This window comes from Flavobacterium flavigenum, from assembly GCF_027111255.2.
Lineage (GTDB): Bacteria > Bacteroidota > Bacteroidia > Flavobacteriales > Flavobacteriaceae > Flavobacterium > Flavobacterium flavigenum.
The window spans coordinates 1,441,788-1,499,458 of sequence record NZ_CP114285.2; the positions used below are offsets into that span (position 1 = coordinate 1,441,788).

Consider the following 57,671-nt stretch of genomic DNA (forward strand, 5'->3'; position numbering starts at 1 on the left):
TTTCAATTTGTCATTGGCTTGTTTTTTTTCTGTAAGGTCATGTGTCACTTTTGAAAAACCTATAACCTCCTTTTTTTTATTATGTACAGCCGTGATGACAACACTTGCCCAAAATAGTGTCCCATTTTTTCTAACACGCCATCCCTCATGGATTGCTTTGCCTTTCTCGCGGGCTATTTGAAGCACTTTGTGGGGAAGGTTATTTTTTCGGTCTTCTTCTGTGTAAAAAACAGAAAAAGATTGTCCTATAATTTCTTCACTTTTATATCCTTTAATCTTTTCGGCACCGATGTTCCAATTCTCCACAATCCCTTCATGATTCAAATACAAAATAGCATAGTCCTGAACTTCTTCTACCATCAAATGATAACGCTGCTCACTTTTTCTAAGTGATTCATTCATCAGGTTTAATTCTCTTGTGCGTGCATTAACCTGCTCTTCCAGTTCATGAGCAAAAGCTTTATCGGCGTGAATATCTGTAAATGCCCCAACCCATTTAATGATTTCATTGTTTTCATTTCGAATAGGCTCGCCAATTGCTGCATGCCATCTGTAAGTTCCGGTTTTGCTTTTTATCCTTACATCAGCTCTGTACCTTTCTCCCGTTGTTAAGCAATGGTGCCATATTTTAGTATTTTCATCCAAATCTTCCGGATGTATCATCTTTTCCCAACTGTCATCTTTTCCCGGATGAATCCCTGTATATTCAAACCATTTTCCTGAGGTAAATAATGCATTCCCTTTTTCATCGGTTTCCCAGATTAGCTGTGGAAGACTCTCTGTTAAGGAGCGGAATCTTTTTTCGCTTTCTTCTATTGCCTCCTGATGTTTATTCTCGGCTGTAGTGTCCCTGACTGTTCCAATCAGCTTTTCGGGATTACCATTTTCATCATAAAATACTTTTCCCTTTCCTTCCATCCAGTGAATGGATTTATCTTTCCAGATCAAACGGGCTTCATAATTGAGATTTCCTGAAATGAGTGCTTCTTTAAAGGCTATATTTCTAAGGTGCATATCATCCGGATGAAGATGTTCTAACAGCTGTTGGTGTGTTAGATTAACATTTTCTTTATATCCGCCAATAATTTCGAGATATCTTTCAGAATAAAGTAGCTCTTTAGTTTTTATATTCAGTTCCCAGGTACCGAGTTCGCTGGCTTCAACTATAATATTCAATCTCTCTTCATTCTGTTCTATTTTTTTACGCGCCAGTACTTTTTCGCTTACTTCAGTAACAGTTACAATAATACCTGAAATAGTACCATCTTCTTCTTTTAATGGATAATAAAGAAAGTCGAAATAAGAAATCTCGAGTTTCCCAAAACGGTTTAAGGGAACCGGTACTTCGTTTCCATGATATGGAATTCCCGTTTTTAAAACATTTTCCAGCAATGAACTCACTGTTGTTTCCACTTCGGGCAAAGATTCAAATAAAGGTTTGCCTACAAAAGTATCCTCTTTCTTATCTACTAATTTTAGATAGGCCTCATTGGCCATTTCTACTACATATTGATGTCCTCTCAGAATCGTAATTCCAACCGGAGCCTGCTTAACTGTATTTCTAAAACGTTTATCTGCCTCTTCTATTTTTTTCTTGGCAAGATTCAAATCAGTCAAATCGACACCTGTATTCATCACCCCATATATCTTTCCATTTGTATCATACAATGGGGTAAAGCTGTAATTAAAGTAAAAAGTTTCTAATTTACCTTCTATTGTGAGATCTAACCTGGTATTTTTACTGTGAAAAGATTCCCCCGTTTCAAAAACAGTATTTAGCTGTTCAAAAACATGTTGATTTTCAAGTTCTGGCAGAATTTCTTTATATAATTTTCCTATTACATCATTTCCTTTTCCCCAAATATCCATAATAGACTGATTGGCGAGTTCGATGCGCATCTCTTTTCCAACATAAACACCAATGGGAAACGGTGCATTTTCTACTAATTGCCTTATTTTTTGCTCACTTTCCTCTACTTTAGAACGAGCTAAAACCTGTGGCGTAACTTCAATTGCAATTGCTACAACTCCTGAAATTGTGCCATTTGGTTCCGTAAGCGCTTCATATACGAAATTAACGTACCTGCTTTCTGTATTATCATTTCGTATTAACTGTACAAGCTGTTCATTCGCAACAAAATTTTTGCCTGTACTAAAAACATCGTCTAAAATGTCTTCTACTGCTTTTGATTGTGGCAAAACTTTAAAAATAGGCTGGTTTATTACTTTTTCAGCTTCGATACCCATTAACTGAATCATTTGTGTATTTGCAATTTCCACAATATGATCTTTGCCCCTAAATACACACATAGGCACAGGCGCCTGCATGATATTATTTATAAACCTTTCATTACTTTCCTTTAATGCTTCAGCTGCTTTTTTCTTTTCTGTAGTTTCGATTACGGTTACCAAAACACCACCTACTTCTCCATTTTCTTTTTTTATAGGACTGTAAGAAAAATCGAAATAACAATCTTCATCGAAACCATGTCTGTTCAACACCACCTTAAAATCAGGAAAACTAACCGCATTTCCGTTCATTACATCATGAAACATTGCTCCTATCGTCTCCCAGATTTCTGAGAATGTTTTTTTTGAGCTTATTCCCAAAGCATCGGGATGTTTAGACGATCCCAAAATAGGACGAAAAGCATCATTGTATAACTGCGTGTAATCATTGCCCCATGCTATATACATTCCAAAAGGATTATTGAGCACTATTGATACTGCTGTACGAAGACTTTGCGGCCATGTATCAGGATTTCCTATGGATGTTTTACTCCAGTCTTTGGAGCGAATCAATTCTCCCATTTCTCCTCCATCAGCCAAAAAATAATATTCCTGATCAGTAAAGCCCATAGAAAAAACGATTAGTATTGAAGAATAAATTGCGCTCTTGCTGGCTGTTTAAAGCTGCTTTCGGATGCTTTTGTGAGTGCACCTGAAATTACTTTTTTTAATTTTGAAAAATCACCGGGTTTACGAATATAATGAGTCGCGCCCATGTCATAGAGCAAATCGACGATTTTACTATCAAGAGACGTTGAAAAAATAATGACAGGAAGGTTTTTAAACTCCTCAATGTTCTTAATTTCTGCCAGACATTCATGTCCGTTTTTGCGTGGCATATTTAAATCCAGAAAAAGTATATCTGGTAAATTAGCTGCATTTCCCAAATGATACATAAGTTCTACTCCATCATGAACTGTTTCAAGTGTTGTAGAAAGCGGAAGCTCATCAAGTGCTTCCTTAAAAAAAATACAATCATCATCATCATCGTCAGCTAATAGAAGATTGTAAATCTGTTTGTTCATTTTTATGGAGGATAAATTAATTATTTTGATATCCATTTCTTTTCAGACCTCTATGTGTGTTTTTTAATAAATCCGAATTAAAACTTTTCATAACAGCTAAGATAAAACTAATTTTAATATCTGTAATCAATACTATAGTTATAAATTAAATCCATTTGGATAAAACACGAAAGAACTTCTTGTATTTTATCTTAAAAGTAATATTCTAAGAAGTATATTATATTTTCCAAATTTATCGTTTTTAATAAATGCTAACTACCGGTCGGAAAGTTACTTTTGTTAATCAATTAAAATGTATTAAAATTTCATCAATAAACAGTTTTACTTACAGGGATATCAGGCTTTCATGGCTGACATAAAACTATTCAACTGCGAACAAAGGTTGAAAGTTATTGTTACATCGCTGGATAACGAGGATATAGCAGGAATGAACAAAATATAGATTTTGTAAAGCATATCGCAGAAAAAGCAGGTTGGGAATTTAATATAATTGTGTCTGCAAAAATAGAATTATTACCAAGCAGGAGAAACAAAAAAGGCTATCCAAAAATTACTTTTGGACAGCCTAATTCACTTTATAATCTCAATTGAATCAAATATTACACAGTGGCAAACATCTGGATTATCTCATTCAGTTCTTGATTCATTACCAATTTTTACTCCAGGGTCCAAAGTTTTTATACGCTGGTCCTGTTAATTTTTGTCTTTCTGAATTGCCTATTTTAACTTCAGCCAGATTTTCTTTTGGAGTTTCTCTCACTGGTTGCTCGTTTTTATATGCAGGTCCCTGAAGTGATGTTTTATTATTTTCAGCATATATTTTAGTTGCCACTGTTTCGTGCTCCCAAACTTTATAATTTTTAAATGCCGGACCTTTTAAATCACTTTGTTTTACATTCGGTTTCTCCTGTGCAAATGCACCAAAAGAAATAAATAAAACCCCTAATATTAATGCTATATTTTTCATAACTATTACCGTTTATTGTTTTTTATAAATTTACAATTGGTAACAGTCTTTTAGGATTATGGGAATCTACCCAATTTGCATCCGTATTTATACGGATAAAAAACTTCTAACTTTATTATATTAAATTCATTTTTGCTGCTTTTTTAATAAGTTCGGCAGTATTTTTTACTTCTAGCTTTTTTAAAATATTAGCACGATGGGTTTCTATGGTCCGTGAGCTTACAAATAGCTGAGCCGCAATTTCTTTAGTAGTCAGTCCCTTCGAAATTAACCCTAAAACTTCGGTTTCTTTATTAGACAAAATATCCTCACTGATGCTTTGTGTTGACATAAAGTTGATCATTTTTTCAGAGATTTCAGCACTAAAATATTTTTTTCCAAGACTAACGCTTCTTATTGCCAGAATTAATTCAGATTCATCTGTATTTTTTAACAGGTAGCCGTAAGCCCCCATTTTAGCACATTTTGCGATATAATTTCCATCATTGTGCATCGAAATCACAATAGGTTTTATGTCAGAAGCAGTGTTATTTAGTTCTTTTAAAACCTGAAAACCATCCATATTGGGCATAGTGATGTCCAACAATACAATATCAGCTTCAAAGTTAGTATGGATAAGCTCCATAAACTGAATACCATCACCAACGCTTTGAACAATTTTTATATCATCATGCTTTCTGAGGAGCTCAGCAAGTCCGTTACGGAAAAGTTCATGATCGTCAGCTATTATTAATTTGATTTCTTTCATAATTCTATAGGTAACTCGATTTCAAAGGTTGTGTTTCCGGGAACTGCATTGATTACAATTGTACCATTGCAAATTTCTACACGTTCTTTAATGTTAATAATTCCTAAGCCTAATTTAACGGTATTGAGGTCAAAACCGATTCCATCATCAAAATAAAAAAGAGAAATAAACTCATCAAACTCTGAAAGTGTGATCCGGATATTTTTTGCACCAGCATGTTTTAAAGTGTTGTTAATCAGTTCCTGTGCTATTCTAAACAGATTAATTGCCTGATGATTGGTAATATTAGAATTGTCCTGTTGGGTTAAATCCTCATATTCAATAGTCACATTTGTCGATTTTTTGAGGCTTTCGATAAAATTAGTTAAGGTCACTCCAACCCCAAAATCATCTATTGAAGCAGGCATCAGGGCATTCGACATCAGCCTGATTTCAGAAATAGTTTCATCCACAATTTTTTTCATTTCTGCTTTTTTCAGTTCATTTTTGACCCTGTTTTCAATGTAGTATTTTAAAGACGTTAGATAAGGCCCTACACCATCGTGGAGCTCACGCGAAAGCCTGCGCCTTTCATCTTCCAGACCGTTTACCAACATGCGTGTGGATTGTATTCTGGTGTTTTCATCATTATTTCTGAACTCTATCAGCTTATCCCGCATCGCCAAAAGACTTTTTCCTAACATATCATTCGGACTTTTAGGCTTAAAATCGGTATGGAGATTCATTTTTCCAATATCATCAGAGAATTTTACGGCACCCTGCAAAGAGGCTTTCAAATTGGCCAGCGCATCAAACATTTCCTTTATTTCCTTCGAATTTTTTATGAATTCATTGGTCTGGTTATAATCTCCTTCTGCCATAATCCGGAGACTTTTTTGCATGTTCTTAATGGGGTTCGTAATAAATCTTGTCAGAAAAAGAGAAAGCATAACACCCAGTAAAAAAATACCGAGAGTGAGTCCTACAAGTCTTTGCCTTAATTCTTTTAACGGAAGTGTCACCTCATCAACATCGATTTCAGACAGAATTACCATTTTTAAATTCTGAACTACTATTGGACTGTACACACTATAGACATCAATCCCTCTGTAATCCTCAAAAACACCTCTGCCATTTATCCCTTTAAAAGCATTGATTACACCTTTTGTTTTAACCAATATGGTGTAAGGGGTTTTATTGGGATAAAAACGGGATTGAGACCGCATTCTAAAATCACTGCCCACCAGATAGGATTCACCACTATCCCCCATTCCGGTACGTTCAAGGAGTATTTGTTTGATTTTATTGTAGTCTAAAACTTTAATACTTATGCCTTTTTTAGAGTTTGAGACAAAGCCTATGGTTGTCTTTTTAGCAATATGATAGGTTGTAAAATCGTAAATTCCGTTACTCTTTTTAATGCTTTCCGGAAGTTTTAAAACAGTAGTGTCAATTTTCTGTCCATACAATTCAGAAGATTCAAATCGCTCCCATTCTGATTTTAGTAAATGTTCGATCTGGTTTTGCTTGAGTGTTTTGATAGAATTTAACTGCAGCAAAATACGATCGTTCAAAACATTTGAAAACTGCTGGTACGAAGAAAAAGACAATAAAGCAATTACCAGCGCAATTAAACTATTAATTATGATCAGTATTAATGTTTTGATGTTCATTAAAATCTACTTTTAAAGATATAACCAGATTAGTATTTGTAAATATACTTCGTTTAGTGCTTTAAAAGAAACTTTGAAGCAATAGTTCTGCTAACCTCTATGTGATTCTTTAGATTTAATTAAATGTGTTATCGGCTTAACAAGGTATCGGCCTTAAAAATCAGGAAACTTTTTAGACTTTTACAATTGTAATGTCATTTTAAAAATTATGCAAAGTCTTTTTCAGACTTTGCGAAGCGTGGGGTCTTTTTTGTTTTTCTGCTTTATCCAATGCTTAACTTAGGGCTCTTTCAGACCGTTTACTTTCGGTAATATCATCCGTTGTGACGACTAATATTTCATGCTGCTTTACAGCAGTAAAACAAAACCAATACTTTATATCCCCTATTTCATATGAAGTTTCAAATTTGGCTGTGATTCCGGTTTCTGCTGCCTCAATAAATTTAGTAAGCATACCAGTCTCTTTTACCATAGGAAAAACATTGCTGCATGACTTTCCTTTATAGTCTGTATCCCCTACCCAATTAAGGATATAATTATTGAGTAGCAGAATTGAAAAGTCTTCAATCTTACCTGTGCTGTCATAAAGAGACTCTAATACTGCTATACCGTTTGATACGGAGTTAAAAACGGCCTGAAAAAGATCTTAGTTTTCTGTTAATTTCATGGATGCATTTATGACTGACTACAATTGTTCATTTTTATTACTTTTTGTGTTATCAGTCATAACGATTTAATATGAAAGAAAAAATGCGTCTTCATAGCTAAAATATAAAAAAAAGCACAAATATACAATGCCAGTAAACAAGATAAATGCGAACATTTATATAGCGTTACGTATAATTAATCTTTACATTTGATACTCAAATTAATAAAAAGGACTGAAAAGACGAAACCGTATGCCTTAATTAACATCGCCAGCAAAGGCATTGGAAAATCGATCAGCACAATCGAAAAACTATCCATCGCCATTACATTTTCCAACACCGAAAGATATAGAGAATATACTATTTTACATTCAGCGTGATCCCAATATAAACACTGCGATTTATGCCCTAAACTACCATGAAAATGGAAAAATAAACAATAGCAATACTATAAAAGCGTATTGAATTCGATATACTGAGAAAGGAGAAAAAAGATTTTAATTATATCCAAAGCAAATTGTATACGGAATAGAAAGTAAAACGGTAAATAGTGAAGAGTTTGAAATCCAATTTGTATCGTACAAAAAGTTGCCTTTAACCCTGAAAAAGCTAGATTCAGATCAAAAATATCATGTTTTTGTAAATATAAACCAGAAAAAAATACAGGTAGAAAAAATATTTGTAAGCATTGAAGGAGGTTCTTTTTGGGTACCCAATGTAAAGTATGCCGAAGTTACCGGAATTGATACTTCTTCAAATAAAAATATTACGGAAAGAATAGTATTAAATTAAAATTCCAAGATCAAAATTCAACAAAGCTAAAATAAATTCAACAAAACTGCCAGCCCTAAAAGCGTTTCAGGATTATCAATTCCTTTTTCATCTTCAAGCATAACATTAACTTTATTACGAATAGCTGTAAGAGCCACAAACGTTCGGTTATAAACTCCTTTTTCATCCAAATCCAATTTTTTGGATGTTTCCTTAATAGAATATTGTTTCCGCCATCTGTATTCAAATACCTGTCGGGTTAGTTCAGGCAAATCAAGTAACACCTCGTCTATAAGAGCATATATTTCCTGCTCCTGTATATCCTCTAAAATATGAGTATAGGACAACGTATTTTCAAGAGCATTCAACTGTTCTTCTCCTACAACTGTTTTCTCCTTTTGTTTCTTGTTAGCTCTTAGGTAATCTAATATCCTAAAAGTATAAAAATGAAGTATGAAATTTTTAGCAGATCCCTCACTATTAGTTTTGATCTTTTGAGGGTTGAGCCATAAAGTCGACCAGAAATCCTGAGCAATATCGCTAGCAATGTCTGCATTGCCAATCCGGTTAAGAGCCCATTTATATAATAATGACGAATACCTTTTGTAAAACTCGTTAAAAGATTTTTCATCCTTTTCTGCAATCAATTCCAAGAGGTGTCTATCTGATCGTTTCATAATCTGGTATAAAATCACTGTAAAGGTAACAACATTATAAGCTCAAATGTAAGAATCAAAATCAACCAAACACATTCTTTATCTGACAAAAAAAAGTTCTTAACCTTTTCTTTTTATACAGAATACTTTAAAAATGAGGGATTACAAAAATAACAAATACTTACATCAAGCCTTTGCCTTTGCGCTATTAACACATGCTTAACGCATTCGTAACTAATTAGTAATAAATTTCCAAAAGAAAAAGATCCTTCCCTATACGATTATCTTATATAAGCAAATCAGCATTGCTTTAAAACAATTTTAAATATGGATAAAAGTAATAGGAAGTTCTTCAATAACAAACAGGATACAATAAACTGGCTGGTCCAACTATTCGAACGCTATGCTAATGGTCAGGCAACTGAAAAAGAAAAAGAAATAATAGAAAATTGGAATGCAGATTCAGGAGAAACGGCTTATAATGCTACGGAAACAGAAGTAAAAGAAGGCTGTAACACTGTTTGGCAAAGATTGACTGCCGAATTTGGTTTTGAACAGGAAACGACAAAACCAATTGTAAAACAAAAAGTAATTCGTTTAAATCTGTTTATCAAATATGCTGTAGCGGCAGCGGTAATTGTGTTTGCAGGTATCGGAACTTACTTTTATACTTCTAAAGAAACTATTCAGAACAAAGATTTACAACAATATGCCGACAACAAAACCTATTTTGAATCCAAAACAGGAGAGCATATAGAAGTAACATTACCTGATAGTTCTGTAATACACCTGAATAGCAATACTAAGGTAGCCATAATAAAAAAAGAATTTAATACCGAAAATCGCGAATTCTGGCTTGAAGAAGGTGAAGCTTTTTTTGAAATTACCAAAAACCCCGAAAAACCCTTTATCATTCATAGTAGTGGTTTACAAACTACCGTATTAGGAACCTCTTTCAACATCAAAGCCTATAAAGAATTAGATGAAACGTCGGTATCGGTGCGAGATGGAAAAGTACAAGTGAAGCATCAGGGTAATTTGTTAGGCGTATTCACTAAAAACAAACAAATAACAGTTAACAAGGCAACGGGAAGCACTGTAAAAAGTGAAGCCAACTGGGAAGATGCCGCATCCTGGATGGAAAACCGATTAGTCATGAATGGAGCCAATGCTAAAGAGCTTAAACTACGTTTGAAGCAACATTTTAATGTAACCGTTGAAATTAAAAACAATAAACTCGACGGAAAATTACTCAGTTCATCTTTCCGTACCGATGTCAGTCTGAAAGAAGTTCTGGATGGTATTAGTTTACTGTATAACATTAAGTATGACCTCAGTCAATCTGGGAAAGTGATTCTCTATTAAAATTCGACAAACATAAAACATAAAATTAGCAACAATCAACAAGCACACAATGTACAAACGTTTCTTTATAGCAATTATATTATTACAAATTTTTACAATTAGCAATTTACAGGCACAAACTTTAAACAAAGAATTTTCTGCTGAAACATTAGACAAGCGACTTACAAAAATGGCACAAGAAAGCAAAATCAATATCTTATTTGATTTGAATTTGGTAAAAGGAATAAATGTCCCAGCCTACAAAGCCAAAAATCAAACATGGGAACAAATTTTACAGTCCTCTTTATCCTCAACAAACTTCACATTTAAAAGAAGTGGTAGTTCCTATATTATTGTGAAAAAGGCAGTTCCTGTAAAAAAGCAGCAGCCGGGAAGCATTAAAGGAACTGTTACAGACAGTCAAGGCGTACCGCTTCCCGGCGCAACCCTACAAATAACAGGAACAACAAACCTAACAACTATATCTGGTAATGATGGTACTTATTCATTTTCATTGCAATCCGGTAAATATATTCTGGAGGCAAGGTATATTTCGTTTCAAACACAACGAATTACCGACCTGGTCGTAACCGAAAATAACACAACCTCTTTAAACATTGCTTTAAAAGACAACGCTGACCAATCTTTAAGTGAAGTAGTAGTAACCAGTACTTACAAAAAGACAGCTGCCTCTACAGATGGATTATTTAGACAACAACAAAAAGCGGCTCAAATGAGCGATGGTATTTCTGCTGAGCAAATAGCCAAAACTCCTGATAGCGATATAGCAGCTTCACTAAAACGTATTACCGGAGTAACAACAATAGCTGACAAATTTGTGGTAGTGCGCTCCTTGGGGGAGAGATGGAATACTGCCGTGATGGATGGAATAGTATTGCCGAGTACGGATTACAACAACCAATTCTCTTTCGATATAATTCCAACTGCAATGGTAGAAAGTATTGTGGTAAGCAAAACAGCTACACCTGATATGAATGCCAGTTTTGCTGGTGGTTATATAGAAATAAAAACAAAAGATATTCCGAATAAAGATTTTTTCTCTTTCAGTTGGGGATCTTCCTACAATACCCTATCTGCCTTTAAGCCATTCCTTTCCCGACAAAACGGAAAATACGATTATTTTGGATATGATGATGGCACAAGGAATTTTCCAAAAGGGCTTGAAAGATCAGATTTTAATGATGAGAATTTCTTTGAGCAATCCAAACGGTTTACCAACGATAATTTTACCACATACAAAACTAAAGCTGACCCTGGCTCAAGTTTTCAACTGGCATTTGGTAAAAAATTCGAATTAAAAAATGATAACAAATGGGGTTTTGCCGGAGCAATAAGTTCTAAATACGAACAAACCATCTTAGATATAGACCATACTGCGCGTTCGAACTGGATGTATAATGCGTTTAGAGTCGATGATACTGCTCCAACAGATTTTTTTGATTACAAAAACAAGGGAGTAAGTTATACAACTAGTTCAACAGTAGCAGGAATGCTGAATTTTGGGCTACAGTTGGGAAGAAACAGGTTTTCTTTCCGTAATTCCTATACCCATACAGCAGATATTAGCCTTACACAGATAACGGGTTGGAATGAACAAGGAGATACCGCTTCAGATGATTCATACAATTATTTTTATACTGGAGTATTGCCGGAAGGGAAGGGTGTCGAATCGATTGCTTTACCCAGAACAGTTCAATACAATTACCCTGTGTATCAGCAATTGTTACAGAATAAACTGGAAGGAAATCACAAACTGGGAAATACGATAGATTTGAACTGGTTTGGTGCACGCACGGCAGTTGAATATGATTTAAAAGACTTTACAACCAATTTAAAGTATTACGGATTCTCAGGAAATGAAATGTATTCTTATTACCTTATCTATAATTCGAGTCCGGGGATTATCAGACAAAATATCGACAACGATTCAGAGGATTATAATTTTGGGGCAAATATTGCCTTGCAACTCAATAAAGAGTATTTTAAAAATACCATTAAGGCAGGATATTTTGGTGCGTTGAGAGAGAATACGAACCAGCAGAGTTCTGCAAGCCTGAAAGTAGATGAAAATCGTCCTAATCTTCCTGCTAACGAAAGAACTACTTTAATCCTTAGTTCGTTAACCGAGCTATTAGATGGCACCCATTATGAGCCAGGACAAGTAGGATGGGCTGTACCGCGTTATTATGGTGGAAAATACCACGGCAAAGTTAGCCAGCACGCTCCTTTCCTGATGTTTGATCAGCGTATAAACACCCAATGGAGGCTTGTATGGGGGGCAAGGGCAGAATACTATAAATACGAACTGCTGCAAACACAACGGGAGAATATAGTAGAAGATGACTTTGATGAGAAGCAGTTAGACGACAAACTGTGGGAGTTTTTGCCTTCGGCAAATTTTACCTATAGCCCCACTACCAAAATGAATTTTAGATTAGCATATAACAAAGCTGTGATTCGACCGTCGTTTCAGGAACGCACCGCTATTCCGTTTTATGATCCTCTTGCTTCAGCAAAAATAATTAATGCCGGTGTACTATCTACTATCGTGAATAATTATGATTTTAAGTGGGAATGGTTTCCGGGACTAGGCGAGATACTCTCTTTTGGAGTTTACCATAAGAAATTTATAAATCCTATTGAACGTATCGGGCATAGATCTCCTGAAGGAAGCCTGGACTTATATGTGGGAAATTCTAAACAGGCGGTTTTAACTGGTTTTGAAGCTGAAATACGAAAAAGTTTTGGTTTTATAGGACAAAACCCTTTTTTGGATAAGTTTTTTGTGAGTGCCAACTTTACCTTTAACGATACCAAAGTTACAGGATACATAGACAAATTAGGGAATTACGGGCAGGCAGATGCCCCAACCTATAAGGCCAATAGACCCATGTATGGGCAAACGCCTTGGGCATACAATCTGGGATTTGCTTATGATGGGGAACGCCTTGGGCTCAATATTGTCCAGAATGCAAAAGGGGACCAATACATTACGGTGGGTTATGATTATCAAGATGAAGAAATTCAGCGGCCATACAGTACTACCGATGTACAATTGAGTTATCGTTTCCTGAAAGACAAAAACTTTCAGGTAAAATTTAATATAAAAAACCTGTTTAATACACCAATAGAGACCTATAACAATTACCTGAGCTATAAAACCGACAATCCTAATTGGGGTCAGGAAGACAATACGGCTATAAGAGATCGATACATACTATCACCGGGAACATCAAAAAAATACGATAAAGATACAGACGAGCTAATGTTCAGGGCTCATAGAGGAACAACTTTCAGTTTGAATATGAATTATAGTTTTTAGAAGGATCCTATTTAACCTATTGTACTGAAACTGCTTCAGATACATACAAATACGACATTTATTTTGGGTAAATATCAGTAAGAAAATTGAATAACAATGAAAATTCATAATTAACATAATGCGCCATTGTACAGGTTTTTCCGCATCCTGATGGGCTGTAATCCAAAAGTTTATCGATGAGTGCACCATCGGTAGTCCCAGAGATACAGTAGAAAAAACGGAACCTTTACCAGAATCGCTCAGACTGGTAACGGAAATAGGAAGAGACGCTTTGCAGAGCCCTGCCTCTGGCAATGCAAAGTGAGAAGCATAACCAAGTCGCGGGGGATACAGAGGCGAGTATCCTTTAAACAGTAACACGATCCGGATTAAAAAACAAAACAACCGGATTAATAATTCTAAACAATTAATATTATGAAAAATTTATTTTTTGTGGCTCTGATAGCACTATCGCTTACAGCCTGTAGTGATAATGAAGCTGGATCAGCTGCTGATTCGTTTGGTATGCAATCAGCTTCTGCTGAGTATTCGGCTGCGTGTTCTAAACCCGTACAAACAGTTTCCGGAAATATTACTACTTCTACAACCTGGACTGCAGACAAAATCTGGGAAATTGATGGAATTGTAAACGTATTAAACGGTGTAACTCTTACTATTGAGGCAGGAACCTACATAAAAGGAGGTGTACCTAACGGCACTGCTCCTACTGGTATATTGGTGATACAAAAAGGAGGTAAACTAAATGCCAACGGAACTGCTACAGCTCCTGTAGTATTTACCAGCTACAATCTTTTGGATTGTGATGATGAAACTACAGCTAGTCCCGGAGATTTTGGAGGGGTTATACTTTTAGGGAAAGCACAGGTAAATACAGGGACAGACTCCAATGTAATCGAAGGGCTTACAGATCAATCTAATCCTTCTCAATATTACTATGGTTCTACTACTACAACCAATAATACTGATAATTCAGGGTCATTAACTTATGTGCGCATCGAGTTTGCAGGAAGGGTATTGCCTACAGGCCCTGATGGAAATGGTAACGAAATCAACGGATTAACATTGGGAGGAGTTGGTTCTGGTACTACATTAGATCACATTCAGGTATCTTTCGGTAAAGACGATTCATTCGAATGGTTTGGTGGTACAGTAAATGCAACCAATTTAGTGTCATATGCATCAGATGATGACAATTTCGATTTTGACAATGGTTATGTTGGTACAATTAGCTGTGCCTTATCATTAGCAAATTACAGCTCAACTCACAGTTTGAGTGGTACAAGCCCAGATTCAAACGGGATTGAGTTAGACAACAATGCATCTGGATCAGGAGCTACACCTTTTACACATCCGGTAATTAGTAATCTAACTATTATAGGGGCTAAAAGCAGTACAAATGGTGCTTTGTATGAAAATGCTATTCACGTACGAAGAAATGGCAGATTAACTCTAAATGATGCGGTAGTTACAGGTTATCCAGTAGGGGTCTTGAACGAAACAGTTAGTGGTGGTGCTGTGAATTCGGCACACCTTAACTTCACTAATGTGAATGCTCACGGTTTTACGTATGCTACAGCTTCAAGAATAGGCAGTACTACTGCAGCACTTACTATTTCCGGAGTAACAGCTACTTCTACTTCTAATCCTGCAGCTGTTTGGGGGATGACTCAGCCATTCTTTAATGAAGGATCATGGAATGTTTCTCCAAGAAACTGTGGAGATTTCCAAGGAACCTGGACAAATTATTCGTTTTAACTTACCGTTTAAATTTTAACCTGAAAACGGGCGGCTGCAAAATATCGCCTGTTTTCTTTTATATTTTACAATTATGAAAAATTTATTACTCTTTACAGCTTTATTAGTATTTGGCGTTAGCAACGCACAATTTATAGTATGGGAAACCACCTTTGAAACCCCAGAAGAAAGAGCCGGATGGAGATTCTATGACGGAAACAATAACAATAACACCTGGAGTATAGGAAAACACGTCGTTCGTAAGGCAGCAACTCCAAATATGTATGAAGAAGTATCTCCTGATAACGTTTTAAGATACAGTCGTTATGTACCAAATGTTGTGGGCAGTCCTGCAAATTTTAAGGCTGATATTTTTAATGATTTTGAAGATTGGGTTATCTCTCCTGAAATAGATTTAACAGCAGCGTCAGGAGAAATTATCTTGGCAGCTATGATAGGGAGAGTAATTGCTTATAATACTACTTCCACATCTAACAATACTGACAGAAGTGTTTTTGTTTATGTAAGCACACCGGTAAAACCTGTTCCGGATGTAACCGATTTTAAAGCACTGCGTGCTGATATGATAGCAGCTTATGAGAGTAATCCTAACAGTAGCATTCTTCCTAAAAAACTTAGTATTACCAATGCTGATTATGTTTCGTCGGGCAACGCATTATTTGCACAAGCAACGTCAGACCTTTCTCAGTATGCTGGAAAGAAAATCTATATCGGATTCTGGAATAATCTTACAAATGCAAACAGACCTATAGACCAACAGATATCATCTTCTTTTTTTCTTGATTCAAATTCATCCGCTACCTTTCAAATAGATGAGATGCAGATTTTTGCATCAGCGCTATTAGGTGTTGATGATATAAACACTCCTAAAGTTCTTACCCAACTAGTTCAAAACCCGGTAGTTTCTACTTTACTGTTACAATTAAACCCAGCTTTTGACCCAACATCTACTTTTGTTAAAGTATATAATATGTTAGGACAAGAAGTATTGGCTACATCCTATAAAGACCAAATAGAAGTATCAGCTTTGGTAACCGGAACTTATATTGTGCATATAACAAATGGTACGACGGTAGAAAAGTTGAAGTTCATCAAAAAATAAAACTCACTTGACAATAGCGAATTGGCGAATTTTAAAAAAATTCCCGCTGCTATTGGTTTAGTTTGTGGAAACGAAAACATCCCGAAGAGAATAAAAACAAAAACAAAATACTTATGAAAAAAGCAAGAGCTTTACTACTCGCCTTGTTAATAGTTGCAACATCCTGCGAAAGCGAACTTACCAATGAATCTGACGTGGCACAAAAACCTGCAAAGGTCAATATAAAAGGTTTTTCTACTCCCAATGCAGTAGAGATTAGATTAAATGGTAAGCCAGTAATCATAAATGATAATAGTTTCTATACTCAAAACATCCAAACAACTATCAACTTTGTATTGGATAAAGGCGAAAAAAATCCCTTAGCTGTTTACAATCATGAAACAGGCACTCAAATTGCCAACTATGAAATTACGTATGATAATATTGCAGACTATGAGAATTTTTATTTTTTTAATCTACCCGATATTTTTCTCGAAGTCTATGCCGTAAAACCTTCTATAAATCTAGGTAAAGTGGGCTTTAAGTTTCTTTTTGCCAATTTAGGAGAATTTTCAGGTACTGAACTTGAAAGTGTAAAAGGAATTCTGAAAAGAGAAAATGGAGCTGTACTGGCCACATTTGAAAACATTGGAAAAGATGATTTTTCTGAATTTAAGACTTACAATTTTTTCAGCAATACCGCACCCGTATTTTTAGAGCTTTACAAACCCGGTACCACAGAGCCCTACGCCGGTACAAACCCCATAAAAGCAAAAGTCATTCAAACCTATGGTGTCAATATGATTGTGCTGCAGGAAAAACAAGAGAACGGTACAGTAGTGATAAAAGGAGATATCGATATTGCAGATTACCTGTAATTAACTGATCTTCAAACAAAACCTATGGTTTAAAAAAACCTCATAAGTGTACCCCATATCCTAAAAAGATGCTCCAACTGGTGCAAAAAACCGATATTAATTTGAAAAGTTATTTTAAACCCAAAATAAAGGATGAAGAAATCAATTTTAATGCTACTGTCTGTAATTCTTTTGATTGCCTGCCAAACCGATGATGATATTCCTGTAACTTATGAAGAAGGTACAAATGAGTACATAAACGATTGGATTTACACACAAATGAAGCGCTATTATTATTGGAACGAAAGTATGCCTGCCAAGGGAAATTTATCTTTACCCCCGAAGGAATATTTCGGATCTTTAGTAAATAAGAATGATTTTTTTTCGTATGCAATCCATACCTCATCATCTGAAACATTTCCACAAAGCCTAGCGAATTCATTTGGCTTTGACTTTTCGTTTGTTGAATTTGAAGGACAGGTATATGGCATAGTGCTATATGTACTTTCAGATTCCCCGGCAGAGAGAAATGGGCTTAAGCGGGGACAGTTGATAACAGCCATAGGTAGCACAGCTTTAAGCCAGGGAAATTATAATAGGCTCTATCAAAATTTGGTAAATATGAAAGATGCTAAGTTGCAAATCGTTTCCTATTCTGAACAGTCAGGGTTTACAGCCACTAAAGAGATTAATATTACTCAGGGATTTACTTTTTCGCAACCTGTCCTCAGCAAGGTCATCACTTACCAAAATCACAAAGTAGGCTTTGTTGAAATACCGCATTTTTATGCCGGTCTCTCAAAGTCGTTACTAAATACGTTTCAGGAATTTAAGAATCAGTCTGTTAATGAAGTTGTTGTAGATTTGAGGTATAATGGCGGAGGCGATGTTTCCTCTGCTACAGCCCTTAGCATACTTTTGGCTCCCAACATACAATCTACTAATCAATTCATCCGGTTTAAGGGAAATTCCAACGGCGGTGAAGTGAACCAGACTTTTAAGGAGTCCCTGGAGATGAATGAATCCCAAGTCAGCTTTGAGGAACTTAGAGCTGTCCATCCGCAAATCCAGAGAGTTTATGTTTTGTGCGGCAGCCATACTGCATCGGCTTCTGAAATAATAATTAACAATCTAAAGCCTTTTATGGAAGTGATAACCATTGGCGAAAAAACCGTGGGTAAGGATGTTGCCAGCTTCCCGATTGAGGATGACAGGATTATTGGTGCAAAGGCAAAATGGGTATTATACCCCGCAATTTATAAAATATTTAATGCTAATGAAGAGGGTAACTATGCAGCTGGGATACAGCCAACTGTTGTTTTAAAAGAGCTTCAGGAACTAGAAATATTTCCTTTAGGAAATACAAATGAAATATTACTGAAGCGAGCCTTGAGTTCTATCTCTGGAAATGTACGTATTATGAACACCAAGACAATACAAAACCTTCAAAAACAGCGTCCCAATGTAATATCTGAACCACTGATAATTAAGAAAATGTGGCCTTGAAGATAACGAGTTAAAAACGAATCATCTTGACTATTTAAAAAAACACAAGTAGAGTGCAGGGAATTGATGCAAAAGAGCATAGAAATATACTGGAAGCCTTTCGCAGGTTTGAGGAATTATCCTCAATAATTAAAGATAAGATCACTATTGAAGAAGAAACCAAAACCCGTGAAGGGATGGAAGAGCTAACAGATACCTACAGCCAGTTCAAACACCTGCTCTCCGAGCTTGAAACCTGTATAAAAAGTTACGAAAAGAAGAGAAAGTCGGTGCAGAGTGTTATGTACAAAAGTATCCGCAAGATGAATGCTGAAGTGCAAAAAAAATCTCGGTAAAGAAGTATTAGTTTTAAAGGATTTTTATATGGAATTAGACAATTTATATGCAATAGCTAAAGAATTTAGATATTCCTTTTGCATTGCATCAATACTTCAAAATAACTAAATTGATTAACTTTAGGAAAACAGTACATAATAGCGAAACAGTAATTACAAATTAAAGATTGAAGCAGATCACTTATTTAATAAAAATAGATAAGTCAGCAATCGAATTTTATGCGCTTAACGGTCAAAGCAATATAAAAGTTCAGGCTATTTGAGAATAACCGGATTAACTTAACATACAAAAAGCCTGTAAACAAAGAGTTTACAGGCTTTTCTGTGGAGTCGCCGGGAATCGAACCCGGGTCCAAACAAGCAACTAAAGAGCTTTCTACACGCTTATTTCCTGATTAGATTTTCGATGTTAAGCAAGGCCAGAAACAGCCACTCAACACTTATCTTCTTAATTTTCGAAATCCACCCGAAGCTCATGGAAATCTAGGTTTATTTTTACGGTTCCCCTAAACAGAACGCCACAAACCAAGGCTTTCAAGGAGAATCCAGCTTCCCTACCTTGTAGGGACGTGGCTAATCGTACTATAATTCAGATTATGCAGCTAAAGCGTAGTTATTTTCGCCGTGTAAAAGTGTGAGATCTTATATTTACGAGCAAGGTCTCAATGCTCGACGTGCTTACTTTTCAATTCGACTTGCTGTCAAAACCAGTCGACCCCAAAAATGAGTTTGCAAATTTATACTATTTGTAGTTACTTTTTATTAAAATTTTCAGAAAAATTCTATTATTCTTCGTCTTTAAACTGAAAAGGGTAATCTCCAAAAATGGGAGCCAGTTTACGGACTGCATACGTATTTCTTGTCATTTTATTGGATAGGGCAATTATCGTTACGCCTTCTTTCATAAGTGGAATATAAGAAGAGGTGTTTCCGTGCCACCAACCGTTATGAAAGTAAAAGTTCTGACCAGTTTCCCAATTGATCATTCTAATTCCGAGACCATAATTTTTGGTTCCCTTGCGTTCATTACTCTGTCCGGTGTAAACTTCTTTTAACAAAGCCGGTTTTAAAAAGTCAGGCGCATTTCTGGCCCTGTCAAATTTTAAAAGATCACGGACTGTTGAAAAGATATTTTTATCACCATAAACGTTATCCAGGTAATCAAAACCAATTTCTACCCCATTCCCTTTATAGGAAGGAACAATATTTTTTCGCTCTTTATCATCATCAAAAACATACGTATGTGTCATTCCAAGAGGCTTGAAAATCATTTGAGACATGGCTTCTTTGTAGGTTAGTCCGGTTATTTTTTCAATAATAAGAGCCAGCATCGCGTAATTGGTATTGCAATACGCAAAACGGGTTCCAACTCTTGACTCCAAACCTACATTTTTAGTCGCCAGGATATCCAGAATATCTTTGTTTGTCAGCTGGTTATGTCTGTCCCAAACCGATTTATCCCTGTCTGTAAAATAAGCATAATTTCGCATTCCGCTGCGATGACACAATAACATTCGAACGGTACATTCTTCGTACGGGAACGTTTTTAAAATGGTATTTACTTTTTGATCCAGGCCAATTTTGCCTAAATTGATTAATTTTAAAACAGCAGTTGCAGTCAGTACCTTGCTCACAGAAGCAATTTGTACCGGTGTATCTGCAGTAATTTTTGTGCCTTCATTTTTATTAGCAAACCCATTATATCTTTCAAAAATAATCTGACCGTTTTTTGCTACCAGAAAACTTCCGTTCATACTATTATTTGGCCAGTTTTTATTGTAAAAATGATTGATTCGCCCTTTTACGGAGTTAACGTAGGCGGCAGTTATTTTTTTTTCAGGTCCCATCGGAACCATTTTACCTAATGTATCTTTTTCTTTTACAGCTTCATTCTCACTGTTATTTTTATCTTTTCCACAGGAACTTAAAACTAAAATTGAGAAAAGTATTTGTGGTATATTTGTTTTTTTAAGGAAACTCATTTTCATTTATTCTTTAAAAACAAATATATAGAATTCAATATTTATGATTAAAGGTTTTAGCCGATGAAAATTCTTAAAATTAACATACGTTTAACATCATTTTTCGCCAGCTTATTGTACATCAGACCTTAAGCATTCATAATCATTAAAAATAAGAAAAGGGCAACAAAATTTTAACTATATTTGTTATATTTAAAACAAAATAAGTGAAAAAAGTTATATTATTAAATACCAAAAATACTTTAAATGAAATTCGGAATTATAAAAGAAAGAAAAAATCCACCTGACAGACGTGTTGTCTTTTCACCTGATGCATTAGCTCAATTAAAGCAGCTTTATCCAGAGGCTTCTGTAACTGTTGAAAGCTCAGATATTAGAGTTTTTTCTGATTTACAATACAAAAGTATGGGTATTACCGTTGCGGATAATGTTTCAGATTGCGATATTTTATTTGGAGTTAAAGAAGTTCCCGTTGAGCATTTAATTCCGAATAAGTCTTATTTCTTTTTTTCGCATACGATAAAAAAACAGCCTCACAACAAAAAGCTTTTACAGGCAATTTTAGAAAAAAATATCACTTTATACGATCATGAAACTATTGTTGATGAACATAACCGCCGATTAATAGGGTTTGGAAAATACGCCGGAATGGTTGGGGTTTACAATGCAATTCGTGCATTCGGTATAAAATTTGAATTATTCAAACTTCCAAAAGCAGAAACACTTTCAGGAAAAGATGCGCTCATCATGCAGTTGAAAAGAATTACATTACCTCCTTTAAAATTCGTCATTACCGGAACCGGAAAAGTTGGAAGCGGTGCGCTGGAAATTTTGAAAGCAATCAAAGTCAAAGAAGTAACTATTGATAATTATCTGACTAAAAACTACACCCAATCCGTTTATGTACAGCTGGATGCATTAGAATACAACAAAAGAACTGATGGAAAGATTCTTGACTTTACAGATTTCACACAATATCCGGAAGAATATATTTCTGATTTTGAAAAATTCACCAAAGTCAGCGATATTTACATAGCGGGTCATTTTTACGGAAATAACGCACCCATGATCCTGACCCAGGAAATGTTAAACGCCAAAGACTGCAAAATAAGAGTTGTAGCTGATGTTTCTTGCGATGTAAACGGTCCAATTGCGAGCACGCTTCGTTCTTCGACCATTGCTGAACCATTGTATGGTTATTTACCATCAGAAAATAAAGAAGTTGATATTTTTCATCCTGCGGCAATTGTAGTGATGGCTGTAGATAATTTACCTTGCGAAATTCCTAAAGATGCGAGCGAAGGCTTTGGAGAACAATTTATGGAGCATGTAATTCCTGCTTTCTTTAACAAAGACAAAGACGGAATACTGCAACGTGCTAAAATTTCCGAAAATGGCAAACTGACAGAGCGGTTTAGTTATTTACAGGATTATGTTGATGGGAATTAATTTGTAACTATTTTTAATCCATTAAAAAAAATACTTACTATTAATCAACCAACATGAAAAAACTCGTAATCACATTTTCAATTTCATTAGTATTAAACTGTGCTCATTTATTTGCTCAAGCCAATACGGAGACTCCTTTGTATCCAAATGGTATTGAAAAAAATCCGATAATACATCCCAATCCTGAAAAGGTAGTAGATTCTGTCATTAATCCGATGTCATTATCCCATAAAAACAGGGTGATCAGTAATATTTCGGTTCCAACCTGTCAATTATTCCCAGCTTCAGAATCGAATAACAAACATATTGGAGTAGTAATTTTTCCTGGTGGAGGCTTAACCACGAACTGGGTTGATAAGGAAGGAACTGACTTAGCGATGTGGCTTTCAGCGCAAGGGATCAATTGTATGGTAGTAAAATACAGGACCAACAGAAAGGATGAAAAAGGAGAAATGATTATTCCAATGGATGATTATAAAGGAGCCGTTTATCAGGATGCGAGAACAGGTATTTTAAAAATGAAAGAACTAGCAGAAAGCCTGAAAATTGACAAAGATAAAATCGGGATTTTGGGCTTTTCGGCTGGTGGCTGGCTAAGCGAACGCATTATCATAAAATCTACCGAAACAAAAGAAACTATAGATTGGAAACCGGCTTTTGCTGCTTTAATTTACCATGGCAATACGCTTAGTAATTTTAAACGAATTGACAACGTTCAGGCCTTACCTCCTATTTTTATGGCAATTGCCCGTGATGATAAAAAAATGCCTGTAAAAGAAATTATTCCGGGTCTGGCTGCCATTGCTGCAGAAGTAAAAAAATCAGAATTACATATTTATTCTAAAGGTGATCACGGTTTTGGACTGGCTTATGACAAAGGACATTCGGTTTCAAAATGGAAAGACAGTTTCTATGATTGGCTATTGGATATTTACAATAAGTAAAAATCAAGTTATTTTATACTAGTTTATACATATAAAAAAGGGAGGAAGTTTTTAAATTTCCTCCCTTTTTTGGTTTTATAATATTGAGTTGAATTGATTGTTGTAAAAACTACACCATTTCCTCAGGTTTAACCCAATCATCAAAATCTTCCGGGGTTACGTATCCTAAACGAACAGCTTCCTCTTTAAGCGTAGTCCCGTTTTTGTGAGCCTTTTGGGCAATTTCTGCTGCTTTGTAATACCCTATTTTCGTATTTAAAGCTGTTACCAGCATCAGTGAGTTATCTACCAATTCTTTGATACGTTTATAATTAGGTTCAATTCCCTGAGCACAATGTTCATCGAATGAAACACACGCATCGCCCAATAATCTTGCTGACTGCAGAAAGTTTGCGGCCATAACAGGTTTAAAAACATTTAGTTCATAATGTCCCTGCATCCCTCCTACTGCAATTGCAACATCATTTCCAATCACCTGGGCACAAACCATTGTCAAGGCTTCGCATTGCGTTGGATTTACTTTTCCCGGCATGATAGAAGACCCGGGTTCATTTTCAGGAATATGAATTTCGCCAATTCCGGAACGCGGTCCTGAAGCCAGCATTCTCATATCATTTGCGATTTTATTTAATGAAACAGCTAATTGTTTTAAGGCTCCGTGAGATTCAACAATCGCATCATGGGCAGCCAAAGCTTCAAACTTGTTTTCAGCAGTTACAAATGGATGACCGGTAAATTTTGCAATATATTCTGCCACTTTTACATCGTAGCCTTTTGGAGTGTTAAGTCCTGTACCAACCGCAGTTCCGCCAAGAGCAATTTCTGATAAGTGCGCTAATGTATTTTTAAGCGCTTTTAAGCCGTATGCCAGTTGTGCTGCATAGCCTGAAATTTCCTGCCCAAGGGTTAATGGCGTTGCATCCATTAGGTGTGTACGGCCAATTTTTACAACGTCTTTAAATTCGGCTGCTTTTTTGACTAATGTTGCGTGCAGTTTTTCTACTCCCGGAATTGTGGTTTCAACTACCATTTTATAGGCTGCAATATGCATTCCGGTTGGAAAGGTATCATTGGACGATTGTGATTTATTTACATCATCATTGGCTTTAATGAATTGTTCGCCTTCGCCAATTTCAAAACCTTTGAGAACCTGCGCACGATTAGCAATAACTTCATTGACGTTCATATTGCTTTGTGTACCTGAACCGGTCTGCCAGATTACAAGCGGAAACTGATCATCTAATTTACCTTCTAAGATTTCATCGCAGACTGCTGCAATTGCATCTCTTTTTTCGATTGGCAAAACTCCTAAATCGTAATTGGCATAAGCAGCTGCTTTTTTAAGATAAGCAAAGCCTTCTATAATTTCTTTTGGCATTGATCCTGAATCACCAATTTTAAAATTATTTCGGGAACGCTCTGTTTGTGCACCCCAATATTTATCGGCCGGAACCTGGACCTCGCCCATGGTATCTTTTTCTATTCTGTATTTCATTTGTTATTTTGTAATATGTTGTTTGTAAAATGTGAAATGTTATTTGTGCGATTTAAAAACTGAAGTTTCTTTTGAAAACAAGTGTCTTAGCCCTGATGGAAGCGGTATCCTTTGCTGCCGGGGTTCGGCAGTAAAGATATAGCGGACAGCAGGAACAGCTCCTGAAAATACTCATGTTATTCTATTTTAGACACTTGAAAAAACCCTTATTTAAAATGAGTATAAATATAACGATAATTGTCCTTTTAGAAAAATTGATTTGGTTTTTATTGGCAAGAAAAAATATAAAACCTACATTTGTGCTTACATTCAAAAATTCCGGAAAACATGTTTGAATTTTCACAGTACTTAGGTTTTTTACTTTTCTTGACCATACTAACTATAGGGTTTTGGTTAATGTTTTTCTTAGTTGGTTTCGTATCTTACTGGGTTACGGGAGCTAGCTGGGAAATGTTCAAAGAGAAAAGAGCAAAGAAAAGACAAGAAGAACAGTCAGTTAAACTTTAATTGATTTCATAAAAAAGGACCCGTGAAAACGAGTCCTTTTTTTTATGCTAAAAAAATAAAATTGCAAATAAAAAATTCCAAATTCCAATCTGTGAAATTGGAATTTGGAATTTACTTTTTGAAGTTTAAACTATATTATCCCTGGAATTCACCACCTTCTTCACCGCCGTTTCCATTATTTTTTGGTGCATTTTTATCCCTGTCAGTTTTTTTCATATTCAGCCTGTAGGTAAATGACAAGTTGATTTGTCTTTTTCTCCATTGAAATTCACTGTAAGAATTCACACTTGAGAGATTCGTTTCATTTTTCATTCTTCTTGAATTGAAAAGATCACTTACATTTAAAGCAATGGTACCTTTATCTTTTAAAACATCTTTGCTAAATGCTGTATTTACTACATAGTTACCCAAACTTTTTCCCTGGGCCGTATTTCTTGGTCCAAAATACATTCCGGATAATTGCCAGTCAATTTTATAAGGTAATGATAAACGCGAATTTACTCTTCCAAACCATGAGAAAGTTTCATTGTTTAAATTGGTTGTAATTTCTTCGCTTTTGGTATTTTTATACGTATAACTTCCTGTCGTTTTAACATCTGAAAGATTAAAACTACTGTTTATTTTCCAGATTTTAAACGGCGTGTAATTCAATGTAAATTCAAAACCAAACTGCTGCTCTTTTGCCAGGTTAATCGGGCTGCTTAAAACGACCGGGTTATTGCCTACAAATTGTCCTGTTTCAGTTCTGACAAATGAGAACACATCTGTAGTGTATTCATAAAACAAGGAAGTACTAAAAGTTACTTTTTCCCAACGTTTTAAATAACCTAAGTCAAATTTATCAGTAAATGACGGATCTAAATCCGGATTACCTCTAAACAAGTTAATATTACTGGAATAATTTGTCGCCGGATTCAGGAAACGTCCTCGTGGTCTCGACAAACGCTTACTGTAGCTCAAAGAAACGCTGCTCGCATCTGATATTTCATAATTTACGAATGCGCTTGGAAAGAAATTATTATATTTTTTCGTATTATAACTTGGCGTATCCAATAAATTAACATCAATAACTGTATCCTCCCAACGCAAACCAAACAAATAAGAAAATCTATTAACCTTAAAACCATATTGCGTATAAAATGAATTAATGCGTTCATTGTATTCTAAAGTGTTAGAAAGATACCCACTAATTGGATTTCCCTGATTATCAGTCTTAACACTATATTCATTATCCATAAAATTAAAGTTACCTTTATAACCCGCTTCGAACTGACCACCATTTTTTAATGGCAGTACATAATCGGCCTGAAGCTGTAACTGTTCCTGGTTTTGATTATTAAAAGTTTGGTCGATAGTTGCAGGTTCACCGCTTCCTATTGTCTCATCGGTGATATACGAATTATCCGAATCTTTATCTTTAGAATATGAAAAATCTAACGTTAATTTATGACCTTTATCGTTGAAGTTTTTCAGGAAATTAGATGAATATTCAAAATCCCTTCCTGTATCGTTCCCTTCACTTAATCGGTATCGCGTTGAAGTAAATACATGATTCGGATCAAAAGAATTATAATTTACCAAATCATTATTAGAGCCGCTATTATCTCTGTAGCTTATAGCATTTGTCCAATATGTATTAGGCGCTATTGTCCACTCAAGACCTGTTTTTGTCGATATTCCTTTTCTGAGACGTTCGGTATCTTTGTCTTCATCGGTATATCCAATGATTTGATTATCTTTAATATTGGTAGAATTGGTTATACCCGCTCCTTCACTAGTTCTGTAATCATATCCGGTAGAAGTAAAAAAGTTTACTTTCTCTGTTTTAAAATTCAAATTGGCACTTGCTCCATACGTTTCCGGAACTCCGCCTGAGACAATAAAACTTCCGTTCAAACCTAAATTTTTACCTTTTTTCAGCACAATATTCAGGATACCTGCACCACCTTCAGCGTCATAGCGGGCAGATGGGTTTGTAATCACTTCCACTTTATCAATAGCATCTGCCGGAATCTGTCGTAAAGCTTCTGCCATATTTAATGCGTTTGAAGGACGTCCGTCTATAAAAATTCGGACATTTTCGTTTCCTCTCAAACTTACGTTTCCTTCAACGTCTACAGAAACCGAAGGGACATTTTCTAACACATCACTTACAGTTCCTCCTTTTACGATCATATCCTGACCAACGTTGTAAACTTTTTTGTCTAATTTAATTTCTACAGTTGACTTTTCTGCGCGAACCACAACTTCATTCAGTTGTGCTGCATCTTCAGAGAGATTAATTACTCCTAAATTCGTATCGTCAGAAATATTTTTCCCTTTGATATCAGTTGACTTAAACGAAATGAATTCAATTTTTATATCGTAAGTCCCGGGTGCAACAGCTACTTCAAATTCCCCTTTTGGATTTGTAATTCCACCTGCAATCACTTTAGGGTCATTTGCAGCTGTAATAGAAATTGTAGCGTATTCAAGTGGCTGTTTGGAAATTTTTTCTAAAACTTTACCACTAATTTTTACTTTGTTCTGACCCGAGGGTGGTTGTTGTGCATAAATGCTTAATCCCGAAAACACTAACAGGATTAATATTGCAAATCTGATTTTTTTCATTATTTTTATGATATATCTTTTTCTCTTAGACCACAAATATAGTCTTTGGTTTAAAAGAGAAAATCACAAAAAAATGTTAATACAATGTTTTATATTCCTTCTAAAAAAGAAGCTACTTTTTCAATATCCCGGCCAATAATCGCTTTTCCTTCTTTAATTACGATTGGTCTTTCAATCAAAATTGGATTCTCAATCATAGCCTGAATGATTTCTGAATCAGTTAATGTTTTTTCTTTATAATTTTCAATCCAGATTTTCTCTTTAGTCCTGACAAGCTCAATAGGTTTCAAATTTAATTTCCCGATCAATTTTTTTAATTCATCAAAGGATGGCGTTTCCGTAAGATAAGGAATAATTTCGTATTCCTGATTTGATTGATCTACAAAAGCCAGACAGGTCCTTGATTTTCCGCAACGGGGATTATGATAAATTTGTATCATTATATTTTTTTTTTAATGTTGTAAGATAATTGAATTTAAAAAAGGTATTTTAGCTATCCCCAAAAATAAGATTTACTTATTAAACTCAATTCTAATCTTAAATTTTTAAATACATGTTTTTAGAACAGGGAATTAAGCCTGAAAATAGCTTTGGAAAGTATATTTTAGGGTCTGTAATCATCATAATTGCTTCGTTTCTTGGTCAGATTCCTTTCACTGTAGCTTTAGTTTACAAAAGTTTTACAGATAAAACCACTATTCCGTCTGATAACGATTCAGCCATGAAAGTATTTGAACCTAATCTTACTTTATTTATGCTTATGATATCATTTGCTTTTGCTTTAGCAGGCGCTTTTTATGTAGTTAGACATCTTCATAATCAAAGTATTCTATCCATTACAACCTCCCGAAGAACAATTGATATCAAGCGTATTTTATTTTCATTTTTTTTATGGGCAGGATTTTCCATAGCAAGCTTTTTGTTTGTCTACTTACAATCTCCTGAACAATTTATTTTGAATTTCAAACCTGTTCCTTTCCTGATTCTGGTAGTTATCGGAACCTTGTTAATTCCGATACAAACCAGCACGGAAGAGTATATTTTCAGGGGCTATCTTATGCAGGGATTTGCTGGTTTAGCGCGAAACAGATGGTTTCCATTAGTAATGACCTCTCTTATATTTGGTTCTATGCACTGGTTTAATCCTGAAGTAACTAAAATGGGTAACATTATAATGATTTATTATATTGGCACCGGTTTATTTTTAGGAGTGATTACTTTAATGGATGAAGGAATGGAGTTAGCATTGGGTTTCCATGCTGCAAACAATCTGATTGGCGCGTTGTTGGTAACTTCAGACTGGTCCGTTTTTCAAACTCATTCTATCTTTATAGATTTATCTGAACCTTCAGCAGGTTTGGATGTTATTTTTCCAATAGTCATTATCTACCCTATTTTACTTTTTATTTTTAGTAAAAAATACAACTGGAAAAACTGGAAAGAAAAGTTAACAGGCGATATAACACTTACTGAAATAATAAAATATTAAATCATGATTAAATTAACACATAAAAATGTTCATAATCATTTTAAAATAAACGGTCATCACCTCAATGGAGCCGAGCTCAGCAGCGTAGCTTACAGCTTTATTAAAGAAGGCGATCCTAACGAACAGGCAATTGGGGAATTCTTATTAGACTGGTTCGATGAAAAAGAGTACATCGAAATGAAAACATCAGGAACTACGGGGCTTCCAAAATTAGTTCGGTTACAAAAACAAGCGATGATACAATCTGCTTTAGCGACAGGTGATTTCTTTGGTTTAAAACCCAGAGACAAAGCATTACTCTGCCTTCCGGTAAAATTTATAGCTGGTAAAATGATGCTGGTAAGAAGCTTAATTTTGGGGCTTGATTTAGATATTACAGAACCAAGCACAGCTCCTTTATCGTTTAATAAAACAAGATATGATTTTGTGGCAATGGTACCTTTGCAAGTACAAAATTCCGTTAAATCATTAGAAAAAGTTAAAAAACTCATCGTTGGCGGTGCAAAAATGGATACCGAATTAGAAGAAAAACTGCTGCCTTTAAAAACGGAAATATATGAAACTTATGGAATGACCGAAACCATTACTCATATTGCAGCCAGAAAAACAGGTGAAAAAGTTTTTACTGTTCTTCCAAATGTAAACATAGCAAAAGACAATCGGGGATGTTTAATAATTACTATTCCTGCTATTTCTGAAGAACCAATTATTACTAATGATCTGGTAGAATTAATAACAGAAAACCAATTTACTTTTTTAGGAAGAATCGACAATGTGATTAACAGCGGCGGCGTAAAATTAATTCCTGAACAAATCGAAGCAAAATTGACAGGAAAAATCAATTCCCGATTTTTTGTTACAGGGATTCCGGATTCTCTTTTAGGTGAAAAATTAATTTTGGTCATTGAAGGTGAGAAACAAGTGTTTCAAGAAGATTTCTTTGATGCTTTAGACAAGTATGAAAAACCAAAAGAAATCGTTTTTATTCCGAAATTTAAGGAAAATGAAAATGGAAAACTGCTGCGTAAACCAAGCTTACAGGTTTAAAATCCAATAAAAAAATTCCAAACTCCAATAAGTATGATTGGAATTTGGAATTTTTAAATATTAGAATTTTTATTATTTTTTGCGTTCTAATAATGCCATATAAAAGCCGTCAAAACCTGAATCTGATGCCAATAATTTACGGTCTTCAATAAAAGTAAATTGTTGCCCGATTTCAGTTTTAAGGAATTTCTCTACCTGTTCCTGATTTTCTGATGGTAAAACAGAACATGTTGCATATACCAATTTTCCTCCTGGTTTTACAATTTTAGAATAACTTTCTAAAACCTCAGACTGTACTTTACGGATGTTATCAATAAATTCAGGTTGTAATTTCCATTTAGAATCCGGGTTTCTTTTTAATACCCCTAATCCGCTGCAAGGTGCATCAATCAAAACACGATCTGCTTTTTCATGCAGTTTTTTAATCACTTTTGTCGTATCAATAATACGGTATTCAATATTAAAAGCACCATTTCTTTTGGCTCTTAATTTTAATTGCTTGAGTTTACTTTCATACAAATCCATTGCAATTAATTGTCCTTTGTTTTCCATTAAAGAAGCAATATGCAATGTTTTTCCGCCGGCTCCGGCACAAGTATCAACAACACGCATTCCTGGCTTTACATCCAAAAACCCGGCAACTAATTGAGAGTTTGCATCCTGAACCTCAAAAAGTCCTTGCTTGAATGCATCTGTCAAAAACACATTTGCTCTTTCTTTCAAAACCAAAGCTTCAGGCTGATCTTTTAAATATTCTGTCTCAATATTTAAATCCATCAATGTATTTCTAAGACTTTCTTTAGTTCCTTTAAGCGTATTAGTCCTTAAGATAACTTTTGCAGGCTGGTTTTGGGCTGCAATTTCTTTTGCCCAGACCTTTTCTCCTAATTCTTTTGCGCCTAATTCATCCATCCAGTCAGGGATAGATTCTTTTAAAGCCCTAACTTTTGAAAGCTCGTCAAAACGACCTTTTATTTTTCTTTCAGGAGTTCCTTCTAATTGTCTCCAGTCCGGAATTGGATATCCTCTTAAAACGGCCCAAACTGCAAACATTCTCCACAGATTATCTCTGTCATAGGGTTCTTTAACTTCGGCAATTTCAGCATACAATCTTTTCCAACGAACAATTTCGTATATGGTTTCAGCAACAAACTTCCTGTCAGAACTTCCCCAACGTTTGTCTTTTTTTAATGCTCTGGCTACCACTTTATCCGCATATTCTCCTTCATTGAAAATTGCGTTCAAAGAATCGATGGTAGTATAAACTAAATTTCTGTGTAATCTCATTTTAATTATTTGAGTTGCAAAGGTACTATTAATTGATTGAAAGTTAAATTTTTAATTTGGATGTTATTTTTAACTTTCATTAAAAAGAAAAACACTCTGATAAAGCTTAAAAGAGTGTTTTTAATTTATTTTGTAAAATGATTTATTTAATAATTCTCGTTAAACCTATATTATCCGGAGCATGAAGCACCATTGGAAATTTCTCAATTTTTACTGAACTGCTATCTAAGCCAAAAGCACTTTCTTCAGACAAACTCAATTTTTTAATCAGGAAATAGGAGTTCATGATTATCTTCTCATGCCATAATAAATCAGAGTCATTTGACAGAAATTTTTCAGACAATACGAATTTAAAATCTCCAACAATATTATTTTTATTCAACGATTCGTAACGACTGGTAATATCAACCTCTCCATTTTTTACCATATCCCGAATAACTTCCCTAAACATCAAATTGATTTTTGTTGGTTCTCTGAAGCCTAAATTGAAATCAATTCTGTAAATGTCGTCTTTAGCAATTTCAGTTACTTTATATTGTGTTTTATATGGTTCCGTTAAAATATTGACATGTACAAACCAATAGATATCTGCTCGTTTAGGACGCTTTTGCAAAATTGAATACATTACTTTTTGCTCTATCTCATCAACGCGGTTTGCATTTGTCATGTAAACCAAATGCGTTGCATATTTAGGAATCGATAAATCTTCACTCAATTCCATCAAAACTTTCTTATAATCGTCAATTTTAACAATTTTAGTATAGCTTTTATTAATTTGCTTGGCCACATACCATACAGTCATTACCGAAATCAGCATTATAGCAATAATTAGGGTTACATAACCGCCCTCCGCAAATTTTGTAATATTGGCAAGTAAAAAACAGCCTTCAATTACTAAATAAATGGCGATCAAAGGAACCATAAAATAGAGCTTCACTCTTTTCATGATCAAATAATAATTCAATAAAATGGTTGTCATAATCATACACAGTACAATTGCCAAACCATAGGCATGTTCCATATTACTTGACTTTTCAAAGTGCAAAACGATTCCGACACATCCAAAAAACAATAACCAGTTAATGGACGGAATATACAATTGTCCTTTTACTTCAGTCGGATATTTGATTCTTACTTTAGGCCAGAAATTCAATCGCATCGCTTCATTTATCAAAGTAAATGAACCACTGATAAGCGCCTGGGAAGCAATAACTGCAGCCAAAGTTGCTATTACGATACCTACAGGCTGAAACCAGTTGGGCATAATTAAGTAAAACGGATTACCATTCTCTCCCCCTAATCCTTGTAGAGTCTGTCCTTCGTGATGAATTAGATAAGCTGCCTGACCAAAATAATTCAAAACCAAAGTTAGTTTTACAAAAACCCAGCTAATTCTAATATTTTTTCTTCCGCAATGCCCCATATCAGAATACAATGCTTCTGCTCCTGTAGTACATAAGAATACAAATCCTAATACAAAAAACCCATCAGGATGTATTGACAATAAATGGTAAGCATAATATGGATTAATGGCTTTAATAACTTCCGGATGATCTAAAATCTGAACAACTCCTAAAGTTCCAAGCATTGCAAACCAAATAAGCATCATTGGCGCAAAAAACTTACCAACTAACTTAGTACCAAACTGTTGAATTGTAAACAATATAAATAAAATTCCAATAACAATTGGTATTGTATTTATTTCAGGGTAATATGTTTTTATTCCTTCAACCGCAGAAGAAACTGAAATGGGCGGTGTAATAATTCCATCTGCCAATAAAGCACTACCACCTATAATAGCGGGTACAATCAGCCATTTTATTTTGGTTTTCTTGACTAAGGCATATAATGCAAAAATACCTCCTTCTCCATGATTGTCAGCACTTAAAGTAATAAGTACATATTTAATAGTCGTTTGAAGGGTTAATGTCCAGAAAACACAGGAAATACCTCCTAAAACAATATCTGCATCAATAGAATGGTCACCAAGTATGGCTTTCATCACATATAATGGAGAAGTACCAATATCTCCATAAATAATCCCTAATGTAATCAACAAACCACCTATAGACAACTTACTGTGTAAGTTTTTATGCGCTGCGCTCATGTATAATTTTATAAAAGACGGTTGCAAATTTACTCTTTTAAAATAAATTAGCGTCAATTATAATTTAAAATAACAAAAAAAACACAACCCTTCGATTGTGCTTTTTTTTTGATTTAAAAAGTTTATTTTTAATATTAAATTCTTCTTCCGCCACCTCTTGACTCTGAAGTATTTCCTCTTTGTGAATTCCCTCCTCCTCTTGATTCCTGACTTGCTCTTGGAGACTCAGAACGTTGCGAAGCTTCCGGTCTTGCAGGTCTGCTTTCAGATGACGATCTGTTTTGAGCATAACCACCTCTCGAAGATTCTGCCCTTTGGCTTGAAGCCGCTCTGTTTTCAGAGTTACCTCTTGAAGAATTCATTCTGTATTCATTAGAATTTCCTCTCGATTCATTTCTTGAGTTGTTTTCAACTCTTGCCGGGCTATTAACAGTTGCCGAATTATCTCTTCCGGAAGCTACCCTGTTTGAATTAAAGTTTCTGTCAGACGTGCTTCTATTATCATTAGAATTGTTTCGGGACTCGTACCTTTGATTATTTTCAACTCTTACCGTATTACTATTTCTGTCCGAAGCAATTCTGTTTGAATTATAGTTTCTGTCAGACATATTTCTGTTATCATTATAACTTCTGTTTGAATTTGTGTTTTCTGTAGAAATTCTTCCAGAATTAGATCTGTTAGTACTGTAACCATTTTGGTTTCTGTTATACTCTCTGCTTGCAACACGTCTTTGATCTAAATCATATCTATTACTTACATTCGAATGTCTGTGAGAAAAACTACGGTCAGGATATTGTCTTTCATATCCATAAGAACGTCTGGATTCATATATTACAGGTGCTCTGTAACTTCTTCTGTTATTTACATAATTATAATGATTGTTTACATTGATACAAACATCCACATTTCTTCTATATCTGTAAATTGGGTAAGGTCTCCAGGCAACGTAATAGGTTGGAAAAAAATTCCATGTCCAAGTAGAGTAATAAGGTCTGTAGTTTGTAATCCAGAATGATGAATAAATAACTGGTGTTACGTTATAAACCGGCTCATAAATATAATTTGGACCGTAAAAATAACTGTTACCTACAACCTGAATGCTTACTTTATTATAATTATCCCTTTCTACATCGATAGTCGCAATATCCTGATAAACATCACGATCAAGAACCGATTGTATGACAATAACGTGAGTTCTGTTTTCTACAGTTTCAATAACACGTAAATAATCAACCTGATCATCATTATTCAAATCAAGATTTGAAATTTGATATTTCGGATCATTTAAACGTCTTTCAAAATCCTGAAGATTAGCTGACTCTCCAAAAATAGAAGCCACAGCCCTTAAATCTAAATTATCACTGATATCGGAGTTTTTTGCGTAAACAGTCGTTTGGCTTTGTACTGCACAAGAACTTAAACCTATAGCTACTAAAGCTAAAAAAAGTATTTTGGTTTTCATGGCAAATCATATTAAGATTAATATTCTGGAATATCCAATTACTGTGCCAGAAAAAAAACAAAATATATTTTACTTGTTGTAAATAATTGTATTTTAGCAACAACTAAATCTTAACTTATATGAAAAAAGTAATGTTATTTTGTAGTGTCTTTGTTTTATTTCTATCTTTTAAACCATTGAATTACAAAGACAAAACAGCTTTCTATGGCGGTTTCACATCAATGGAGACAGACACCTTATTTCAGGACAAAATCAGTATCAGGGCAATTTCTATTGACAAAAATAAGGTTTGGTATGGTGCCGATAACTCCCGCTTTGGATATTATGATTTAGATAAAAAAGAGAAATTTGAAGAGCATATTTATCGAGATACCTTAAAATTAGAATTCAGAAGCATCGCTCAAACTTCAAAAGATGTCTTCTTGTTGAGTGTCGGAAATCCGGCTTTACTTTATTCCGTTTCTAAAAAAACACAAAAAGTAAAATTAGTTTACAAAGAAGTTAATGAGAAAGTCTTTTACGACAGTATGCAATTTTGGAATGATAAAGAAGGAATTGCTATTGGTGATCCAACAGAAGATACTTTTTCAGTAATTATAACCCGTGACGGAGGAGAAACATGGGCAAAATTATTATCAGATAAGTTACCAACCAATGCTAAAGGCGAGACGGCTTTTGCTGCCAGCAATTCAAATATTGTTATAAAAGGAGATGACACCTGGCTGGTTTCAGGAGGAAAAAAATCACGAGTTTTCTACTCTCCGGATAAAGGCAAAACCTGGAAGGTAATCGAAACACCTATTGTCCAGGGAAAAGCAATGGCTGGGATTTTCACAGCAGATTTTTACGATTCAAAACATGGATTTATTGCAGGAGGTGATTATGAACTTCCAAACCAAAAAAAAGACAACAAAGCTTTTACAACAGATGGTGGCAAAACATGGGAACTAATTGGTCAGGGCATGGGTTTTGGATATGCATCATGTGTGCAGTATGTACCCGGGGGGAATGGCAAAGAAATTATCTGTGTTGGTTCTGAAGGAATTCAGTATTCTCAAAATGGCGGTGCCAACTGGACACAATTATCTACAGACACGAAACTTTTTACCATTCGTTTTGTTAACAGAAATACAGCAATTGCTGCAGGTTATAATAAAGTTATCAGATTACGATTTAAATAAAAATAACAAGACCCCTAAATAATAAAGTAAGTATTATTATATAGGGGTCTTATCGCTGTTGTTCCTTGTGGTATTTGGGGCGGCTATATTTTCATTAGTTTTTACCTGCTTTTTCCTTATATTGTTTCAACAATTTTCGGTTAAAATCATCTTCTGATTTTTTAAGTTTTAATATTTTTTTAGCAGAAAGCACTTTGCGAAGGTTACTCATATATTTTTCTCTTAAATAATACAGTTCTTTGTCTGTACTTTCTATTTGAGACAATAAAGCAGAAGCTTCTTTTTCTGAAAGCGAATTAACACTGTCATCATTTAATTTTCGAAAATACGTTTTCATTTTTTCATGACGTAATTCATATTGCTTATCATCAAAAGCATTATAAATTGGCCAGAATTTTTCAGCTTCATTTGATGTAAGTTCCAATTCTGTAGTCAAGAAAGACACTTTGTAAGCTTTAATCTTTTCGCGTTTTTCATCTATTTTTTCACTTTGTGCATAAAATGAAAAGCTAACTAAAAACAGTACTATGGGCAGTATATTTTTGATTTTCATCACTATAGTTTTTATTTTTATTCTGAAATTAAATTTTCAATGTTTGGATTTGAAGACAAAACATCTTCAAGTGTTTCCTGTTCAAGAACCACATTTTTATTTATTGCTTCAATATCTTTAGTGTCTAATTCACGGATTAAATCATATTGATTTATACCAGACTGATAAGATAAATATGTTTCTAAAGTAGCCTCATCAAGTTCTTTTGATTTATTGTAATTATTTACTGCCGGAATCATTAATGCAATAAAAATTACTGCAGCCGCAATCATCGCAATAACCTTTTTACGTTTGTAAATAGGAATTACTTTCACTTCCCTTTCATTGATTTGCTGTAAAACCTTTGCTGAAAAATCATCAAAATAATGATCCGGAGTTTTAAATCCGGGAGTCATTTTAGGTGCGTTTTCTAATTTAAATGTTTCCATAATGTTTATAAGATATGTTTTATAACAAAAGGTTTAATTTGATGTAACATATAATTCAATTTTTTTTACGGCATGATGATAAGAAGCCTTCAACGCACCGACTGATGTCCCCAGAATTTCTGATATTTCTTCGTATTTTAATTCTTCGAAATACTTCATTTTAAAAACCAATTGCTGTTTTTCAGGCAATGTAACTATAGCTTTCTGAAGCTTTATTTGAATTTCATCACCATCAAAATAAGTATCAGATTTTAAATTATCAATGGTTTTGTTCTGTAAAGCTTCTGATGTCAAACCATTTAATTTTGCTTTCTGGCTTAAGAAAGTAAGCGCTTCATTGGTTGCAATTCTATACATCCATGAAAAAAGTTTACTTTCTCCTTTAAAATTTTTCAGATACTGAAATACTTTTACAAAGGTGTTCTGCAAAACATCGTCAGCGTCATCATGATTGAGAACAATATTCCGAATATGGGAATATAACGGTTTTTGATATTCTGCCAAGAGTATACGAAACGCAGCATTTTGCGTTTCAGGATTTAATAATTGTGCTATAAATTCCTTCTCGTTTGTCAAGTCGTTTCGCTATCTTGTTTGTTTGAATGAATTTATTACAAAAGGTTTAATCAGGTTTTATATTTTTTTAAAACTCTGAATCTTCCTCTTCTGCAGCTTTAGTTTTAACAGGGGGTGCTACTGCAGGTTTCTTTACAGCCGGATCAGTTGTGGTTCTTTGAGCGGCCGGATCAGCTTCTGATTTGTAAACAGGAGCTTCCTCTACAACAGGTTTCACTTTAGGTATGATCGGATAATAAATTTCAGTTATTAGCTTAGAAGAACTTTTAACATCTAATTTACCCGCTGTTAGAATTTCAAGATGCGACCAGCTTAAATCCGGAACAAGTTTTTCTTTATTAATGAAAGCTGTCGTTTTTGAAATTGCTTCATTAGTATGCAAATAATCCCCTTTTAAAGTAGTTTTTACTGCATCAAAACTGTTTAATTTTCCAGCCAGAATATCGCTTCCCGCACTTGTCGAAATTTCTTTATTTATTGGTAAACAGATTGAAATTTTCGCCAGATTCGTTTTTGTATCATAAGTATGATAAATAATAAAAGGCTTTCCGCTTGTATATAAATTATTTGTTTTGCTAAACTCTATTAATTTTGGAATAACAATCCTTGCATTTTTATTTACCTTCTGAATTTCGCTTGTAAAAGTCTGTTTTATATAGAAACTTTCTGTTTTTTTCACAACGCCATTTACTTTTATGGCATAAGTTTTAGTTTCATAATCCAGATTCTTATCAATATTAACAAGCGTTTTTTCATACATGGTTCCTATAATTTTATCAGAACCGCCATTTAAAACAGTGTAAATTTTAAATAAAAAACTCATTTCACCTTTTGCTTTCCAGGTAACTTTTGTTTTCCCGTTAAGAGTATCCTTAAAAATCCAATTTACATCTGCATCTGTGCCATCAAAACTGATTTTCTGATGAATACTCTCCCCTTCTTTTACCTGCAATGTTATTCCGGTTCCTTTTCCTTCGCTGTTTTCCCATGAAAATGAAGCTCCGTTTCCAACCGTTTTTTCCGGAAATGACATTTTTATTGACGGATCTTCAACAGCCCATGATTCAAAATCTTCAAAATTCCTAAAATCATTTACATAATGATACACTGTTGCTCTGGGTGAATTAATCACCTTACTTCTCTCAACTGTAAAAAAACCTTTTTGAGTAGCTACAAAAACAGTTAGAGCAATAAAACTTAACAATAATAGAAGAAAAAGATATTTTAGAATTTTCATTGTGTAGGCTGTTTGGTGTCGTAAAGTTATAAATTTATTACTGTGTTATGAATAACAAAAAAAATAAAAACGATTCTTTTTATTATATCCCATCAAAACATATAACAAACGATTTTTAAAAGTTTAAAGTATAATCTTATCTTTTAAAAAAGAATTTGATTAAAAACAAAATAACGATAAAAAGCAGAAAACCAATTAACACCTTATAATTTCCTTTGTAGAAAATTTTGTGTAAGGCAAGATCTTTTCGATAAGCAAAAATCATTACGATTACAAATGCAATAAAAAAACAGACTGCGAATATTAATTGTCCCTGACTAAACATAGTTGAAAATTATTTTTGACAAATTTAGAGAATTGTATATGAATTGTTGCTAATTTGCCGATCCAATTAATAAAATAAAAAAATGAAAAAACAGCTTGATGCAGTAACCGAATTTCATACCGCTTTTAAAATAGGCCACAGCCAGACTCCTATTGCCGACATTGGAGAAACTAAAAAATTACTTCGTTATAATTTAATGAAAGAAGAAAATGAAGAATATCTCGAAGCTGTACAAAATAATGATTTGGTAGAAATTGCTGATGCTCTTGGAGATATGATGTATATTTTATGCGGCACCATTATCGAACACGGATTACAGGATAAAATAGAAGCTGTTTTTGATGAAATCCAACGCAGCAATATGAGTAAACTAGGCGAAGACGGACAGCCAATTTATCGTGAAGACGGAAAAGTAATGAAGGGACCGGCTTATTTTAAACCTGATTTTTCAAAACTTTTATAAAAAACATAAACCCGACAATCAATAGACTGCACCCAAAAGTTTAGACAAATTTATAATTAATTTTGATAATGATGAGCTCGATATTGTATCGGGCTCATTTTGTTTAAATTTGACTTGATTCTTTCTCTATTGTAATAGATAATATAATTTTCGATATCTTGTTTTAATTGACTTATAGAACTGTACTTTTTAAGGTAAAACAATTCGGATTTTAATATCCCGAAGAAGTTTTCTATAATCGCATTATCCAGACAATTCCCTTTTCTGGACATACTCTGTACGATTCCTTTTTTTTTCAATAAATGCTGGTATTGTTTCATTTGGTATTGCCAGCCTTGATCAGAATGTAAGGTCAAATTAGTATTGTTTGGTATTTTCTTAAATGCTTTTTTTAACATCACGACCACTTGACTAAATACGGGTCGTTCCGCTAGCTCATAACTGATAATTTCTTGGTTGAATAAGTCTATAATAGGCGATAAATATAGTTTTTTTCCTGATACATTAAACTCGGTTATGTCGGTTGCCCATTTTTTATTTGGAGCTTCTGATTTAAAATTGCGTTCCAAAATATTAGGTGCGATTTTGCCCTGTTCCCCTTTATATGATTTATATTTCTTTATTCTAATAATGCTTTTTAGCCCTAATAGCTTCATCAATCTGAAAACTGTTTTATGATTGATAGTTATCCCTTTATTGTTCAATTCGTCGGTAATTCTTCTATAGCCATAACGACCTTTGTGCTTGTGATAAATGGATTTTATAAATTCTTTTATGATTTGATACTTATCCACAGATTTGTTTTGTTTTTCATAGTAGTAAAAACTGCTACGTGCCATATTAGTACGATTCAAAAGTAAATCTAAATCATATAAATGCCTTAATTCCATTATGGCTTGCGCTTTTTGGCTGCTTCTTCGGCTTGAATTAAGGCTTGTAGCTTTTTTAGCAAATCGTTCTCACAGCGCAGGGCTTCAATTTCCAAGAGAAGTTCTTCTTCCCTGGATAATGGCTTGTCTGATTTGCGTTTTTTACGTTTGAAATTGCTCATAGATTTGGGCCTGCCTTTGGGTTTTGGTTGTAATGCTTCAACTCCAAAGTTAGCAAAATCTTTTTGCCATTTTAACAGAATAGATGCATCGGCAATATTAAACTTCACCGAGGTCTCGCGTAAGGAAAGTGATTCTTTTTTAATGGCTTTTAGAACCTTTAACTTAAAATCAACCGTATAATTATGATTCCTTCTAGGTAATAAGCCGTCTTTGCCGTATGCTTTATAAAAAGCTACCCATTTACGGATATTGGACTCGTCCAAACCCTTCAATCTTGAAACATACACGTTCGAATAATGTTTCTTTAAAACTAATTCTACACATTCTAACTTAAATGCATAATTGAATTTTACTTTTCTGTTCATAAAAAATGCCCCAAATAGTGTCTAACTTTTTGGGGCATGTTCACAAAATGTCGGGTTTATTTTTATAAAAATCTTCTTTTACACTATTGAACTTTTACAGTCCAGCCAAAAGTATCTTCTGCAAGTTTATTTTGAAGATTCGTCAATTTTTCTTTTAATAGAGAAGCATATGAATTCTCAACTGGAGTCATTTCATAGTAAACATCCTGATAAGAGAATCCTTTAATAACACTTACAACAGCAGCAGTTCCTGCTCCAAAAATCTCTTTCAAAGAACCATTCTTAGCTGCTTCAACCAGCTCTGAAACAATAACAGGACGAACTTCAACATTCAAGCCTTCTTTTTCAGCCATAGCAATTAAACTTTTTCTGGTAATACCATCCAAAATTCTTTCACTTGTAGGTGCAGTCAACAATGTATCGTTAATCCTAAAGAATACATTCATTGTACCGGCCTCTTCCAATTTAGTATGTGTTGCATCATCGGTCCAGATTACCTGTTGAAAACCATCTTTGTTGGCAAGATTGGTTGGATAAAACTGAGCAGCATAATTTCCTGCCGCTTTTGCAGCACCAATTCCACCATTAGCGGCTCTACTGTAATGCTCTGCAATGATCACTTTTACTTCGCCGGCATAATACGATTTTGCAGGAGAAAGCAAAATCATAAATTTATATTCGTCAGATGGATTAGCCACAACTCCCGGACCTGTAGCAATCATAAAAGGACGAATGTACATACTGCTTCCGTTTCCTCTCTGAATCCAGTCTTTATCAATTTTCAATAATTCATTCAGACCATCCATAAAAACAGATTCAGGTACTTCCGGCATTGCCATACGCACCGCTGAATTGTTAAAACGCTTGTAGTTTTCATCAGGTCTGAACAACCAAACATCATTATTTTCATCTTTATAAGCTTTCATTCCTTCAAAAATTGCCTGACCGTAATGAAAGACTTTAGAAGACGGATCCATTAAAATAGGAGCATACGGCTTAATGACCGGTGTTTGCCATTCCCCATTTTTAAAATCACATTCAAATAAATGGTCTGTAAATACAGCACCAAAGCTTAAGTTTTCAAAGTCTACACTACTAATTTTAGAAGAAGTGGCTTTTCTGATTTCAATTTTGCTTGCTTGAGTTGCACTCATAATAATGTAAGTTTTACTTAATTTTTATCACCAAAGAAGCATTCTTAAAGTGATAATTTGATATAAAATAGAATTTATTGAATGCAAAATTAAGTAAAAATATATAATTTACTTGCTAAAAAACCATTAATTCCCTCATTTAACTGCGATTTATTTATCTTGTAATAAACTTAAAATTTTAACTGGTTTTTATAAAGAATTTATGAAAAAAGCTTAATTTTTTAAGGCTTTACGCATTTGTTTTAAGTAAATTTGGCATAAAACATATTGTTTAGTTCAAAAATCGAATAATAAATTCAGGATGTAATGAAAAGAGAAATTATTAAAACCCTAGATGGCTCAACCACAATTCATTTACAGGAATGGGACGAATGTTATCATTCGAAACATGGCGCTATTCAGGAGGCTAAACATGTTTTTATAAAGAACGGTCTGAACCTGTTTGAAGGCAAACCGGTAAGTATCCTGGAAATTGGTTTTGGAACAGGCTTAAATGCTTTTATAACTTTTCTTGAAGCAAATAAACAACTGCAAACTATTGACTATACCGGTGTAGAGGCCTATCCCGTTGATTCCGTAGAAGTTTTGGCTATGAATTATGTTTCAGAATTAGAAGCCGATTCTTTTGAAGATATTTTTAAAAAGATGCATGATTGCGAGTGGAACCAGAAAAACAACATCACTGCTGATTTTTCATTAACGAAAAGAAAACAATTTTTTCATGAAATCGACGATTTTGAAACTTTTGATTTAATTTACTTTGATGCCTTTGGTTACAGAGTACAGCCTGAATTGTGGAGTACCGAAATTTTTCAGAAAATGTACAACAGTTTAAAACCAAATGGTGTTTTAGTTACTTATGCTGCCCGCGGAGTTGTTAAAAGAAGTATGATAGAAGTCGGATTTACAGTTGAAAAATTAGCAGGCCCTCCTGGAAAAAGAGAAATGTTTAGAGCTGTAAAACAATTCACACAATCTTATTTGTAATAAATCTAAATTGATTTATATTCAGTAAGAAAACGTATTCGCTCTTAATATTTTAAAAAAAATAAGTTAAAAATATCTTTTATATATGATATTTGTTTAAATTTGGCTCAAGTTTAAAAATAGAGATAACCCCCCAAAATCTTATTTTATTATGTCAAAAATGATGTTTGATTACACGAAATCAATACTCGAAAGAGTGAGTTTCGACCCGGTGCTTTTTTGTAAAGAATTAGAAAAAGCTATCAAAACACTGTTACCTTACGAAATGGAACAATTACAAGAATGGTTATTACACTTCATCGTCGAAAAACCAGAATTAAAAGAATGTTTACTATTAGTTAAAGTATAAAAAACGAAAGACTGTCTAAAAATGACAGTCTTTTTTTTTTGCAACAGTGTTTTGATTTCGTTTTTAAAATGACTCCCAATATATTTGGGAATGGATTTGTTTTCTTAAAAATCAGGCAACAAGTATCGAAAATTTATTACACAAAAAAAGCCCTGAATTTCTTCAAGGCTTTAAATTTCTGGGTGGCTGACCGGGTTCGAACCGGCGACCCGCGGCACCACAAACCGCTACTCTAACCAACTGAGCTACAACCACCATTTAACCAGCATTTCTGCTTAGCGAGTGCAAATATATAACAAAGGTTTACTTCTACAAAGAAAAATTTAAAAAAAAATGCACCTTTTTATATCAAATCCTGTAAGCTACTGACAGCCAAACACCTTTCTACAGTAAAACCTTCTGCAAAATCTTTATTAACCAGTCTTCCCAAATCCTGAGCCCTGTAATTTAAACTTTCCAGGAAATTTTTACTTGTAATAGGTGTTGCCGGCTCTTTAGAATCCGGATCATAAAATTGCGTTTTATACGCCAGGATTGCTTCTACTTTCTTTTCTTCAAATCCGGTAATATCTACAACAAAATCCGGCTCGATGTTTTTCCATTGAATATAATGATACACAACTTTCGGTCTCCAGGCTTCCTGTTTCTCTCCGTTTAACGAAGTTTCAATTTTCATTAATCCTGATAAAAAACAAGAGTCAGAAACCAATTTACTTCCCTTTCCGTGATCAATATGACGATCATCAATTGCGTTACATAAAACAATCTCAGGTTTATATTTGCGAATCATTTTTATGACTTCTAACTGATGTTTTTCATCATTAGTAAAAAACCCATCCCTCATACGTAAATTTTCCCGCACTACAACTCCCAAAATTCCAGCTGCCGCTTTTGCTTCATAATCTCTGGTTTCTGCTGTACCACGAGTCCCTAACTCGCCACGTGTCAAATCAACAATACCTACTTTTTTACCAAGCGATACTTCTTTTAAAATGGTTCCCGCACAACCTAATTCCACATCATCCGGATGCGCCCCGAAGGCTAATATATCTAATTTCATAATTTATCAAATTCAATGGCAAAAATCAATTACAATGGCAATTTCAAAATTCAAATTCAATGGCAATTTTGAAAACTAAAATTGATTTTTATCTATTCTCTTTCCTCTATTTTCTATTTTCTATTCTCAAAACTCTTTTCATCGTCATTGATTTATTGACGCTTTCCTCCCACTCTTTTTCAGGAATACTTTCTTTGGTTATTCCGCAGCCCATATACAAAATAGCTTTGTTGTTCTGAATCTGCATACTTCGTAAATTTACGAATAAATCAGAACTTGCATTGCCTTCTAAAAAACTGCTATTTAATTCTCCCAGGAAACCGGTATAAAAAGTTCTGTCGTAATTTTCGTTTTCTAAAATAAATCCTTTTGCTTTTTTCTTTGGCAAACCACAGACTGCCGGTGTTGGATGTAAAGTATCAATTACTTCCTCCAAAGTAGAATTATCTTTTAATACACCCGAAATATCCGTTTTAATATGCCAGATCGATCCTGCTTTGAGACTATAAGGTTCTGAAATCACAACCGAAGCTGCAAATTCCCGAAGTCGTTTCACTATAAAGTCGGTTACGTATTGTTGTTCGTCTTTCTCTTTTTGCTGCCAGAGAATTTCGGTTTCCAAATCTGCCTTCTGTGTTCCGGCCAGAGCTGTTGTTTCAAAAATATTTCCGTTTGCTTTCAGCAATTGTTCGGGAGTTGCTCCCATCCAAAGTCCATTTTTTGGATGAAAAAAACAATATGTAAAAGTAGTAGGATATAATTGCAACAAATGCTGGAATGTAGTTATAAAATCAAAATCTGCTAAATCTACAGCTTCACTTCTGGATAATACTACTTTTTTGAATTCACCGTTTTTAATTGCTTCAATTCCTTTTGCAACTAAATCTTCATATTGCCTTTTCGCCTCAGGATTCAAATTCAGATCATCAATTTCACCCCATTCTATTGTTGTTATTTCTTCATCTGCAATAATAATTTCAGACTCATTTTCCGGAATTAAAATCAATTGTTTTTCATCAAAAGAAGCAAAAACAAATCCTTTTTCGCTGTAATCTGAAACTTTATATAAAGTATCATTTCGCTGTAAAAACCCAATAAGATTTTTAGAATTTGGTTTTGAATAAATTACAAAAGGTAAATTTTGATCTTTGTGTAATTTTATTTTAGAAAAGAAATTATTTATGCTCATTATTCTACTTTCTTTTTCTCTAAAACAATATTCGTCAGTTTACAAAGCGAAATCAGATTTCCGGCTTCATCGGTAATTTTGATTTCCCAAAGATGAAGGCTTCTGCCTTTGTGGATTATTCTTGCTGTTCCAAAAACAACTCCTTCCCGAATACTTTTTAAATGGTTTGCTGAAATTTCTATTCCGCGCACTTCCTGCTCTTTTGCATTAATAAAAAAATGAGAAGCAGCGCTGCCCACACTTTCTGCCAGAGCAACCGAAGCTCCTCCATGCAGCAATCCCATAGGCTGATGAACAGAAGAATTAACAGGCATTTTGGCGGTCAAAAAATCTTCTCCGGCGTCAATATATTCTATTTTTAGCGTTTCCATCAAGGTGTTTTTCGAAAACTCATTGCAATATGCTAAAATCTGTTCTTTTGTATAATTCATTAAAATTAGCTTTAAAATCGTAAAATTAAATAAAAGATGATACACTATTTAGAAAATGCGATTCTAAAATTAAAAATCCCTTTTCGCATATCAGATTTTTGTTATTTTTACAGAAAAACAAATCAAATGCGTCATTATTTTGTGCTCTTTATTTTCGGAATCCTTTTAGCTGCCAGTTCATGCCGGACTGATTTTGAAACTGTTGCAAGCTCCGGAGATTTAAAATTTTCAAAAGACACTGTTTATTTGGATACCGTTTTTAAAAATATCGGTTCGAGTACTTACAACCTAAAAGTTTACAACCGCGGTAAAGACGATATTAACATTCCGGTTATTCAGCTAAAAAATGGCTTAAATTCTAAATACCGAATGACCGTTGATGGGATGAACGGAAATAATGGCAAGATTTTCAATAATGTGACGCTTTTAGCCAAAGACAGTTTGTATATTTTTATCGAAACCACAGCTGATATTACCGATGCTAATCCAGTTGATTTTTTATATACCGATGAAATTCAGTTTGACAGTGGATCTAATCTTCAAAAAGTAGCTTTGGTAACTCTAATTCAGGATGCTGTATTTTTATATCCGAAGAAAAATCCTGATGGAACCAAAGAAAAAATTGAGATTAGCGGTAAAGAAGTGGACGGATTTTATCTGGATGAAAATGACGAAACAAACGGAAATGAGTTACTTTTTACAAATGACAAACCTTATGTAATTTATGGATACGCAGCGGTTCCTGAAAATAAAACAGTAACTTTTGAAGCCGGTGCAAGAGTACATTTTCATGATAATTCAGGACTCTATCTAAGCAATAAAGCTTCATTTCAAGTCAATGGAAATATATCTACAACTAAAAATTTAGAAAACGAAGTTATTTTTGAAGGAGATCGTTTAGAACCTGAATATTCTGATGTTCCCGGACAATGGAATTCGGTTATATTCGCTGACGGAAGTACCAATCATTCCATCAATCATTTAACTCTAAAGAATGCCAAAATTGGTCTGGATATACGAAATCAGGATGCCACCACTTTTCAGATTAAAAACACGCAGATTTACGATTGTTCCAATTACGGAATCCTGGCTCAAAATGCTAGAATCAGCGGGGAAAACATCGTTATAAATTATGCTGGTTTAGCAGCTTTATCATGCGTTTACGGAGGAGATTATAAATTTACTCACTGCACATTTAATAACACTTGGTCCGGCGGACAACAATTTGCAGTTAATTTGAGTAACAAACTTGACGGAGCAACACCGGAAACAAATCCGCTGACCCAGGCTACTTTTAATAATTGTATTATTTATGGTTCGAATAGCAATGAATTCAATTTAGATAAAAATGTAAATACTGCTTTTGTTTATCAGCTAAATAATTGTCTGTTGAAATTCGGCAGTACATCAAATCCGGATTATCAATTTGGCACGGATACAGCACATTATAACGCTATTATCTTAAACGAAAACCCGAAGTTTTTTAATATCAACCTGAATAAACTTAACATTGATAATACTTCTGCCGCTTTCGCGAAAGGAAGTCAGGCATATACCGTTCTGTTGGATATAGTTGGAAACACAAGAACCTCTCCGCCGGATTTGGGGGCTTATCAGAATAAAGACTTTCCTAAATAAATTTTTTAAATCCGGAAATATTTTTGCCCGCAAAGAACAAAGTCGCAAAGCATTTTTTTTAAACTTAAAGATTATGCTCTGCGACTTTGCGTTTTTTTGCGAGATTAAGAAACTTGTCATACACCATACCTGCCTCTTTATCATCTTAAAACTGACTATTCGTAAGAAAATATTTCTAAAATTAAACATCACTTAACATTTTCGACTCATAAAAGTAGTAGATTTGCCATAATGGAATTTTAAACAATTAAAAACCAATGATTTAAAAACTTTAAAATTCAATTCAGACCAAATCTTAAAACTATAATTATGAAAAAAAACTATTTTTTACTGTTATTGATGTTTGTCACAATTGGTTTCGCTCAAATACCTTCGGGTTACTACAGCACTGCAACAGGAACCGGCTATACTTTGAAAACACAATTGTATAACATTATTAAAGGTCATACCAATAATGGTTATGCCGGACTTTACACCACCTATTTAACTTCTGACGTTGATAATTTCTACGAAAACGACGGGACAATTTTAGATATGTATTCTGAAAACCCTTCTGGAACAGATCCGTATAATTATACCACCGGAACCACTCAAAGATGTGGTAATTATTCAGTTGAAGGAGATTGTTATAATAGAGAGCACATTATTCCGCAATCGGTTTTTAATGAGCAGTCTCCAATGGTTGCCGATGCTCATTTTATTACTCCAACAGATGGAAAAGTTAACGGAATACGTTCAAATTATCCACATGGAACTGTAGCTTCAGCAACGTATACTTCACAAAACGGAAGCAAATTAGGTTCAAGTGCCGTGTCTGGATATTCAGGAACAGTTTTCGAACCAATAAATGCTTTTAAAGGAGATATTGCCAGAATGTATTTCTATTTTGCGACACGATATGAAAACACAATCGCAGGTTATTCCTTTCCAATGTTTGACGGTTCAAGCAATAAAGTATTTACAACTGCTTTTTTAAATATTCTTTTAGCCTGGCACGCGCAGGATCCTGTGAGTGCAAGAGAAATTGCCAGAAACAATGCTATTTATGCACGTCAGAACAACAGAAATCCTTTTATAGACCATCCGGAATATGTGAACCAAATTTGGGGTGGAACTTCTTCTTCGGGAGATACTCAGGCGCCATCAACTCCTTCAAACCTGGCTTTAACATCAAAAACAGCGACTTCAATTTCGCTTAGCTGGGCAGCTTCTACCGATAATGTTGACGTAACTGGATATGACGTTTATACAAATGGTGTTTTAAAAACAACTGTTTCAGGATTGACTGCAACAATTACAGGTTTAGCTGCTTCTACAACTTATTCAATTTACATAAAAGCAAAAGATGCTGCCGGAAATGCTTCTGCATCAAGCAATACAATTTCAGTTATAACCAACAGCGTCGGAACAGGAACTGCAACAGATTTACTTTTCTCTGAATACATTGAAGGTTCCGGAAATAACAAAGCTTTAGAAATCGCCAACAATACCGGAAGTGCTGTAAGCTTATCTGCTTATACAATCAAAAAACAGACGAATGGTGCAGGTTCATGGAGTACCGGACTGGCTTTAAGCGGAACTTTAGCAACCGGAAGCAAATTCGTAATTGTAAACAGTTCTATTTCTTCAAGTTGTTTTTCTGTGAGTTCGGCTAATATTTCAACAACAGCTACTGAATTGACTTTTAACGGGAATGATGCTGTTGGTTTATTTAAAAATGGCACTTTAATTGACATCATCGGAACTTTTAGCGGAGGAACAGCCAACTTTGCTGTAGATGTTACTTTGAGAAGAAAATCAACTGTCACATCTCCAAGCACTACTTTTAATTTGAGTTCACAATGGGATACATTTTCATCAGATACCTGTAATAACTTAGCCAGTAAAAAAGCCTTAATTGATGAAAATGAAGATGAGGAAATTGTTTCAGATTCAGATAACGCTATAATTTACCCAAACCCTTCTAACGGAAATTTCAATATCATTTTAGATAATTCTGCTACTTCCTATTCAGTAGAGATTATTTCTATCACTGGCTTAAAAGTATTTGAAAAATCTGATTTAACAGATGCTGTAATTTCAGTACAACATCTTTCGAAAGGAGCTTATATTGTAAAAATTACAAAAGGATCAAAAACCATTAGTAAAAAGATTATAATCAAATAAGTATATTTTGATTATAAAAAATATAACAAAAATTATTATTATTAAAGATTTCATAACATCATCATAGATTTGATCAACTAATTTTGGACCAAATAATCAAAAATCCATTTTAATTGTATCCCGCAAACTACTTTTATTTATGAAAAAAATTTACATTCTGTTATTTACGTTTTATGCAGTTTTTTGCTCTGCCCAGGCACCGGCTAATTACTATTCTACAGCTACCGGAACAGGTTATACGCTAAAAACTCAATTGTACAATATCATTAAAGATCATACGGATAATGGCTATTCAGGCTTATATGTTACTTATCAGACATCTGATATAGATAATTTTTATGAAAATGACGGATCAATACTAGATATGTATTCTGAAAACCCTAACGGAAATGACCCTTATAATTACAGCGCAGGTGCCACACAAAGATGTGGATCAGCCGGATATTCAAATGAAGGAGACTGTTACAACAGAGAACACATTATTCCGCAATCTGTATTTGATGAAAAAGCACCAATGGTTTCTGATGCCCATTTTATAACTCCAACTGATGGAAAAGTAAACGGAGTACGATCTAATTATCCGCATTCGGTTGTAGCAACACCAACACAGACAAGTTTAAACGGAAGCAAATTAGGTGCAAGTACAACTGCAGGTTATTCGGGACTCGTTTTTGAACCCATAGATGAATTTAAAGGTGACATTGCCAGAATGTATTTTTATTTTGCAACACGCTACGAGAATACTGTTGCAGGTTATTCATATCCAATGTTTAACGGAACTTCAAACAAAGTTTTCACTCCTGCATTTTTAAGTCAGCTTATTGCCTGGCACAATCAAGATCCGGTAAGTGCCCGCGAAATAGCACGTAATAATGCCATTTATACACGTCAGAACAATCGTAATCCTTATATTGATCATCCGGAATATGTTGCTGCTATATGGACTACTGAAACAGATGATACAACTATTCCAACAGCCCCTTCAAATTTAGCTGTAGCATCAAGTACCTCTAACTCTGTTAATTTAACATGGTTAGCTGCTACAGATAACGTAGGTGTTACTGGATATGCAGTATATGTCAACTCAGTTTTTAAACAAAATGAAACCGGACTGAATGCTACAATCACAGGGCTTACACCTTCTACCTCTTACACCTTTTATGTAGTTGCCAGAGATGCTTCTAATAATATATCAGTTCCAAGTTCAACTGTGAACGGAGTTACAGCAGCTTCAACCGGAGGTGGAAATACAGGTTCTGAAATTTTCTTTACAGAATATGTAGAAGGCAGTAGCAATAACAAGATATTAGAGATATCAAATTTCACTGGCACAACAGTAAATTTATCAGACTATTCAATTAAAAAACAATCAAATGGTGCCGGAGCATGGGGATCAGGATTAGCTCTAACCGGAACAATTAATGATGGCGCTTCTTATGTAATCGCCTATAATTTAGCCGCTACAAGCTGCTATAATCCAGCTAGTGCTAATTTATCAAGCAATAGTACTGAGCTTCAATATAATGGAAATGATCCGATTGGTTTATTTAAAAATAATGTTTTGATTGACATTATCGGAACTTTTAACGGAGGAGCTGCCAATTTTGCGATAGATGAAACATTAAGAAGAAAAGAAGCTGTAACGGGGCCAAATACTACTTTCAACAAAACCGGAGAGTGGGATTCATATTCTAAAGATACATGTTCAGGACTTGGAAGCCATACCATTAAATTATCAAATGAAGAGTTTAATACTACTGAATTTTCAATTTACCCTAATCCTGTTACACACCATTTCACAATTAATTTTAAAGATGGTAGTCTTGAATCTTTTACAATAGCTATTTATTCACTACTAGGACAAAAGGTTTTTGAAAGACAAAACACTAATAATAAAACGATTGAAGTTCAAAATTTTTCAAAAGGCACTTATCTTATTAAAATAACTAAAGATTCAAAAACACTGACTAAAAAATTAATAATCAATTAATAAAAATCAGGTGATACAGAATTAAAAAGCGGCAAATTGCCGCTTTTTTTATTGAATTGAATTGACTAAATTTGCACCTTCAAAACAACAAACTACACAAATGATCCATTTCTTTGAAAACCAAAGCAAAACTGTTTTTGCAGTACAAACGCAAAACGAAATTTCAGCTCAAGACATTTCAAAATTAAACTGGCTTTTTGCCGACGCAAGTAAGATAGAAAAATCTGCATTAACAGGATTTTTTGTTGGTCCGCGCGCTACAATGATTACCCCTTGGAGCACAAATGCTGTAGAAATCACTCAAAATATGGGAATTCCGGGCATTATCAGAATCGAAGAATTTCATCCTGCAACGGAAGATTTTAGCGATTTTGACCCAATGCTTTCTCAAAAATTTAACGAATTAGATCAGGAAATCTTCACGATCAACATTCAGCCGGAACCAATTTTGGAGATTGAAGATATTGCGACTTACAACAAAGTGGAAGGTTTAGCTTTAAGCGAAGAAGAAGTTGATTACTTAAACAATCTTTCAACAAAACTTGGAAGAAAACTTACTGACTCTGAAATTTTTGCTTTCTCGCAAGCGAATTCAGAACACTGCCGTCACAAAATTTTCAACGGAACTTTTGTTATTGATGGTGAAGAAAAAGAGACTTCTCTTTTCAAATTAATCAAAAAAACATCACAGGAAAATCCTAACGATATAGTGTCTGCTTACAAAGACAACGTTGCTTTTGTGAAAGGACCAAAAGTGCAGCAATTTGCACCAAAATCTGCTGACAAACCCGATTTTTATGAAGTAAAAGAATTTGATTCGGTTATTTCATTAAAAGCAGAAACACACAATTTTCCAACAACTGTAGAGCCTTTCAACGGAGCTGCAACAGGATCCGGAGGAGAAATTCGTGACCGTTTAGCCGGAGGTCAAGGTTCATTGCCATTGGCCGGAACTGCAGTTTACATGACTTCATATTCTCGTTTGAACGATGATAGAAAATGGGAAAATGCAGTGGAAGAAAGAAAATGGTTGTATCAAACACCAATGGATATTTTGATCAAAGCTTCAAACGGAGCTTCTGATTTCGGAAATAAATTTGGACAGCCGCTTATCACTGGTTCTGTTTTAACTTTTGAACACGAAGAAGCAAACAGAAAAATTGGTTACGATAAAGTAATCATGCAAGCGGGAGGAATTGGTTACGGAAAATTAGATCAGTCAATTAAGAAAAAACCACAAGAAGGCGATAAAATCGTAATTCTTGGAGGAGAAAATTATAGAATCGGAATGGGTGGTGCTGCAGTTTCTTCTGCAGATACAGGAGCTTTTGGTTCAGGAATTGAGTTAAATGCGATTCAGCGTTCGAATCCGGAAATGCAGAAACGTGCTGCAAACGCAATTCGTGGTTTGGTAGAAAGCGACAATAATCCAATTGTTTCGATTCATGATCACGGTGCGGGCGGACACTTAAACTGTCTTTCTGAATTGGTTGAAGAAACTGGGGGCTTAATCGATTTAGATAAATTACCTGTTGGAGATCCAACTCTTTCTGCAAAAGAAATTATCGGTAACGAATCTCAGGAAAGAATGGGATTGGTTATTGGTCAAAAAGATATCGATACTTTACAAAGAATTGCCGACAGAGAGCGTTCTCCAATGTACCAAGTTGGAGATGTTACGGGCGATCACCGTTTTACATTCCAGTCACAATCTAACGGTTCTAAACCAATGGATTATGCTTTGGAAGATTTCTTCGGAAGTTCTCCAAAAACAATCATGACAGACAAAACTGTTGACAGAAAATATGCTGATGTTGCTTACAATTCAGCAGATTTCGAATCGTATTTAAAAGACGTTTTACGTTTAGAAGCAGTTGCGTCTAAAGACTGGTTAACCAACAAAGTGGATCGTTGTGTTGGAGGAAAAGTAGCAAAACAGCAAAATGCAGGTCCATTACAATTGCCTTTGAACAACGTTGGTGTAATGGCTTTGGATTATTTAGGAAAAGAAGGAATTGCAACTTCTATCGGGCACGCTCCTATTGCCGCTTTAATTGATCCTGCTGCAGGTTCTAGAAATGCTATTGCAGAATCTTTATCAAACTTAGTTTGGGCTCCAATTATCAACGGAATCAAAGGTGTTTCTCTTTCCGCAAACTGGATGTGGGCTTGTAAAAACGAAGGTGAAGATGCTCGTTTATACGAAGCTGTTCAGGCTTGTTCAGATTTCGCAATCGAATTAGGAATCAATATTCCGACAGGAAAAGATTCACTTTCGATGAAACAAAAATATCCAAATGACGAAGTAATTGCGCCTGGAACGGTTATTATTTCTGCTGCCGGAAACTGTACAGATATTAGAAAAGTAGTTGAACCTGTTTTACAGAAAGACGGAGAATCAATTTATTATATCAATTTGTCTCAGGATGACTTCAAATTAGGAGGTTCGTCTTTTGCACAAATCAGAAATGCAATCGGAAACGAAACTTCTACTATTAAAGATTCGGCTTTCTTCAAAAATGCTTTTAATACGATTCAGGAATTAATCGGCGAAAGCCAAATTTTAGCAGGACACGATATCGGAAGCGGTGGTTTAATCACTACTTTATTAGAAATGTGTTTTGCTGATGTAAATCTTGGAGCTAAAATTGATTTTTCAGCTTTCGCGGAAAAAGACTTATTGAAAATCCTTTTCGCAGAAAACATCGGAATCGTATTCCAGGCAAAATCAGATGCAACAGTTGAAGCTAAATTAAAAGCGAACAATATCGAGTTCTTCAAATTAGGTTCGGTTCAGGAAACTGCAAGTTTGGATTTTGGAATTTATAATTTGGATATTGCGAAGTACAGAGACATCTGGTTTGAAACTTCTTATTTATTAGATCAAAAACAATCTAAAAACGGAAGAGCTCAGGCACGTTTCGAAAACTATAAAAATCAGGTTTTAAATTATACTTTCCCTGCACATTTTACAGGAAAAAAACCAGAAATCGACAACTCCAAACCTCGTCCAAAAGCAGCGATTATCCGTGAAAAAGGAAGTAATTCTGAGCGTGAAATGGCAAATGCTATGTATTTGGCAGGTTTTGATGTAAAAGACGTTCACATGACCGATTTAATTTCTGGTCGTGAAACTCTTGAAGATATTCAGTTTATCGGAGCAGTTGGAGGATTCTCTAACTCAGACGTTTTAGGTTCTGCTAAAGGCTGGGCCGGAGCTTTCTTATACAATGAAAAAGCAAAAACAGCTTTAGATAATTTCTTCAAAAGAGAAGATACTTTATCCGTCGGAATCTGTAACGGATGCCAGTTGTTTATGGAATTAGAAGTAATTAATCCAGAGCACGAAGTTCACGGAAAAATGCACCATAACGAAAGTCAGAAACACGAAAGTATCTTTACTTCTGTAAAAGTTCAGGAAAACAATTCAGTTATGTTATCTACTTTAGCAGGAAGCACTTTAGGAGTTTGGGTTTCTCACGGAGAAGGTAAATTCAAATTACCTTATGCAGAAGACCAATACAACATTGTTTCTAAATATGCTTACGAAGGATATCCGGCAAACCCTAACGGTTCTGATTACAACACAGCCATGATGTGCGACAAAACCGGAAGACATTTGGTGATGATGCCTCACATTGAGCGTTCGACTTTCCAATGGAACTGGGCGCATTATCCAAAGGATAGAAACGACGAAGTTACGCCTTGGCATGAAGCGTTTGTGAACGCCAGAAAATGGATTGAGAAAAACTAAATTTAGTTTTCATTATATGAACAGCCTCAGCAATACTTATTTGCTGAGGCTTTTTTATTGCTTATTTTGTTTTCGAATATTTTTTTTAACGTTAAATTCAAAAATGAACAGTTATTTTCTTGCAAAAATTAAAGTATATTAGCCAAAGAAATACCCATTTCAAAAAAAGTTTTAAAACCTAAAACCTGCGTAAAATGAAATTCCTAAAAACATTCCTTTTTATCTTATTTTTTGTTACTGTAAAATCATATTCACAAGTTCAGGTTGATCAAATCGTATACAAGTCAAAAGAGCATTATATTACCACTACACTTCCTTATCATATCACAGGTACATTTCTGCCTCCGGACAAAAAAGAGCCAAGCACGGTTTTAAATGAAGACGGAACCGGCGTGATACAATATGACGATATGACGAAGAAAAAAATAAATTGGGGGATAGAATGCAACTGGGAAGGCACCGCTATACGTAAAGACGGATACAACAGTGCTTCATATACATTTTGGTATCGAACAGAAGACAGCAACGAATGGATGTACAGCCAGTTTTCTATTCATTTTCTTAAGAAAAAGATGTTTTTGATGGGCGAAAGAACAAAAATTTACGAGGATTACAATGTACAATAGAAATTTGGCCTGCTCTAAATCATTGTAATGATTCATTCCTAATTATTGTAAATCTTCAAAATATCAATCAACTTAACGACATTATTAATTCCGAGTTTTTCAAAAATCCTGCTTTTGAAAGTGCTGACAGTTGTCATTTGGATATTTAACTTATTTGATATTTCGATATTTCCATCACCGCCGACCAGAAGTTCTGCAACTTCGATTTCCCTCTCCGACAATTTTTCTAAGGGATTTACTGGCAGATTATACAAAGCATTTTCGATAATTTTATTTTTTACAACGTTGCTTATATATTTGCCTGTTTTAAGTACAGATTCTACAGCCTGAATAATTTCTTCATCTTTACTGTATTTATTTAAAAAACCATTGGCTCCTGCATGGATATAACGCAGAGCGTAATGCGATTCATCATAAGCAGAAAACATCATAATCAACAAATCCGGATATTTTAACCGAATCTCCTGAACCATTTTTGTACTATTGCCTCCTGGGATACTGATGTCTAAAAAAATTAAATCCTGATTTTCTTTTAATTTATTTAGAAGATCTTGAAAACTATCAGCATGAGCAATCTCAACCTCTTCGCAAATGCTTTTCAATAACAAAGAAAGGCCATGCCGCACTACGCTATGATCGTCAACTAGTAAAACTTTAAATTTATTTTTCATGGGGCTATAAAACAATTTCGAAGTACAAATTTTTCTTAATTAAACTACTATCTCAAAATTCAAATTGATGTAATATGGTAAATTCTATTATAAATTATCCATTTAATCCCTAATCTGTTA

Annotated in this window: 47 protein-coding genes, 1 tRNA gene, 1 other RNA gene and 1 pseudogene (1 of these 50 only partly in view); 22 read left to right on the forward strand and 28 right to left on the reverse strand. The window is 34.5% G+C overall.

What is annotated here, in order from left to right:
* The 6 genes from OZP09_RS05350 to OZP09_RS05375 form a co-directional block, all read right to left on the reverse strand.
* A protein-coding gene (locus OZP09_RS05350) for a PAS domain-containing sensor histidine kinase (RefSeq protein WP_281310419.1) crosses the window boundary here: on the reverse strand, positions 1-2,859 show its 5' portion. It extends 765 nt beyond the left edge of the window; the window shows 2,859 of its 3,624 coding nt (coding positions 1-2,859); it begins with the start codon at positions 2,857-2,859; the stop codon falls past the left edge of the window.
* An 11-nt stretch (positions 2,860-2,870) separates the two neighbouring features.
* Positions 2,871-3,314 (reverse strand): response regulator, encoded by a 444-nt coding sequence (locus OZP09_RS05355; protein WP_281310420.1) that lies wholly within the window; start codon positions 3,312-3,314, stop codon positions 2,871-2,873.
* A gap of 646 nt (positions 3,315-3,960) precedes the next feature.
* Complete coding sequence (locus OZP09_RS05360) at positions 3,961-4,281, reverse strand: hypothetical protein (RefSeq protein WP_269236899.1); 321 nt, start codon at positions 4,279-4,281, stop codon at positions 3,961-3,963.
* 115 nt (positions 4,282-4,396) lie between these two features.
* Positions 4,397-5,029 (reverse strand): response regulator, encoded by a 633-nt coding sequence (locus OZP09_RS05365; protein WP_269236900.1) that lies wholly within the window; start codon positions 5,027-5,029, stop codon positions 4,397-4,399.
* Positions 5,026-6,681, reverse strand: a complete 1,656-nt coding sequence (locus OZP09_RS05370; RefSeq protein ID WP_281310421.1) for a sensor histidine kinase — start codon at positions 6,679-6,681, stop codon at positions 5,026-5,028. Before OZP09_RS05370 ends, OZP09_RS05365 begins: the two co-directional genes overlap by 4 nt.
* A 274-nt stretch (positions 6,682-6,955) precedes the next feature.
* Positions 6,956-7,135 carry a hypothetical protein gene (locus OZP09_RS05375; protein WP_269236902.1) on the reverse strand — a complete coding sequence of 60 codons (180 nt, stop codon included), beginning with the start codon at positions 7,133-7,135 and terminating at the stop codon, positions 6,956-6,958.
* 475 nt (positions 7,136-7,610) lie between these two features.
* On the opposite strand from OZP09_RS05375, the pseudogene OZP09_RS05380 reads away from it, so the two are divergent.
* Positions 7,611-8,120: pseudogene (locus tag OZP09_RS05380) on the forward strand (DUF4833 domain-containing protein).
* A gap of 26 nt (positions 8,121-8,146) precedes the next feature.
* On the opposite strand, the gene OZP09_RS05385 reads toward OZP09_RS05380, so the two are convergent.
* Positions 8,147-8,776 (reverse strand): RNA polymerase sigma factor, encoded by a 630-nt coding sequence (locus OZP09_RS05385; protein WP_269236903.1) that lies wholly within the window; start codon positions 8,774-8,776, stop codon positions 8,147-8,149.
* 306 nt (positions 8,777-9,082) lie between these two features.
* Here OZP09_RS05385 and OZP09_RS05390 point away from each other — a divergent pair, with 306 nt between their 5' ends.
* The 7 genes from OZP09_RS05390 (at position 9,083) to OZP09_RS05420 (ending at position 18,976) form a co-directional block, all read left to right on the forward strand.
* Positions 9,083-10,120 (forward strand): FecR family protein, encoded by a 1,038-nt coding sequence (locus OZP09_RS05390; RefSeq protein WP_281310422.1) that lies wholly within the window; start codon positions 9,083-9,085, stop codon positions 10,118-10,120.
* 49 nt (positions 10,121-10,169) lie between these two features.
* Positions 10,170-13,442: a TonB-dependent receptor domain-containing protein gene (locus OZP09_RS05395; RefSeq protein WP_281310423.1), complete on the forward strand. Its 3,273-nt coding sequence runs from the start codon at positions 10,170-10,172 to the stop codon at positions 13,440-13,442.
* A 414-nt stretch (positions 13,443-13,856) separates the two neighbouring features.
* Positions 13,857-15,197: a hypothetical protein gene (locus OZP09_RS05400; RefSeq protein ID WP_269236908.1), complete on the forward strand. Its 1,341-nt coding sequence runs from the start codon at positions 13,857-13,859 to the stop codon at positions 15,195-15,197.
* Between the two features lie 73 nt (positions 15,198-15,270).
* Positions 15,271-16,299, forward strand: coding sequence for a T9SS type A sorting domain-containing protein (locus OZP09_RS05405; protein ID WP_281310424.1), 1,029 nt, complete (start codon positions 15,271-15,273; stop codon positions 16,297-16,299).
* A 113-nt stretch (positions 16,300-16,412) separates the two neighbouring features.
* Positions 16,413-17,156, forward strand: coding sequence for a hypothetical protein (locus OZP09_RS05410; RefSeq protein WP_269236911.1), 744 nt, complete (start codon positions 16,413-16,415; stop codon positions 17,154-17,156).
* A gap of 132 nt (positions 17,157-17,288) precedes the next feature.
* Entirely contained in the window at positions 17,289-18,641 is a 1,353-nt protein-coding gene (locus tag OZP09_RS05415) for a S41 family peptidase (RefSeq protein WP_281310425.1), read from the forward strand.
* A gap of 53 nt (positions 18,642-18,694) precedes the next feature.
* Positions 18,695-18,976, forward strand: a complete 282-nt coding sequence (locus OZP09_RS05420) for a hypothetical protein (protein WP_281310426.1) — start codon at positions 18,695-18,697, stop codon at positions 18,974-18,976.
* A 322-nt stretch (positions 18,977-19,298) separates the two neighbouring features.
* On the opposite strand, the gene ssrA is transcribed toward OZP09_RS05420, so the two are convergent.
* Positions 19,299-19,695, reverse strand: a transfer-messenger RNA (tmRNA) gene (gene ssrA, locus OZP09_RS05425).
* Positions 19,696-19,761: 66 nt separating this feature from the next.
* Positions 19,762-20,964: a serine hydrolase domain-containing protein gene (locus OZP09_RS05430; RefSeq protein ID WP_281310427.1), complete on the reverse strand. Its 1,203-nt coding sequence runs from the start codon at positions 20,962-20,964 to the stop codon at positions 19,762-19,764.
* A gap of 240 nt (positions 20,965-21,204) precedes the next feature.
* Here OZP09_RS05430 and OZP09_RS05435 point away from each other — a divergent pair, with 240 nt between their 5' ends.
* Positions 21,205-22,407, forward strand: a complete 1,203-nt coding sequence (locus OZP09_RS05435) for an NAD(P)-dependent oxidoreductase (RefSeq protein ID WP_269236914.1) — start codon at positions 21,205-21,207, stop codon at positions 22,405-22,407.
* A gap of 53 nt (positions 22,408-22,460) precedes the next feature.
* Positions 22,461-23,351 carry an alpha/beta hydrolase gene (locus OZP09_RS05440; RefSeq protein WP_269236915.1) on the forward strand — a complete coding sequence of 297 codons (891 nt, stop codon included), beginning with the start codon at positions 22,461-22,463 and terminating at the stop codon, positions 23,349-23,351.
* Between the two features lie 109 nt (positions 23,352-23,460).
* Here OZP09_RS05440 and fumC read toward each other — a convergent pair whose 3' ends face one another.
* Entirely contained in the window at positions 23,461-24,846 is a 1,386-nt protein-coding gene (gene fumC, locus OZP09_RS05445; protein ID WP_281310428.1) for a class II fumarate hydratase, read from the reverse strand.
* Positions 24,847-25,173: 327 nt separating this feature from the next.
* Between fumC and OZP09_RS05450 the strand changes: the two genes are divergently transcribed.
* Positions 25,174-25,353 carry a hypothetical protein gene (locus OZP09_RS05450; protein WP_078226371.1) on the forward strand — a complete coding sequence of 60 codons (180 nt, stop codon included), beginning with the start codon at positions 25,174-25,176 and terminating at the stop codon, positions 25,351-25,353.
* A 135-nt stretch (positions 25,354-25,488) separates the two neighbouring features.
* Here OZP09_RS05450 and OZP09_RS05455 read toward each other — a convergent pair whose 3' ends face one another.
* Together OZP09_RS05455 and OZP09_RS05460 are read right to left on the reverse strand one after the other, a co-directional pair.
* Positions 25,489-27,963, reverse strand: coding sequence for a TonB-dependent receptor (locus OZP09_RS05455; RefSeq protein WP_281310429.1), 2,475 nt, complete (start codon positions 27,961-27,963; stop codon positions 25,489-25,491).
* An 89-nt stretch (positions 27,964-28,052) separates the two neighbouring features.
* Positions 28,053-28,403 (reverse strand): arsenate reductase family protein, encoded by a 351-nt coding sequence (locus OZP09_RS05460; protein WP_281310430.1) that lies wholly within the window; start codon positions 28,401-28,403, stop codon positions 28,053-28,055.
* Between the two features lie 113 nt (positions 28,404-28,516).
* On the opposite strand from OZP09_RS05460, the gene OZP09_RS05465 reads away from it, so the two are divergent.
* Together OZP09_RS05465 and OZP09_RS05470 are read left to right on the forward strand one after the other, a co-directional pair.
* Positions 28,517-29,452, forward strand: coding sequence for a CPBP family intramembrane glutamic endopeptidase (locus OZP09_RS05465; RefSeq protein ID WP_269236917.1), 936 nt, complete (start codon positions 28,517-28,519; stop codon positions 29,450-29,452).
* A 3-nt stretch (positions 29,453-29,455) separates the two neighbouring features.
* Positions 29,456-30,499 (forward strand): AMP-binding protein, encoded by a 1,044-nt coding sequence (locus OZP09_RS05470; RefSeq protein ID WP_269236918.1) that lies wholly within the window; start codon positions 29,456-29,458, stop codon positions 30,497-30,499.
* A 72-nt stretch (positions 30,500-30,571) separates the two neighbouring features.
* On the opposite strand, the gene OZP09_RS05475 is transcribed toward OZP09_RS05470, so the two are convergent.
* The 3 genes from OZP09_RS05475 to OZP09_RS05485 all read right to left on the reverse strand — a co-directional run bounded on the left by OZP09_RS05475 (position 30,572) and on the right by OZP09_RS05485 (position 35,356).
* A complete protein-coding gene (locus OZP09_RS05475) occupies positions 30,572-31,786 on the reverse strand; it encodes an RsmB/NOP family class I SAM-dependent RNA methyltransferase (RefSeq protein WP_281310431.1) in 1,215 nt (404 codons plus the stop codon).
* Positions 31,787-31,928: 142 nt separating this feature from the next.
* Complete coding sequence (locus OZP09_RS05480) at positions 31,929-33,893, reverse strand: KUP/HAK/KT family potassium transporter (protein WP_281310432.1); 1,965 nt, start codon at positions 33,891-33,893, stop codon at positions 31,929-31,931.
* 134 nt (positions 33,894-34,027) lie between these two features.
* Positions 34,028-35,356, reverse strand: coding sequence for a hypothetical protein (locus OZP09_RS05485; RefSeq protein ID WP_269236919.1), 1,329 nt, complete (start codon positions 35,354-35,356; stop codon positions 34,028-34,030).
* Positions 35,357-35,475: 119 nt separating this feature from the next.
* Here OZP09_RS05485 and OZP09_RS05490 point away from each other — a divergent pair, with 119 nt between their 5' ends.
* The gene (locus OZP09_RS05490) at positions 35,476-36,537 is read left to right on the forward strand and encodes a beta propeller repeat protein (RefSeq protein ID WP_281310433.1); all 1,062 of its coding nucleotides are present in this window, start codon (positions 35,476-35,478) and stop codon (positions 36,535-36,537) included.
* A 94-nt stretch (positions 36,538-36,631) separates the two neighbouring features.
* Here the strand turns inward: OZP09_RS05490 and OZP09_RS05495 are convergent, their stop codons facing one another.
* From OZP09_RS05495 to OZP09_RS05515, 5 genes are all read right to left on the reverse strand, one after another.
* Positions 36,632-37,090: a sensor of ECF-type sigma factor gene (locus OZP09_RS05495; protein ID WP_223683159.1), complete on the reverse strand. Its 459-nt coding sequence runs from the start codon at positions 37,088-37,090 to the stop codon at positions 36,632-36,634.
* A gap of 17 nt (positions 37,091-37,107) precedes the next feature.
* A complete protein-coding gene (locus OZP09_RS05500; protein WP_269236920.1) occupies positions 37,108-37,518 on the reverse strand; it encodes a hypothetical protein in 411 nt (136 codons plus the stop codon).
* A gap of 33 nt (positions 37,519-37,551) precedes the next feature.
* Positions 37,552-38,094, reverse strand: coding sequence for an RNA polymerase sigma factor (locus OZP09_RS05505; RefSeq protein ID WP_281310434.1), 543 nt, complete (start codon positions 38,092-38,094; stop codon positions 37,552-37,554).
* A 67-nt stretch (positions 38,095-38,161) separates the two neighbouring features.
* Positions 38,162-39,331 carry an SRPBCC family protein gene (locus OZP09_RS05510; protein ID WP_281310435.1) on the reverse strand — a complete coding sequence of 390 codons (1,170 nt, stop codon included), beginning with the start codon at positions 39,329-39,331 and terminating at the stop codon, positions 38,162-38,164.
* 136 nt (positions 39,332-39,467) lie between these two features.
* Positions 39,468-39,656 carry a hypothetical protein gene (locus tag OZP09_RS05515; protein WP_223683155.1) on the reverse strand — a complete coding sequence of 63 codons (189 nt, stop codon included), beginning with the start codon at positions 39,654-39,656 and terminating at the stop codon, positions 39,468-39,470.
* An 82-nt stretch (positions 39,657-39,738) separates the two neighbouring features.
* Here OZP09_RS05515 and OZP09_RS05520 point away from each other — a divergent pair, with 82 nt between their 5' ends.
* Complete coding sequence (locus OZP09_RS05520; RefSeq protein WP_269236923.1) at positions 39,739-40,119, forward strand: nucleoside triphosphate pyrophosphohydrolase family protein; 381 nt, start codon at positions 39,739-39,741, stop codon at positions 40,117-40,119.
* 56 nt (positions 40,120-40,175) lie between these two features.
* Here OZP09_RS05520 and OZP09_RS05525 read toward each other — a convergent pair whose 3' ends face one another.
* The 3 genes from OZP09_RS05525 to OZP09_RS05535 all read right to left on the reverse strand — a co-directional run bounded on the left by OZP09_RS05525 (position 40,176) and on the right by OZP09_RS05535 (position 42,690).
* On the reverse strand, positions 40,176-41,009 hold the full coding sequence (locus OZP09_RS05525) for an IS3 family transposase (RefSeq protein WP_281310117.1): 834 nt from the start codon (positions 41,007-41,009) through the stop codon (positions 40,176-40,178).
* On the reverse strand, positions 41,009-41,536 hold the full coding sequence (locus tag OZP09_RS05530) for a helix-turn-helix domain-containing protein (RefSeq protein WP_269236924.1): 528 nt from the start codon (positions 41,534-41,536) through the stop codon (positions 41,009-41,011). Before OZP09_RS05530 ends, OZP09_RS05525 begins: the two co-directional genes overlap by 1 nt.
* Before the next feature lie 83 nt (positions 41,537-41,619).
* A complete protein-coding gene (locus OZP09_RS05535) occupies positions 41,620-42,690 on the reverse strand; it encodes a branched-chain amino acid aminotransferase (RefSeq protein ID WP_269236925.1) in 1,071 nt (356 codons plus the stop codon).
* A gap of 306 nt (positions 42,691-42,996) precedes the next feature.
* On the opposite strand from OZP09_RS05535, the gene mnmC2 reads away from it, so the two are divergent.
* Both mnmC2 and OZP09_RS05545 read left to right on the forward strand, forming a co-directional pair.
* Positions 42,997-43,677, forward strand: a complete 681-nt coding sequence (gene mnmC2, locus OZP09_RS05540) for a tRNA (5-methylaminomethyl-2-thiouridine)(34)-methyltransferase MnmC2 (protein ID WP_269236926.1) — start codon at positions 42,997-42,999, stop codon at positions 43,675-43,677.
* Between the two features lie 151 nt (positions 43,678-43,828).
* On the forward strand, positions 43,829-44,026 hold the full coding sequence (locus tag OZP09_RS05545) for a hypothetical protein (protein ID WP_223683151.1): 198 nt from the start codon (positions 43,829-43,831) through the stop codon (positions 44,024-44,026).
* Between the two features lie 181 nt (positions 44,027-44,207).
* On the opposite strand, the gene OZP09_RS05550 is transcribed toward OZP09_RS05545, so the two are convergent.
* The 4 genes from OZP09_RS05550 to OZP09_RS05565 form a co-directional block, all read right to left on the reverse strand.
* A tRNA-His gene (locus tag OZP09_RS05550) sits at positions 44,208-44,281 on the reverse strand.
* Positions 44,282-44,369: 88 nt separating this feature from the next.
* A complete protein-coding gene (gene bshB1, locus OZP09_RS05555) occupies positions 44,370-45,086 on the reverse strand; it encodes a bacillithiol biosynthesis deacetylase BshB1 (protein ID WP_269236927.1) in 717 nt (238 codons plus the stop codon).
* Between the two features lie 106 nt (positions 45,087-45,192).
* On the reverse strand, positions 45,193-46,269 hold the full coding sequence (locus tag OZP09_RS05560; protein ID WP_269237823.1) for an isochorismate synthase: 1,077 nt from the start codon (positions 46,267-46,269) through the stop codon (positions 45,193-45,195).
* Positions 46,270-46,274: 5 nt separating this feature from the next.
* On the reverse strand, positions 46,275-46,706 hold the full coding sequence (locus OZP09_RS05565; RefSeq protein WP_269236928.1) for a PaaI family thioesterase: 432 nt from the start codon (positions 46,704-46,706) through the stop codon (positions 46,275-46,277).
* A 126-nt stretch (positions 46,707-46,832) separates the two neighbouring features.
* Here OZP09_RS05565 and OZP09_RS05570 point away from each other — a divergent pair, with 126 nt between their 5' ends.
* The 5 genes from OZP09_RS05570 (at position 46,833) to OZP09_RS05590 (ending at position 56,880) form a co-directional block, all read left to right on the forward strand.
* Positions 46,833-48,344 carry a hypothetical protein gene (locus OZP09_RS05570; protein ID WP_269237824.1) on the forward strand — a complete coding sequence of 504 codons (1,512 nt, stop codon included), beginning with the start codon at positions 46,833-46,835 and terminating at the stop codon, positions 48,342-48,344.
* 309 nt (positions 48,345-48,653) lie between these two features.
* Positions 48,654-50,510, forward strand: coding sequence for an endonuclease (locus OZP09_RS05575; RefSeq protein ID WP_269236929.1), 1,857 nt, complete (start codon positions 48,654-48,656; stop codon positions 50,508-50,510).
* A 139-nt stretch (positions 50,511-50,649) separates the two neighbouring features.
* The gene (locus OZP09_RS05580) at positions 50,650-52,500 is read left to right on the forward strand and encodes an endonuclease (protein WP_269236930.1); all 1,851 of its coding nucleotides are present in this window, start codon (positions 50,650-50,652) and stop codon (positions 52,498-52,500) included.
* A 100-nt stretch (positions 52,501-52,600) separates the two neighbouring features.
* The gene (gene purL / locus OZP09_RS05585; protein ID WP_269236931.1) at positions 52,601-56,254 is read left to right on the forward strand and encodes a phosphoribosylformylglycinamidine synthase; all 3,654 of its coding nucleotides are present in this window, start codon (positions 52,601-52,603) and stop codon (positions 56,252-56,254) included.
* A gap of 194 nt (positions 56,255-56,448) precedes the next feature.
* Complete coding sequence (locus tag OZP09_RS05590; protein WP_269236932.1) at positions 56,449-56,880, forward strand: hypothetical protein; 432 nt, start codon at positions 56,449-56,451, stop codon at positions 56,878-56,880.
* 38 nt (positions 56,881-56,918) lie between these two features.
* Here the strand turns inward: OZP09_RS05590 and OZP09_RS05595 are convergent, their stop codons facing one another.
* Positions 56,919-57,551, reverse strand: coding sequence for a response regulator transcription factor (locus OZP09_RS05595; RefSeq protein WP_269236933.1), 633 nt, complete (start codon positions 57,549-57,551; stop codon positions 56,919-56,921).
* Positions 57,552-57,671 lie beyond the last annotated feature (120 nt).

What these genes read in the sequence shown, in the direction of transcription:
- OZP09_RS05355 (WP_281310420.1), bottom strand. Translation starts at nt 3,314, where the DNA reads ATGAACAAACAGATTTACAATCTTCTATTAGCTGACGATGATGATGAT.
- OZP09_RS05360 (WP_269236899.1), bottom strand. Translation starts at nt 4,281, where the DNA reads ATGAAAAATATAGCATTAATATTAGGGGTTTTATTTATTTCTTTTGGT.
- OZP09_RS05365 (WP_269236900.1), bottom strand. Translation starts at nt 5,029, where the DNA reads ATGAAAGAAATCAAATTAATAATAGCTGACGATCATGAACTTTTCCGT.
- OZP09_RS05370 (WP_281310421.1), bottom strand. Translation starts at nt 6,681, where the DNA reads ATGAACATCAAAACATTAATACTGATCATAATTAATAGTTTAATTGCG.
- OZP09_RS05375 (WP_269236902.1), bottom strand. Translation starts at nt 7,135, where the DNA reads ATGCTTACTAAATTTATTGAGGCAGCAGAAACCGGAATCACAGCCAAA.
- OZP09_RS05385 (WP_269236903.1), bottom strand. Translation starts at nt 8,776, where the DNA reads ATGAAACGATCAGATAGACACCTCTTGGAATTGATTGCAGAAAAGGAT.
- OZP09_RS05390 (WP_281310422.1), top strand. Translation starts at nt 9,083, where the DNA reads ATGGATAAAAGTAATAGGAAGTTCTTCAATAACAAACAGGATACAATA.
- OZP09_RS05395 (WP_281310423.1), top strand. Translation starts at nt 10,170, where the DNA reads ATGTACAAACGTTTCTTTATAGCAATTATATTATTACAAATTTTTACA.
- OZP09_RS05400 (WP_269236908.1), top strand. Translation starts at nt 13,857, where the DNA reads ATGAAAAATTTATTTTTTGTGGCTCTGATAGCACTATCGCTTACAGCC.
- OZP09_RS05405 (WP_281310424.1), top strand. Translation starts at nt 15,271, where the DNA reads ATGAAAAATTTATTACTCTTTACAGCTTTATTAGTATTTGGCGTTAGC.
- OZP09_RS05410 (WP_269236911.1), top strand. Translation starts at nt 16,413, where the DNA reads ATGAAAAAAGCAAGAGCTTTACTACTCGCCTTGTTAATAGTTGCAACA.
- OZP09_RS05415 (WP_281310425.1), top strand. Translation starts at nt 17,289, where the DNA reads ATGAAGAAATCAATTTTAATGCTACTGTCTGTAATTCTTTTGATTGCC.
- OZP09_RS05430 (WP_281310427.1), bottom strand. Translation starts at nt 20,964, where the DNA reads ATGAAAATGAGTTTCCTTAAAAAAACAAATATACCACAAATACTTTTC.
- OZP09_RS05435 (WP_269236914.1), top strand. Translation starts at nt 21,205, where the DNA reads ATGAAATTCGGAATTATAAAAGAAAGAAAAAATCCACCTGACAGACGT.
- OZP09_RS05440 (WP_269236915.1), top strand. Translation starts at nt 22,461, where the DNA reads ATGAAAAAACTCGTAATCACATTTTCAATTTCATTAGTATTAAACTGT.
- fumC (WP_281310428.1), bottom strand. Translation starts at nt 24,846, where the DNA reads ATGAAATACAGAATAGAAAAAGATACCATGGGCGAGGTCCAGGTTCCG.
- OZP09_RS05450 (WP_078226371.1), top strand. Translation starts at nt 25,174, where the DNA reads ATGTTTGAATTTTCACAGTACTTAGGTTTTTTACTTTTCTTGACCATA.
- OZP09_RS05455 (WP_281310429.1), bottom strand. Translation starts at nt 27,963, where the DNA reads ATGAAAAAAATCAGATTTGCAATATTAATCCTGTTAGTGTTTTCGGGA.
- OZP09_RS05460 (WP_281310430.1), bottom strand. Translation starts at nt 28,403, where the DNA reads ATGATACAAATTTATCATAATCCCCGTTGCGGAAAATCAAGGACCTGT.
- OZP09_RS05465 (WP_269236917.1), top strand. Translation starts at nt 28,517, where the DNA reads ATGTTTTTAGAACAGGGAATTAAGCCTGAAAATAGCTTTGGAAAGTAT.
- OZP09_RS05470 (WP_269236918.1), top strand. Translation starts at nt 29,456, where the DNA reads ATGATTAAATTAACACATAAAAATGTTCATAATCATTTTAAAATAAAC.
- OZP09_RS05475 (WP_281310431.1), bottom strand. Translation starts at nt 31,786, where the DNA reads ATGAGATTACACAGAAATTTAGTTTATACTACCATCGATTCTTTGAAC.
- OZP09_RS05480 (WP_281310432.1), bottom strand. Translation starts at nt 33,893, where the DNA reads ATGAGCGCAGCGCATAAAAACTTACACAGTAAGTTGTCTATAGGTGGT.
- OZP09_RS05485 (WP_269236919.1), bottom strand. Translation starts at nt 35,356, where the DNA reads ATGAAAACCAAAATACTTTTTTTAGCTTTAGTAGCTATAGGTTTAAGT.
- OZP09_RS05490 (WP_281310433.1), top strand. Translation starts at nt 35,476, where the DNA reads ATGAAAAAAGTAATGTTATTTTGTAGTGTCTTTGTTTTATTTCTATCT.
- OZP09_RS05495 (WP_223683159.1), bottom strand. Translation starts at nt 37,090, where the DNA reads ATGAAAATCAAAAATATACTGCCCATAGTACTGTTTTTAGTTAGCTTT.
- OZP09_RS05500 (WP_269236920.1), bottom strand. Translation starts at nt 37,518, where the DNA reads ATGGAAACATTTAAATTAGAAAACGCACCTAAAATGACTCCCGGATTT.
- OZP09_RS05510 (WP_281310435.1), bottom strand. Translation starts at nt 39,331, where the DNA reads ATGAAAATTCTAAAATATCTTTTTCTTCTATTATTGTTAAGTTTTATT.
- OZP09_RS05515 (WP_223683155.1), bottom strand. Translation starts at nt 39,656, where the DNA reads ATGTTTAGTCAGGGACAATTAATATTCGCAGTCTGTTTTTTTATTGCA.
- OZP09_RS05520 (WP_269236923.1), top strand. Translation starts at nt 39,739, where the DNA reads ATGAAAAAACAGCTTGATGCAGTAACCGAATTTCATACCGCTTTTAAA.
- OZP09_RS05525 (WP_281310117.1), bottom strand. Translation starts at nt 41,009, where the DNA reads ATGGAATTAAGGCATTTATATGATTTAGATTTACTTTTGAATCGTACT.
- OZP09_RS05530 (WP_269236924.1), bottom strand. Translation starts at nt 41,536, where the DNA reads ATGAACAGAAAAGTAAAATTCAATTATGCATTTAAGTTAGAATGTGTA.
- OZP09_RS05535 (WP_269236925.1), bottom strand. Translation starts at nt 42,690, where the DNA reads ATGAGTGCAACTCAAGCAAGCAAAATTGAAATCAGAAAAGCCACTTCT.
- mnmC2 (WP_269236926.1), top strand. Translation starts at nt 42,997, where the DNA reads ATGAAAAGAGAAATTATTAAAACCCTAGATGGCTCAACCACAATTCAT.
- OZP09_RS05545 (WP_223683151.1), top strand. Translation starts at nt 43,829, where the DNA reads ATGTCAAAAATGATGTTTGATTACACGAAATCAATACTCGAAAGAGTG.
- bshB1 (WP_269236927.1), bottom strand. Translation starts at nt 45,086, where the DNA reads ATGAAATTAGATATATTAGCCTTCGGGGCGCATCCGGATGATGTGGAA.
- OZP09_RS05565 (WP_269236928.1), bottom strand. Translation starts at nt 46,706, where the DNA reads ATGAATTATACAAAAGAACAGATTTTAGCATATTGCAATGAGTTTTCG.
- OZP09_RS05570 (WP_269237824.1), top strand. Translation starts at nt 46,833, where the DNA reads ATGCGTCATTATTTTGTGCTCTTTATTTTCGGAATCCTTTTAGCTGCC.
- OZP09_RS05575 (WP_269236929.1), top strand. Translation starts at nt 48,654, where the DNA reads ATGAAAAAAAACTATTTTTTACTGTTATTGATGTTTGTCACAATTGGT.
- OZP09_RS05580 (WP_269236930.1), top strand. Translation starts at nt 50,650, where the DNA reads ATGAAAAAAATTTACATTCTGTTATTTACGTTTTATGCAGTTTTTTGC.
- purL (WP_269236931.1), top strand. Translation starts at nt 52,601, where the DNA reads ATGATCCATTTCTTTGAAAACCAAAGCAAAACTGTTTTTGCAGTACAA.
- OZP09_RS05590 (WP_269236932.1), top strand. Translation starts at nt 56,449, where the DNA reads ATGAAATTCCTAAAAACATTCCTTTTTATCTTATTTTTTGTTACTGTA.
- OZP09_RS05595 (WP_269236933.1), bottom strand. Translation starts at nt 57,551, where the DNA reads ATGAAAAATAAATTTAAAGTTTTACTAGTTGACGATCATAGCGTAGTG.